The sequence below is a fragment of the Cedecea sp. Ae19-4 genome (genome assembly GCF_059801165.1).
Window position 1 is genome coordinate 1 of the sequence record NZ_JBCHWG010000002.1, and the last position, 56023, is coordinate 56023.

Consider the following 56023-nt stretch of genomic DNA (forward strand, 5'->3'; position numbering starts at 1 on the left):
CCCTACAAGGGAGAGGGAATAAACAATGTTCCCATCGGCCGTTTTCCCCCTCTCCCTCTGGGAGAGAGCCGGGGTGAGGGTTGAATTGTAACCCGGCGCTCATCGCCCGCGAAAACACTAAAACGGCAACCCTTTGGTTGCCGTTTGCTTTTATTTTGCGTCGGTGGCTGTGCCGTTGGCATGCCAGGTGAACACGCCGAACTCAAAGCCTTTCAGGTCGCCTTTCTCATCCCACGACAGCGGCCCCATCACGGTATCCACGGTCGCCCCTTTCAGGTATTTAGAGATAGCCGCCGGATCTGCGCTCTGGTTCAGGCCAGCAGCCAGCGACTGCAGGGCTGCGTAGGTGGTCCAGACGAATGCGCCGCTTGGATCCTGTTTCTTCGCTTTGATCGCGTCCACAATCGGTTTGTTGGCCGGAACCTGATCGTAGTTCTTCGGTTTAGTCACCAGCAGGCCTTCTGCTGAATCCCCGGCGATGTTAGACAGGGAAACGTTCGCTACGCCTTCAGGCCCCATGAACTGAGTTTTCAGACCAGCTGCGCGGGACTGGCGCAGGATCTGCCCCATTTCCGGGTGGTAGCCGCCGTAGTAAACAAAGTCGATGTTCTCTTTCTTCAGGCGAGCAACCAGCGTGGAGAAATCTTTCTCACCGGCGGTGATCCCGTCGAAGAACACCACATTAGCGCCGCCTTTTTTCAGGCCGTCCTGCACGGAACGCGCCAGACCTTCGCCGTACTGCTGCTTATCGTGGATAACAGCAATGCGCTTAGGCTTCACGTGTTCCAGAATGTATTTCGCCGCGGTTGGGCCCTGGTCGGAGTCGAGACCGGTAGTACGCAGAGTCAGCTTATAGCCGCGCGCGGTCAGCTCCGGTGCCGTAGCTGCCGGGGTGATCATCAGAATGCCTTCGTCTTCGTAAATGTCAGACGCTGGCTGAGTAGAAGAAGAGCACAGGTGACCGATCACGTACTTGATGCCGTCGTTCACCACTTTGTTCGCTACCGCGACCGCTTGTTTCGGGTCACAGGCATCGTCATATTTGGTGATAACCAGTTTGTCGCCTTTAATCCCACCCTTTGCGTTAATGTCAGCCACCGCCTGCTCGGCACCGGTAAACTCCTGATCGCCGTATTGCGCGACCGGCCCAGACATTGCCCCTACTACCGCGACCTTAATATCTTTTGCCATCGCCGCGTGGCTCATTGCCAGTGCAACGCATCCTGCCAGTAAGGCTTTACCCGTCATTTTCATCCTGAGAGTCCCCATTGTTATGGTTATTGAATTTGTTGTGTTGTTGTTTGTTAGCGCATTATTCTGTTTGTAGGTATAAGAAAAGCATATGATAGCTAACTTAAGGGCAGCAGCCGGCGCTACGGCAGCATACTATGCTAAACATAGCGCCATTTGCGATAATTTGGAAAGACATATTTGAAGGTTAGATAACGGGAATGTGACAAAAAAAAACCGCGCCGGAAAGCCTCCGGGCGCGGGGGAGCAGGCCTCGGAATCACCAACCTGCCGGCAAATATCCCAGAGCGGAAGCAACCGCATAAACGGCACTGCAGAGGTAAAGCAACACGATGAAAATCTGGATCAGCGGGTGGGTCATAAATGCCGGGCAGGTCCAGCCGGGCGTGACATCGCCGCTGCGGCGGGCGCCTTTAATCATCAGGATCGGCATAATCGACAAAATCACGCCGCTGAACACGCCCGCAAAATAGAGCGCATTCACGAACGACACCAGCCCGCTGTAGGCCAGCACAAACGGCGGGATCGCGACCACCAGCAGTACCAGAAAACGCTTCAGAGAAGGCTCATCGCTGCCCAGGCGGAAGCGGTCAAAGATATTGGTCAGGAAACTCCCGCCCAGCCCCCAGTACGACGTCAGCATGGCGCACAGTGCAAACAGGTTCGCCGAGAAGAATGCCCACTCTCCCAGCGCTTTCCCCCAGGATATCGTCGCCACCTCAGAGATATCGTCCAGCCCGTTAATCATGATGACCGACATCGGCACCAGGGCCAGCAGCGCGAAGGTCACCACCATGCCAACGAGGATGGCTTTCGGTAGCTTTTCGGGCTTGTCGGCAAAACCACGCGCCATCTCCGGCACGATGTACTGCGCCGAGAAGCAGAACACCACCACGTTGAACACCGGCACCATATAAAGCCAGTTGCCTTCCAGCAGGTAGCCGACGCTGGTCGTCTCTTTCAGCAAAGTCGCAATCACCAGTACCGCGATCATCACCACCATGCCGACGCTAATAAACTTTTCCCCACGCCCGATGGCTTTCAGGCCCATGTAGAGCACGCCCGCCGCCGGGATGAAAAACAGCACGCTGCCCAGGGCCGGGGAGATACCAAACAAAGAGTGCAACAGTTTGCCGCTGCCAGTCATATAGGCGGTCAACGCCCCGACGCTGTTTACGCAGACGGAAAGGAACATCATCAGCGCGCCAAAGCGCCCGACGTAGCGCAGCGACAGCCCGCTGAGCTGTAAATGCTGACGGGTACGCAAAGTGGATTCAGCGACGTAAAGCATCGTCACGGTGGTCAGGCTGCCCACCAGCACCAGCCAGAATAGCAGCGGCCAGAATCCTGCTTTACTCGAGGCATAGGCGATAGAAAGCACGCCCGCACCAATGTTAGTGCCGACAATCATCGACACGCCTTCAACGAAACTCAGGGATTTACCGGGGAGAGCAGTCCGCTCCCCGCGCGCAACGGCGGGAGAGAAGGTGGAGTTTTCAGACATAATATTTTCCGTATTACTCCGGCGGTAACGTCCGCCGGAAAACAGGGGATATCAGGGTGATAAACCACTTCACGCTGGGGAAAAATGCTGCGGCCGCCTTGTGCATGGCGGGCTTCCCTGCCGCCGCAAACTACGGGGATTAGCCCTTAAGCACTCTGGATAGAATGGCCAGCGCTTTGGTGAACTGAGCATCAGGAATGGTCAGCGGATAAAGGAAGCGGATAACGTTGCCGTAGACGCCGCAGCTCAGCAGCAGCAGCCCTTGTGCCTGAGCTTTCAGCTGAACTTCGCGGGTAAATTCCGGCGAAGGTTTCCCGGTCTGCGGATCGTTAAACTCCACTGCAACCATCGAGCCTTGCCCACGCACGTCGACAATTGCCGGGCAGCTTTGGCGCGCCTGATTCAGCACTTCTTTCAGGTGTTCACCAAGCTGGGTGGCACGTTTGCATAGCTGTTCTTCGTTGATTACATCCAGCACCGCGTGAGCCGCCGCAACCGCCAACGGGTTGCCCGCATAAGTTCCGCCCAGGCCGCCAGGCGCAGGGGCATCCATCACTTCGGCACGGCCCACAACGCCGGACAGCGGGAAGCCACCGGCCAGGCTTTTCGCCATCGTCATCAGGTCGGCTTTGACGTCGTAATAGTCCATCGCAAACAGCTTGCCGGTACGCGCGAAGCCGGTCTGCACTTCATCGGCAATCAACAGAATACCGTGGGTGTCGCACAGCTGGCGCAGCGCCTGCATAAATTCAGGGGGCGCCACGTTGAAGCCGCCTTCTCCCTGAACCGGCTCCAGTATGATGGCCGCCACCTGATCCGCGGCGATATCGGCTTTAAAGATACGGTCCAGGCTTTTGAGCGCATCGTCAGTCGTCACGCCGTGAGCGGCATTCGGGTAAACCGCGTGGTAGACGGAGCCAGGGAACGGGCCAAAACCGATTTTGTACGGTGCCACTTTGCCGGTCAGCGCCATGGTCATAAAAGTACGACCATGGAAGCCGCCGCCGAAGGTGATCAGGCCGGGACGTTTGGTATAAGCGCGGGCGATTTTCACCGCATTCTCAACCGCTTCCGCACCGGTCGTGAAGAACGCGGTTTTCGCCGGGCCGTCAATCGGCGCCAGTTCGTTAATACGCTCGGCCAGTGAAACGTAGCTTTCATAAGGGACAATCTGGTAAGCCGTGTGGGTAAAGGCCTGCAATTGTTTTTCTACAGCGGCAATCACTTTCGGGTGACGATGGCCGGTGTTCAGCACGGCGATCCCGGCGGCAAAATCGATAACCTCGTTGCCTTCCACATCCCACAGAGTGGCGTTCTCTGCCTTCTCTGCAAAGTAGCTACATATCACGCCCACACCGCGCGGCGTGGCCTGTAAACGACGCTGATTCAGCTCTGCACTTTTCACCTTGGTCTCTCCTGTTAAGTCAGTCACTTTATCGCAACAAATCAGAAACAATGTCGTTTATTTACACAGGTATTGGCCCTATAATCGAGTGCCAATTCAGTTTATCTGAGGGATCCAATTGCGAGACTTAGTGGGTGATTTGATTCTTGTCAGGCTGCAGGCAGAGACCGATATCCTGCTGCATAAACGTCTTTATAACGCGCTGCGCCGTTCCATTCTGGATGGCTCATTGCCGCCCCACAGCCGCCTGCCCGCCTCCCGCGACTTAGCCAGCGAACTCAGCATTTCCCGTAACACTGTGTTAACAGTTTATGAGCAGCTTATGACCGAGGGGTACGTTTCATCCCGCCAGGGCAGCGGCACTTTTGTTGAAAAAACGCTGCCGGATCGCTTCACCTCCACGGGAAGCCCTGCCGAAGGTGGCACGGCCCCGGCTCCTGAGGTATCTATTTCCCGCCGCGGGCAGCATCTTCTTTCTCAGGTGAGCGCCAGCCCGCGCCAGTGGGGAGCTTTTATTCCCGGTGTACCAGACGTCAACGCCTTCCCTCATCCGCTATTCAGCAAGATCCAGGCGCGCATCAGTCGCCGTCCTAAACCGGAGCGCCTGAGCTATAGCTGCAACGGCGGCACATCTGAACTGCAGCATGCGCTGGTCGATTACCTGCGTGTTTCCCGAGGAGTAAACTGCCAGGTCGACCAAATCCTGATCACCGAAGGGATCCACCAGGCTATCGATCTGGTCACCCGGATGCTGTGCGACAGAGACGACCTGGCGTGGATCGAAGAACCTTCTTACTGGGGCATCCGCCACGTACTGACGATGAATGATGTGCGGGTCACGCCGCTCACCGTCGATGAGAACGGCCTTTGCCCGCCGGAGAAAGTGAGCGAAGCGCCGCGCTTAATCTTCGTCACGCCGTCTCATCAGTACCCGCTGGGGGCGGTGATGAGCCTGGAGCGCCGCCAGCGCCTGTTGGCACTCGCCCGCCAGCACGGCAGTTGGATTATTGAAGATGACTACGACAGCGAATTTCGCTTTTCTGGCCAGCCTATTCCGGCGCTGCAGGGGCTGGTCACCGACGCGCCGGTGGTTTACATCGGCACCTTCAGTAAAACGCTTTATCCGGGTTTAAGGCTCGGCTACGTCGTGCTGCCTCGCCCGCTGGTCAATGACCTGAAAACCGCCCATGCGGAACTGTATCGCGGCGGGCATTCGCTTATTCAGCAGGCGCTGGCAGAGTTTATTACCGCCGGGCATTATTCGGCCCATATTCGCCGGATGCGCCTGCTCTACGGCCGCCGTCGCGCCTTCCTGACCGACCTGATCTTCCGCCACTGCGGGCCACAGGCGCTGTCAGATTTTAGCGATAACGCCGGGCTGCATTTGATTTTGAATCTGCCTGATGAGGCCGATGATGTGGCGATTGCTGAGCGCGCGAACGCCCGCAATATTCTGGTGCGGCCCTTGTCGCGTTACTATCTGACCGAACGGCGCAAGAAGGGATTATTGATGGGGTTCGCCAGCCTGCCGGAGCGCGAAATGGAAGCGGCGTTTACCGTGCTGCTGGCATGTATGCCGGAGCATAAAAAGCAAAACGCCCCAACATAAAGTGGGGCGCTCTTAGTGCGACGTGTGTATCGGCGTTAAGCTTCGATAGCGGCGCGCAATTTTTTCATCGCGTTCTTTTCAAGCTGACGAACGCGCTCGGCGGAAACGCCATAGCGGTCTGCAAGTTCCTGCAGCGTGCTTTTGTTGTCTTCATCTAACCAGCGCGCGCGAATGATCTGCTGACTGCGTTCATCCAGGCCCTGCATCGCATCGCTCAGTTTGTCTGCGGCGTGAGATTCCCAGTTGTCGTCTTCAATGCCGTCGGCAAAGTTGGAAGACTTATCTTGCAGGAAGAGCACCGGCGCCATCGGCTGACCGTCAGCGTCGTCGTCATTCGACATGTCGAAAGTCATATCCTGCGCCGCCATGCGTGACTCCATCTCAAGCACGTCTTTGCTGGACACGCCAAGCTCGTTGGCCACCATTTCGACTTCGTCCTGATTAAACCAGCCCAAGCGCTGCTTGGTTTTACGCAGGTTAAAGAACAGCTTACGCTGTGCTTTGGTGGTCGCGACTTTCACAATACGCCAGTTACGCAGCACGTATTCATGAATTTCAGCCTTGATCCAGTGCACCGCAAAGGAGACCAGGCGAACACCCACTTCTGGGTTAAAACGGCGTACTGCTTTCATCAGGCCGATGTTGCCTTCCTGGATAAGGTCTGCCTGCGGCAGGCCGTAGCCGGAATAGTTACGCGCAACATGAACAACAAAGCGCAGGTGAGACAGGATCAGCTTTTTCGCTGCTTCCAGATCGCCCTGGTAATGCAGCTTTTCAGCCAGCTCCTTCTCTTCCTCAGCCGTTAACATCGGCCAGGCGTTTGCAGCCCGGATATACGACTCCAGGTTACCAACAGGGGCTAAAGCTAAATTTTGCATTTCTTTGGTCATTCAAACCCTCTCTTAGAGACTAAGTACGGCTTGCCATTCAAGTGGCTGAGGCGCACCGACGACACGTCAGGCCCAGACCGTACCCTTCACTGTACTCTCAGACAGTGATGTTATCCACAAGTTCAATGTAAAGCTGTGAATAGATTACACACAAAGTGTGACGGTTATTGCAGCATCGCAGGGGTCACTACGGTGTAAAACGCACTCCCTGCGGACGACGTTATCGTAGCAGGGAATGAGTATATCAAAAACTTTTTACTCCGGCGTAAAACGGCGTAAATGTTGAACAGTGGCAAGCCAGGCTGCCAGCCAGCCGATCATCGACGAGACCAGCAACAGCAGCAGGCATTCGTCAAAGCCCAACCCGCTGATATCGAACTTAGTCCCGAACACCTGCGCCACTTCCGTCACCGCCGAAGAGAGGCGCATCACCAGAATCTCAGACAGGATCAGCGACAGAAACGCACCGCTAAAGCCCAGCAGCGCACCGCCATACAGGAACGGACGCAAAATAAAGCCGTCGGTTGCCCCGATAAGCTTCTGCACGTTGATGGTATCGCGGCGGGCAAAGATGCTCAAACGCACGGAGTTACCGATGACGAGGAACACCGCTGCAACCATCAGGATGCCGATCATCGCCGCCACTCGCCCGACCAGCCCGGTCAGCGCCGCCAGACGGGCAAACCAGCTGTCATCCATGCGCACTTCATCAACGCCATGAATCTTCGCCACGCGATCACGCAGCGTATTCAGGTGATCCGTGCTCTGGAAATCCAGTTTAGGGTTCACCACGGCCACGGCGGGCAGCGGGTTCTCTTCCAGCATATCCAGCGCGCCGCCAAAGCCCGACCAGTTACGGAACTCGCCCAGCGCTTCTTCGCGGGAGAGGTAGTTAACTTTATCCACGCCCTCCTCCGCCTGAATCGCGCCCACCACCTGCTGCGCGGCGTTATCGTCCAGCGCCTTATCGAGGTAAACGGTAATTTGCGGGGACGGATAATATTGGGTCGCCGCCTGGTTTACGTTCTTGTAAACCATATAGCAAACGCTCGGCAGCGTCAGGGAGATGGCAATCACCATGACCGTCAGGAAGGTCGCCAGCGGCTTGCTCTTCAGATCCTGAAGCGCCCCTTCCCAGGCGTAGCGGAACTGCTCATTCACGCCGCCTTTCAGGGATTTACTTTTAGACTGCGGCCCTTTGCCACGTTTTTTCACCGAACGGCCAAGATCGCCTAACTTATTCAGTTGGTTGATTTTATCCAGCTTGTTGCTGAAGCGCTTGATATGGTTGAGCGCACTGTGTTTATTCACCTGCCAGGCCTCCATGCAAATGGCCGTCGCTGAGGGTCAACATACGGTAATTGCGACGTGAGATAAGCCCTATATCGTGAGTGGCCATCAGCACCGTTACGCCCACGCGGTTAAACTCTTCGAACAGGCGCAGAATACCTTCCGACAGCGCATCATCAAGGTTCCCGGTCGGTTCATCCGCCAGCAGCACAGCCGGCTTGTTTACCACGGCGCGAGCGATGCCCACGCGCTGCTGTTCACCGCCGGAAAGCTGGATAGGAAAGTTCTTCGCTTTGTCCAGCAGGCCGACCTTATCTAATGCCGCAGACACGCGGCGGCGAATATCTTCGCCGCTGGCGCCCGCGATGATCAGCGGGATGGCCACGTTGTCGTACACGGTTCTGTCCATCAGCAGGTGGTGATCCTGGAAGATCATCCCAATCTGACGACGCAGGAACGGCACTTCACGGCTCTTCAGGCGGCTAATATCATGGCCGCTGAAAAAAATCTTCCCATCGCTGGGCCGTTCGATACCGCAGATAAGCTTGAGCAGAGTACTCTTCCCTGCGCCAGAATGGCCGGTCAGAAAGGCCATCTCGCCCGGTTGCATATGGAAGGTCACTCCCTGCAACGCTTGTCTCCCACCGAGATAGGCTTTACTGACGTGTTCAAAGCGAATCATTGTTAATCCTCTCGGGCAAAAAGTGCCTCTATAAAGTCGCCCGCATTAAACGGTCGTAAATCAGAAATTTGTTCGCCGACGCCAATGTAGCGAATCGGAATGCCGAACTGGTCTGCCACAGAGAAGATTACGCCACCCTTGGCGGTACCATCCAGTTTGGTCAGGGTGATGCCCGTCAGCCCCACCGCTTCGTGGAACAGTTTAGCCTGGCTTATGGCATTCTGACCGGTGCTGGCGTCGAGGGTGAGCATAACCTCATGCGGGGCATCTTCGTCCAGCTTTTTCATAACCCTGACAATTTTCTTCAATTCTTCCATCAGGTGCGATTTATTCTGCAAACGCCCTGCGGTATCGGCAATCAACACATCAATGTTACGTGCCTTCGCCGCCTGAATAGCATCGAAGATAACTGAAGCGGAGTCCGCGCCGGTATGCTGGGCGACAACAGGAATATTGTTGCGCTGGCCCCAAACCTGAAGCTGCTCAACCGCTGCCGCACGGAAAGTATCACCTGCCGCCAGCATCACGGATTTACCCTGCTGCTCGAACTGACGTGCCAGCTTACCGATGGTGGTGGTTTTACCCACGCCGTTAACGCCAACCATCAGGATAACAAACGGCGTTTTGCCTTCCACGCTAAGCGGCTCGTCCACTTTGGCGAGGATGTCGCTCATCTCTTCTTTCAGCAGACCGTACAGCGCTTCCGCATCACGAAGCTGCTTACGGCTTGCACCTTCGGTCAGGTTGGTGATGATTTTCCGGGTTGTCTCAACCCCAACGTCGGCAATGAGTAGCTGCTCTTCCAGCTCTTCAAACAGATCATCATCGATTTTCTTGCCGCGGAACAGACTGATAAATCCGGAACCGAGGTTTTGTTTAGTTTTGACCAGGCTACGCTTCAGGCGGGCGAAGAAGCCCTCTTTGGTCGGCTTTTCCTGCTCTTGCTGCACGGCAACCGGAACAGCCTCTTCGACAGCCTCTTCTTCCGGCTCTTCATCAACCGCTTCTTCAGCCACGGCTTCATCTTCAACGGCAGCTTCGTGCGCGAACAGCGCCTCGGCTTCAGCCACTTCTTCGTTGACGATTTCGTCCTGCTCGGCCTGCCACTCGTCAGGCTGATCTACATTTTCGGCAATCTCTTCCGGCAACGGCAGCGTTTCGTGCTCCACGGCCACAACAGGCTGCTCAATGACTTCCGGCTCTGCAACAACAGCCGCAGGTTCAATCACCTCAGGCTCGACAACGGCCTCAGGTTCGACAACGGGTTCTGGCTCGATAACCGCCACAGGCTCTGGTTCAGCCACGATCTCGGGCTCAACGGTCACTTCCGGCTCAGGAATCATTTCCGGCTCGGCCGCCAGCGCTTTTTCTTCCGCTTCTTCTGCAAGCTGGGCGTTAACCTCCACGACCTGCTCAGCAAACTTTTCGGACTCCTCCAGTGAGTGCTCACTAACTAAGTCCTGCTGTTCCTGCTCGACAGCCTGAGGCTGTTGAGGTTCATCCTGCGCGGGAGCCTGCTCAGTAACCGGTTGTTCTTCTATTACTTTTTGTTCTGCTTCGACATCCGGCTGCTGCTCTTTCTGGCCAAATCCCAGCCAGGAAAAAAAGCCACGTTTTTTCTCTTTCGCCATTTGCGACTACACTCCTCGCTGTTAATTCATGGCACAGACCCGATTCTGCTTGCCACGGGCATAAAAAATAGTGCGTTAGTCTATCACTTTCCCGGCGCGGCATCACGCCAGTGGATTAAGGTTTCCTGGCCGGGCGTGCGCCGCTAGAATAACCGCAAAATTTAGCATCGCAGTGAGAGCAATGAAGAAACCCCAATCCTCTGGTTCCGGCCAGATTCGCATCATCGGCGGCCAATGGCGCGGCCGAAAACTCCCGGTTCCGGACAGCCCCGGCCTGCGCCCGACGACAGACCGCGTGCGCGAAACGCTTTTCAACTGGCTGGCCCCGTCAATGGTAGATGCCCATTGCCTCGACTGTTTTGCCGGCAGCGGCGCGCTCGGACTGGAGGCGCTCTCCCGCTATGCCGCCAGCGCGACGCTGATTGAAATGGATCGCGCAGTCTCCCAGCAGTTGCAAAAGAACCTCGCAACCTTAAAAGCCAGCAATGGCAAAGTGCTCAACGCCAATACGCTGAATGTGCTCGCGCAGCCCGGCACGCAGCACAACGTCGTCTTTGTCGACCCGCCGTTCCGTAAGGGATTGCTGGATGAAACGCTCAGCCTGCTCGAGAAAAACGGCTGGCTGGCGAATGACGCGCTAATCTATGTAGAAAGTGAAGTGGAAAATGGTCTGCCAGCGGTGCCTGCCAGTTGGGCGCTGCACCGTGAAAAAGTCGCCGGTCAGGTGGCTTATCGCCTGTTTATTCGTGAAGCTCAAGGAACCGCATAATGCCGATTCTGATTAACTTTGGCCGCCTGCTGATGCTTTGCGTCTGGGGCTTTCTGATCTTTAACCTGGTTCACCCTTATCCGCGCCCGCTGAACATTTTCGTTAACGTCGCGCTGATCTTCATGGTGATTATGCACGGCCTGCAGCTGAGCCTGCTGAAAGCCACACAGCCGAAAGATGGGCCGGCGCTTGCCCGCGGTGAACAGATTAATATTTTCGTTTTTGGCGTGTTTGAGCTGCTGGTCTGGCAGAAAAAGCTGCGTCAGGGCAAGTGAGTCTCTTCGGGGACGAAGCTGACAAAGCGCGTCCCCTTGTAACTCAGCGTACCTTTATCTCCCACCGATACCGCATGGTATTCCGCCGCTTCAACGCGCATTTTCATTTCCATCCCGCCGCTCTGTGGCGCAAACCAAACCTCATAGCGAATCGAGTCTTCCGGCGGAGTGACTTCACGCTGGCGCGAACGTCGGTCGTTGGACGGTTTTTCACGCTTGGTCGCCACCACCACTTTTTTTACGCTCAGCGGCGCCGCGTCGTTTTCGATATTCTGGCGGCGCTGCTGAAAATAGCGAAAGGAGGCGGCTACGACGATGACCACAACGATGGCGATAATGAAAGTTGGGGGCTTGCTCATGGCTTTTTCTCTAATTGTCAGACACTTTTCAGCATAACCCTGGCGCCGCGGCGTTGTCATCTGCGCCGCTTAGCCACTAGACTGAACGGTGTTACGCCAACAATTAAAATAAGGATATGCCATGCTTTGGTCATTTATTGCTGTTGCGTTATCGGCCTGGATTTACATTGATGCTTCCTGGCGCGGCGCCACCTGGCAGCGCTGGCTCTTCAAGCCGCTGACCCTGCTGCTCCTGCTGCTGCTGGCCTGGCAGGCACCGATGTTTGAAGCGGCCGGCTACCTGATTGTGGCGGGTCTTCTGGCAACGCTGGTCGGCGATGCGCTCACGCTACTGCCCACTCAACGTCTGCTTTACGCCGTGGGGGCATTCTTCCTTTCGCATCTGCTGTACACCATCTATTTTGCCAGCCAGATGAGCTTGGCCATTTTCTGGCCGCTACCGCTGGCTCTGCTGATTATTGGCGCACTGCTGGTCGCGACTATCTGGACGCGGCTGGAAGCGCTGCGCGTGCCTATTCTGACGTTTATCGGTATGACGCTGGTGATGGTTTGGCTTGCCGCCGAGCTTTATTTCTTCCGCCCGACGGCCCCGAACTTCTCCGGGTTTGTGGGGGCTAGCCTGCTGCTGCTGGGCAACATTGTCTGGCTGGTCAGCCACTATCGTCACCGCTTCAGAGGCGACAGCGCCATTGCCGCCGCCTGCTACTTTGCCGGGCACTTTATGATTGTTCGCGCCCTGTATATCTGAGGTTAACGCCTGTCTTCCGCCAGGGAGGCAGGTTCCAGCCTGCGGGTTTTGCCGTAGATAATGGTCAACACCGCAGGCACCGTAAACGCCACCGCGATAGCAATCACCTCGTAAATCATCTTCGATTCCGGCCCGCTAAACAGCCCCAGCTCGAACACGTTCAGTACCGGCAGGAAGCTGTAGGTTTTCACGCCCAGGAGGCCGGTAATCCCGCCGCCCAGCGCTGCGCCAATGCAGCCGAAAACAAATAACATGCGGTATTTCAGGTTCACGCCGTACAGCGCCGGTTCGGTAATGCCGAAGAAGGCGGAGAGCGAAGCGGAAATCGCAATCTGCTTATCTTTCAGGTTACGGGCAATAAAGATGGCACCAAATACCGCCCCAAACTGCCCCATTACCGCCGACATAAACATCGCCATAATGGTGTCATAGCCGTTGACCTGAATGTTAATTAACGCCAGCGGGATAATGCCCCAGTGCACGCCAAACACCACGAACAGCTGCCCAATCCCCGCTAACAGCGCACCGGAAATCACCGGGCTGAGGTTGTACAGCCACGCATAGCCGTTGGCGATGCCGACGCCAACATAGTCAGCCACCGGGCCAATCACGGTGAACACCACAAAGCCGCTGACGATCAGCGACAAACAAGGCACGAATACCAGCGCGGCGATCTCCGGGATCACCTTTTTCAGCCAGCGTTCGACGTGGCTCAGGAAGAGCACGGCAAAGACCGCCGGGATCACCGCCCCGCCGTAGATTTTCACGTTCAGCGCCAGGCCCATAACGTGGAAGGCCCCGGGCACGCTGGCATCCGTCAGCGGGAAAATCATCGCCGCCGTCAGCGCCAGGGCGCTAAATTTATTGGCCTTAAAGCGCTCCGCAGCCGTTACCGCGATAAACAGCGGCAGCATGACGAAAACGCCGCTGGAAAGCGCATTGAACACGGTGAACACGTACGAATGGGTATCCACCAGATTCATTGTTTGCAGCAACACCACAATCCCTTTCACCACCCCCACGCCCGCCAGCACGCCGATGTAAGGCGTGAAAATAGCGGAAAGTGTGGCCAGCAGGCGATTAATCATCGAGCCCTGCGGCGCAGAGGCTTCTTCTGAGGACGGCTCCCCCATCTGCGCCGTGATAGCCAGAAAGACTTTTTCAACTTTCGGCCCAATAACAATCTGGAATTGCCCTGGGTTTTCAACCAGTTTGACTACCTCTGGCAACTTATAAAGCTCATCTTTATTAATCTTACTTTTATCTTTGATAGTAAAACGCAAACGGGTTGCGCAGTGGGTAAGATGCTCTATATTTTCTGCCTCGCCGACATGCTGAATTATCTGTCGGGCAAGTTGACTGAAGGTAGCCATAATCATTCCTCAGTAGCAAGGTAGGGACGTTATTATTGTGTAGGGAATACTGTGCCTCAGGCGTAATCGCCTGGCTTCGTTTTACTTTTTACGGACACGCCAAAATCGGTAAAGATCCGCTGCGGCAGATTATTGCCCTTTGCCTCTGCAATATGGTGAGCCAATATCTGGAAAGGGATAACCATGATCAGCGGGGCAATAAACTCATCAATATTGGCTTTCACCGCCAGCGTGCGCGGATCGTTGTCCTCACCTAATTTGATGGTGTACACGTAATCGGTATATTTTTGCTCATAGGCTTTCAGCAGTAATAAACGCTCGCGAGCCACGCCCGGCGTATCAATAAAGAACATCCGGTGGCTGCCATTCACTTCGAAATAAGGCCCGTGCATAAACGCTTCGAGCTCAACGCCCTGGGATGGCACGCGAATCGTCTCGGCAAACTTGGTTTCCATCTCTTTGATCACGCCGACGCTCGGCCCGTAGCCAATTGAGGTGAAGCGCGGGGAAGCGGCCAGTTCGGCCTGCCATTGGGTGAAAAAAGCTTCGGTGTCGGCAATCACGCCCGGAATCGATTTCACCGCAACGTCCAGCTTATGCAGCTCAGCCGCTTCCTGTTCAGCGTCGATCTTCCCACTGCGGCGAGCAACAAACACGCCCAGCAGCATAAATTTCAGGATCGTAGCAACGTACCCTTTGGTGACGTAGCCCACGCGTTCCTCGCCGATCTCGATATCAATCACGTGGTCCACGGCGCGGGCAAGCTCGCTCCCGGCTTTGCTGGTGATGCCCACCGTTTTGACCGGGTGAGTCTGGCGAATATGCTGAATTGCGTTGAGGGTCGAGGTGCTTTCCCCGCTCTGGGAAACGCCTATCACCAAATCCGTGGTGTCACTGAATTTTTCGTAATGCTGAAAGTGGAACGGCTCTTCGACGGTGACACGAACGTCCGCCAGTTTTTCCACGTAGTACTTCGCGCTTTTGATCGCGTTAATGCTGGAGCCCGTGGCCAGCACCAGCCACTCTTTTTGCCCACCGAGCACCGGAAGATCGGACGGATAGCGAGACAGCATGGCGCTTAATGTCGCCTGCTCTTCATGGATATAGGTCATCATTGTCGGTTTCATCGGCTCTCCTGTAATCAAAACCTGAAAACGTTTTCAGGTTTTAGGCTAGAGGAGTCTGACGAGGCTTGTCAACGCCAGATCGCGCAACTGTTAGCGAGATCAAAAAATAACGTGAAGGGGAGAAACGGGCGGATGCCTGAAAAAGAGATCCGCCGCTGAAAACTAACAGGATTCGCCGTTCAATAGCGTAAGAGGTATTTTTTCGACTGCGATACCGGCAGCATTTTCATTCAAAATAGCCATTAACTTTGTCATTACCGCTTTGCCAATCAAAGCATTCTGGTGGTCAACGGTGGCAATGCGGGGAATAAAATACTCGCTGCCAGGGAAATATTCACAGCTCACTATGGCGATATTATCTGGCACAGACAGATTGTGATCCTTTAGCGCACGGATCGCGCCTTTGGCAACATGATCGTTAATTGCCACAATGGCATCCGGCAAGCTTGTATTCGTTGAAATCAGCGTTTCAATTGCCTCATAGCCATGCTGTAAATAAAAGTTATTCAGCACAATAAAACTATTTTCTACCGGCAATTTCGCAGCTTCCAGCTCGGCCCGAAATACCGCCTCGCGCTCGCGAGTAATATATACATTCTTTGACCCGCCGATAAAACCAATGCGCCGGTAACCTTTCTCAATCAGGTGACGAGTGGCTAAGCGCACACATCCCGCCTGATCGCGTTCAACGCAGGCATATTCCACGCCCGGCAGGTTACGCCCCACGACCACGACCGGCACGGTGGCGATCAGCTTTTTCAGTTCCTGCAGATAAGTCGCGGCAATGTCGTTGTAGTCGATATTACCGCCGAGAATGATCACGCCGTCTATCTGGCTGTCGGTAATGGAATTAAAAATATGCTCTTCGGGCACCACCGGTGCTTCGCGGGAGGTTCTGTTTGCCGATTGCGTGTCGTACAGCGTGACCTTGTAGCCCAGCCGCAGACTTTCGTGCTCAATCTGCGCCACCAGCATCACAAAGTAGGGGTTACTGATATCGGAAACGACAATCGCCAGCGTCTGGGTTTTCTTGGAAATCATCCCCCGCGCCAGCAGATTCGGGCTGAAGTTATGCTCCTGAATCACTTTTTCAACCCGGCTACGCGTTTTGTCCGCCACCCAGCTGTTATTGTTCAGCACCCGGGAGACCGTGGCGATAGACACCTGCGCCAGCTCCGCAATATCCTTGATTGTCAGTGGTTTTTTCATCGATTCATTCTCATCCCGACCTGCGGATAATACTAGGGGAAGCGCCGTGGGGAAGCAAAGGCCAATCCTGAAAACTGCCGCCGGCCAGCCAGAAATATCCGGCGGTAAAAAAGACGCTTGACTCTGGAGTCAACTCCAGAGAGTAACATCGGTAATGAGAAAATTATCATTACCGGAGGGCGCCATGCTCAACACACCTCAAGACGGCAAAAAGCCACCGCAGTTTGCGTTTGCCAAACTAAGCCCGCTGCAGGCGGAAGGCCCCTCCTGCTGCGCCGATGACGCCTGCTCTGCACAAAAACCAGAGCCAGAAATTGCCGACAACGGCAGCCGCTACAGCTGGCACGTCGCGGGAATGGACTGCGCGGCCTGCGCACGCAAAGTGGAAAATGCGGTGAAACAGGTGAGCGATGTGCAGCAAGTTCAGGTGGTGTTTTCTACCGAAAAACTGCTGGTCAGCGCCTCAAGAGACATTCGCGACGACGTAGAAAAAGCGGTCAAGGCCGCAGGCTACACGCTGAACGACGCCAGCGCCCCGAAGCAGGAAAAAAGCAGCAGCCTGCAAGAGAACCTGCCGCTGATCCTGCTCATCGTCCTGATGGTGATCAGCTGGGGGCTCGAGCAATTCAACCATCCGCTCGGCAACCTGGCGTTTATCGCCACCACGCTGGTTGGCCTGTGGCCGATCGCGCGCCAGGCCGTGCGTCTGATTCGCAGCGGCAATTGGTTCGCCATTGAAACGCTGATGAGCGTCGCCGCAATCGGCGCGCTGTTTATCGGCGCCACCGCCGAGGCGGCGATGGTTCTGCTGCTGTTCCTCATCGGCGAACGCCTCGAATCCTATGCCGCCAGCCGAGCACGCCGCGGGGTAAGCGCCTTGATGGCGCTAAAGCCGGACGTCGCTATTCGCCTCCGGGACGGCGAGCGCGAAACCGTCGCGCAGGCCGATCTTCGCCCAGGCGACGTGATTGAAGTTGCCGCCGGAGGCAGACTGCCCGCCGACGGCCGCCTGCTCAGCGGTTTTGCCAGCTTTGACGAAAGTGCCCTAACCGGGGAATCCGTGCCGGTAGAGCGCCAGCAGGGCGAAAAAGTCGCCGCAGGCAGCACCAGCGTAGATCGCCTTGTTCAGCTGGAGGTCATTTCCGAGCCCGGCGACAGCGCCATCGACCGCATTTTGCGGCTGATTGAAGAAGCCGAGGAGCGCCGCGCGCCTATCGAACGCTTTATCGATCGTTTTAGTCGGATTTACACGCCGATCATCATGCTGCTCGCGCTGCTGACCGCCGTCATCCCGCCACTGTTCTTCGGCCAGGGCTGGGAACCGTGGATCTATAAAGGCCTGACGCTGCTGCTGATCGGCTGCCCATGCGCGCTGGTTATCTCCACGCCTGCGGCCATTACTTCAGGTCTTGCCGCGGCGGCTCGTCGAGGCGCGTTGATTAAAGGCGGGGCCGCGCTGGAACGTCTCGGTCAAATCCAGCAGGTCGCGTTCGACAAAACCGGCACCCTGACGGCAGGTAAACCTCAGGTTACTGCCATAGCGGTGGAAGAAGGAACAGAAGAAGACCAGCTTCTGGCGCTCGCCGCAGCGGTAGAACAAGGCTCCACCCACCCACTGGCGCAGGCCATTGTCAACGCGGCGCAACAGCGCAACTTGCCTCCTGTCGCCGCAGAAAATCACCGCGCTCTCGCCGGGGTTGGCGTAGAAGCCAGCATTCAGGGCGAAACGCTGCTGCTCAGTTCACCGTCCAAACTTGACGGCCAGACACTCAGCGAAACCTGGCAAAGACGGATCGCGAAGCAGGAAGAAGAGGGCCAGACGGTGATCGTGGTGCTGCGTGCGGGGCAACTGCTGGGTACCATCGCCATGCGCGATACGCTGCGCAGCGATGCCCGCGAAGCGGTTACGGCACTCCACCAGCTCGGGATTCATGGCGTAATGCTGACCGGGGATAACCCACGCGCGGCGGCGGCAATCGCCCGCGAGCTTGGCATTGATTACCGCGCCAGCCTGCTGCCGGCAGACAAAGTGGCAGCGGTGAATAAACTCAATGCCACCGCGCCGCTGGCAATGGTCGGCGACGGCATTAACGATGCCCCGGCGATGAAAGCGGCGACCATCGGCATCGCGATGGGCAGCGGCACCGACGTCGCGCTGGAAACGGCAGATGCCGCGCTAACCCACAACCGTCTGATCGAACTGGCAGGTATGGTACGGCTCGCCAGAGCCACCCATAACAACATTCGCCAGAACGTGACGATTGCGCTGGGGCTGAAGGGGATTTTCCTGGTCACCACCCTGCTCGGCCTGACCGGCCTGTGGCTGGCGGTGCTGGCAGACTCAGGCGCTACCGCGCTGGTCACGGCGAACGCCATTCGCCTGCTGCGGAAGAAATAGTTTTCGAGGCAGCTTCCGGTTTTTTACTCCGCAAGCAGGGGCAAGGATGCCCCTGTGTAAAAATGAATCCCCGCCCATAAGTTGACTGATTGGCAACTTATGGGCATATTAATTGCCAATCAGTCAACTTCAGGATGAAGTGATGCACCTGATTACGCTTAAGGCGCTTGTGGAAACCGGTCAAAAATTTCCCAGACATAAGCAGGAACTGCAAATCCTTGGCAAAGTGCTGGAAAAAGGCTTCTTCCCAACACCAGACTCACTTAAGCGGATTTATCCCACGCTGGATAACTTTAAATATCTCGATAAACATTACGTCATCAACATAGCCGGAAATGAACTCAGGCTGATTGCACTTATCTTTTTTACCAGCCAGAAGTTCTACATCCGCCACGTCATGACGCACAGCGAATACATGCGATTTACTGAAAAACACCGGGGAAAGAAGCGATGATTGCGGATGCACTGAAGGCCGCCGAAGCTTTAAAAACAGCGGTTCCGCTACTGGCAGGCAGCACCTGCGAAAAAGATTATCTGGCTGCGCTGGAGCTGGTCGAATATCTGCTCATCAATGATCCAGAAAGTCCGCTGGTTGAGATTCTCAGTAGTAAGATCCAGGCCTGGGAAAACGCGCAGCCTGACGTGCAGGCGTTCCGCGAGGAAATGCAGGCCATACCTGCCGGGATAGCCATACTGAAAACCCTGATGGAGCATCACCATCTAAAACAGAGCGATTTTCAACAAGAGATTGGCAGCAAGTCGATGGTCTCCCGCATTCTCAGCGGTGAACGCCAGCTAACCACCGATCACATCCGCAAACTGTCACGGCGATTTGGCATATCACCCGCCCTCTTTTTCTGAGCAGCGGATTAGCCTGGTGAGGGGATTAATGACTCTTACGCAGCAAATAGCGGTAAGGTAGCGCGTCGGTTTCGCTGGCGACCAGCTCGTGCTCCATAAAGCGGCAAAAACCGGGGATATCGCGCGTTGTGGCCGGATCATCGGCTATCACCAGCAGCGTTTCGCCGACGGGCATATTGCGCACGGTTTTGCGCACCATCATCACCGGCTCCGGGCAGCGCAGGCCAAGAGCATCCAGCGTGTGGTCAGGGGTTGCGAACAAATCGGTCATAGCACTCTCAGGTCGTCAAAAACCGCGCTAGTTTACGCCGGGTAAAATCTGGCGCAAGCCGCGTGAACGATTGCGTTAAAATTAACCATTGCATTGAGAAACTAAAGCAGTATCATCCCCGCGCTTTACATTTTTGACTGGGTTCCCTCACCCCACTACTAAAAAGGCTACAACATGATGCAGTTCAGCACTCGCCAGCGCACTAATGCGCTGTTTTGGCTATCGCTTTTTCATTTGCTGGTGATCACCTCCAGCAACTATCTGGTTCAGCTTCCGGTCTCCGTCTTTGGGTTTCATACCACCTGGGGCGCCTTCAGCTTCCCGTTTATCTTCCTCGCGACCGACCTCACGGTGCGTATTTTCGGCGCTCCGCTGGCGCGGCGGATTATTTTCGCGGTGATGATCCCGGCACTGGTGATTTCCTACGGCATCTCCTCGCTGTTTTACATGGGAAGCTGGCAGGGCTTTGAAGCGCTAACCCACTTCAACCTGTTTGTTGCCCGTATCGCGGTTGCCAGCTTCATGGCTTACGCGCTCGGCCAGATTCTGGACGTGCACGTCTTTAACCGCCTGCGCCAGAATCACTGCTGGTGGCTGGCCCCAACGGTGTCCACGCTGTTCGGTAACGTGAGCGATACGCTGTCGTTCTTCTTTATCGCCTTCTGGCGCAGCCCGGACGCCTTTATGGCCCAGCACTGGGTAGAAATCGCCGTGGTCGATTACTGCTTCAAAGTGCTTATTAGCCTGGTATTCTTCCTGCCGATGTACGGCGTCCTGCTGAATATGCTGTTGAAACGCCTCGCAGATAAATCTGAAATCTCCGCGCTGCAGCCTGGTTAAACGCGGGCTGAATATCTTGTGTTAAGATGCAGAGATTGGCCTTTTGGCTTGCTAACGGAAAGGAAGAACGCGATGCGCAAACTGGTAAAATATGTCGGTATTGGCCTGCTGGTAGTGGGTCTTGCCGCCTGTGATAATAACGACAGCAAAACCGCCACCACCGGCGCGCCGGAAGCCAGCAGCGCCAGCGGTCAGCCAGTTGAACTGCTGGACGGCAAGCTGAGCTTTGCCCTGCCAGCGGACATGAGCGATCAGAGCGGCAAGGTGGGCACTCAGTCCAACAACATGCACGTTTATTCTGACGCAACCGGCCAGAAAGCGGTGATCGTGATTGTCAGCGACAACCCGACGAGCGACCTTGCCACGCTGGCAAAAGGCCTGGAAGAGCAGCAGCGCGCACGCGACCCGCAGCTTCAGGTGGTGACCAACAAATCCATCGAGATTAAAGGCCACACCCTGCAGCAGCTGGACAGCGTGATCTCCGCCAAAGGACAGACCGCGTACTCTTCCATCATCATTGGCAAAGTGGACGATAAACTGCTGACCATGCAAATCACGCTGCCTGCGGATAACCAGCAGCTGGCGCAGACCAACGCGGAAAACATCATCAACACCATCGTCATCAAGTAATCGCCGCGCGATACATCAATGGCTCCGCCTCCGCGGGGCCATTTTTTTCCTTCATTTTCAGACAGACTGCCGCCGTCGCCCTGCCAGGAAGTACTACACTAAAAGCACCTTTTCCCGATCGGACGTCTGCATGACAGCCCCACAACCTGATAAGACCGGCCTGCATATATTGCTCAAACTCGCGGCCCTGGTGATTATTCTCGCCGGTATTCACGCCGCAGCCGACATCATCGTTCAGCTATTGCTGGCGGTATTTTTCGCCATTGTTCTCAACCCGCTGGTGACCTGGTTTATGCGCCGCGGTCTTAGCCGCCCGCTCGCGATTGCCATCGTGGTGCTGGTCATGCTGGTGATGCTCACTTTGCTGGTTGGCGTGCTGGCAACGTCGATGAATGACTTCATGGAACAAATGCCGCAGTTCAACAAACTGCTGACGCAGAAAGTGCGTGAAATCGAGCACGCGATGCCGTTTTTGCACCTGCCGCTGTCGCCGGAACGCCTGCTGCAAAAGCTGGACTCCGACAAGCTGATGACCTTTGCCACAACGCTGATGACCGGGCTTTCCGGGGCGATGGCCAGCGTGCTTCTACTGGCGATGACGGTGATTTTTATGCTGTTTGAGGTGCGCCATGTACCTTATAAACTCCGTTTTGCGCTGGCAAACCCTAAGCTGCATATCGCCGGTATGCACCGAGCGCTGAAAGGCGTCACCCACTATCTGGCGCTGAAAACCTTTATCAGTTTACTGACCGGCATCGTTATCTGGCTGGGGCTAAAGCTGCTGGGCGTGCAGTTTGCGCTGATGTGGGGCGTGCTGGGCTTCTTGCTCAACTATATTCCCAATATTGGGTCGGTGATCTCCGCAGTGCCGCCGATGATTCAGGCTCTGCTGCTCAACGGCACCTATGAGATGCTGATGGTCGGGGCGCTGTTCCTGGTGGTGCACATGGTACTGGGGAATATTCTGGAGCCCCGCATGATGGGGCGTGGGCTAGGGATGTCGACTTTCGTCGTATTTCTCTCCCTGCTCTTCTGGGGCTGGCTGCTCGGCCCGGTGGGCATGTTGCTCTCGGTGCCGCTCACCAGCGTTTGTAAAATTCTCATGGAATCTACCCAGGGCGGGGCGAAACTGGCGATTCTGCTGGGCCCTGGCAGGCCGAAAAAACGCCTGCCGGGCTAACGCTTATTTCAGGTTTTCTGGAAAGTCCGCCGGCAGCTCGCTGGCGGCACAGGCAATCACCGCTTCGTTATTCTCGCCGCAGTCGCGAACAAACGTGATGGTGGCAAATTCATCAATAACTTCCGTTGGATAAGCCGGGCCAGCCTCGCGGAACGCTTCCATTTTCGCAATATGCTCGTTCTGGAAACACACCGTTTTCTCCGGGTTATTAATCACCCAGCGCGGGAAGAAAATCGTCCCGTGGAACAGCTTATCGCCGAGATTCACAATCAGGCTGACGTCCGTACCCGTAGGTTCAGTCCAGGAAATTTTGTACACGCTGTTTGCCACACGCACAATGTGCGCATCCTGATTTTTCACCCAGCGATTGGCCACAATGCCGCTATGGATCCGGTAATCCAGGGTAGTTGCATTTTTTACATAAATTTCGTAGTTCCAACCATTATCGTAGGTATAAACCAGATGTTTGCCGACGAACTCGCTTAAATCGTGTTTATCAAAGTGACTCATGATGGCGCTCCTCTGTGGGGTTAAGCGCATCTTAGACCTTCACATTTTCGATGAATAACGCTACTTTTGTATCAAATTCATCCATTTTTTAGATGATATGCATAAAACAACCCTTGAGCAGTGGGCACTTCTGGAGTTGGTCATTGAGCTGGGCAGCTTCGCCAAAGCGGCAGAAGCCACTTTCCGCAGCCAGTCCTCCGTCAGCTATAACCTTGCATTACTTCAGGAGCGGCTTGGCGTTAGCTTGCTGAAGCCAGAAGGGCGTAAGGCGGTACTGACGCCTGAAGGGGAACTTTTGCTGGCGCAGGTTCGCCCGCTGCTGAAAAGCTTTCACTACGTTGAAAGCCGCGCTGCTACGTTAAAAAACGGCATCCGCACCCGCATAGACTTAGTGGTGGACTGCATATTCCCGCGCGCCCGCCTGTTCGCCATCCTCCATCAGTTTCAGCGATTACATGCCAGCACGCAGGTTCATCTGACGGAGATTCTGGAAACCGACACAGCCGATCTGGCAGAAGCGGATGTCATGGTGCTAACCCGCCGTCAGGATCTTACGGGCCGCGGGCAGTGGCTCAGAAACGTTGATTTTGTGGCCGTGGCGCACCGCGATCACCCCCTGCATCAGCTTCCCGCCCCCTTAGAAGAGGCGGACCTGGCGAACTATCCGCTGATCCGCCTTGCCGGGCAAAACAGCAGCGAATCCTCGCCCACGGCAGACTGGACGTTTTCCACGCTTGATGCCGCGTGCGAAGCCGTGACCTGGCAGGTTGGCTACGGCTGGCTGCCTGAAGAACGGATTGCTCCGCAGATTGAAAACGGCACGCTTAAACCGCTCCCGCTCAGTCACGGGGCAAGGCGTGCCACGCCCCTGCATTTGATCGTGAAAAAGGATTTAGCCCCACTGGACGAGCCAATCACCACGCTGCTCACCCTCTTTCAACAGCCCGAATGTTAAGTCTGACGACGCTTTGCGAGGCTGCTTAACATCGCCTCGCCGATGGCCACTTCACCCTTTGCCATTAGTCCCTGCGCGGCCCCGGCCTGATCCTCAGACTTCTTGTTCTGGCCGAGCTTGGTCTTGCCGACCAGCGAAGCCAGAGGGATTTCAATCCCGACAATCGCTTTAAGCATTGAGCCGATAAACTCAGGAGGCGCATCGCTTACCTGCCACGGGAGGTTCATCTGCGCTTCCTGCTGCCGGGTCAGGCTGGTTATCTGCCGCAGGACAAAATCCGCATCGTCCCGCACCGCAATCCTCCCCCGCGCCTGCACGGTCTGGTAGTTCCAGGTCGGCACCTCTTTGTGATGCTCCTGCTTGCCCGGATACCAGCTCGGGGAGATATAACCTTGTGCACCACGGAACACCACCAGCACATCCTGCTCGGGCTGAAGGCCGCGCCACAACGGGTTCGCACGGGCAATGTGCGCGCGGAGCGCGCCGAACTCCCCCTCATCAGGGCAAAGCTCAAAGGGAATATCAAACGCTTCCAGCACACCTTCGATTTGTACAACCAGCAGGCCCAGGGGATTGGCCTGAATCAGCCGCTGCAGCACAGCGATATCGGGCTCCTGAAAAGGGCGAGGAATATACATGGGCAGACCTTCATTTGCGGTAATTTTGCCCAGCTTATGTTCGAAGTGGTTTATGATAAAGAACCAGATTACAGCTATATGACCGAGCCACAACTCATGTCACGTAAAGCCCGAGCCGTAGATATCCCCGCCATTGGCGAGCTTGACCGCCGCAGCGGGCAGCTTAGTTTGCAGCTAGCCAAAGCGCTGAAAAACGCCATTCACAAAGGCGAACTGAAGAGCGGCGACCTGCTGCCCTCCACCCGCGTCTTGTCGGGCGCCCTTAACGTGGCGCGCGGCACCGTGCTGGAGGCGTTCGAGCAGCTGGTTGCGGAAGGGTTTCTGGAGTCGAAACACGGCTCCGGCACCCGCGTGGCCTACGCCCCGGAAAGCCCGCAGCCCGAACCGGCGGCTCGTACAGCAGCAGCCATCCCGCTGTCTGCCCAGGCTCAGGCTTTTGCCAGAGTAGGCGAGCAGCTTAAAACGCTGGCGCCGAAGCCGTTTGCCGTTTCCGTTCCGGTTGGCGACACGGCCCCGGACGACGTGTGGCGCAGGCTAGGCAATCGCATTCGGGCGCGGGGTGCCGGTGCCCCGTCGGGCTATGCCGATCCGCAAGGCGTTCTGGTTCTGCGCGAGGCTATCTGTGAATACGTCAGAAAGTCGCGCTCGGTGCGCTGCACCCCGGAGCAGGTCATCATCACCTCCGGCAACCAGCACGGCCTGTACCTGACCCTGCAAATCCTGCTGGAGGCAGGTGATGCCGTCTGGATGGAAGAGCCGGGCTACCCAGGTGCGACCTCTCTGTTTGAGACGATGTTCCGCGACCGCAGCATGGTCAGAGTCGCCGTGGACGACGAAGGGCTGGACGTTGAGCTGGGGAAAAAGCTGGCCCCCAACGCCCGCGCTGCGTTTGTCACGCCCTCACACCAGTACCCGCTGGGCATGCCGCTCAGCATGTCGCGCCGCGCCGCATTGCTGGAATGGGCGCAGGCCAACCAGGCCTGGATCATTGAAGACGACTACGACAGCGAGATGCGCTACGCGGGCCACCCTTTCCCGGCGCTGCAGGGCCTGGGACCGGAGAACGTTATCTACCTCGGCACCTTCAGCAAAATCCTCTTCCCGTCGCTGCGTCTCGGCTACGCCGTAGTGCCCAAGCAGCTGGTTTCCGCCTTCTGCGGGGCACGCATTCTGATGGACAGGCAGCCGCCAGGGGCAGACCAGCATGTGCTGGCGAGCTTTATTTCAGAGGGGCACCTCGACCGCCACCTGCGCAAAATGCGCGGTGTTTATGCCGAAAAACGCCGCGTGTTAATGGCGGCGGTAGAACAATACATTTCCCCGGACGTGGCCTGGCTTCAGCCCTGCGACCAGGGCATGCACATGGTGCTTTGGCTGCGCCAGGGCCTGGGCGACCATCAGGTTGTGGAGCGGGCAATGCAGGCCGGAATCGCCGTTCGTGCGGTGTCGCACATGTTTACCCCAGAAAAACAGAAGTCCGGCATTCTGCTGGGCCTCGGTGGTTACAGCGACGAAGAGATCGTTCGCGCCGTGCAGCGTCTGGATGAAGTGCTATGCTCAAGTGCATCCCTGATTACGCCATAAACCTGGCAGGAGCCTGATTATGCTGACCTATTTAGAAAAAGATGAACCTGAAGAAAGCGCCACCCCCGCCAATGCCTCAGGACTGATGCAGCAAAAAATGCTGGATTCCCGCTCGATTATTATCTCCGGCGAAATCACTCAGGCGATCACCAAAGAGGTGGTTGCCCAGCTTTTGCTGCTGCAAAGCATCAACGACAAACCCATCAAGCTGTACCTCAACAGCCAGGGCGGCCACGTTGAGGCGGCGGACACCATTCATGACGTGATCAAATTCATCAAGCCGGAAGTCCATATCATCGGCACCGGCTGGGTTGCCAGCGCCGGGATCACCATCTTCCTCGCGGCGGACAAAAAGCACCGCTATTCGCTGCCAAACACGCGCTTTATGATCCACCAGCCGCTGGGCGGCGTGCGCGGCCAGGCCACGGACATTGAGATCGAAGCCAGAGAGATCATCCGCATGCACGATCGCGTGAACAAGATGATCTCAGAAGCCACCGGTCAGCCGCTGGAGAAGGTGAAGCAGGACACCGACCGTAACTACTGGATGTCGCCGAAAGAAGCTATCGACTACGGGATTGTCGGCAAAGTCATTACCAGCTTCTCCGAGCTGAATATCGACTAACCTCTGAGAAACCGCCTTCCCCGGCGGTTTTTCTTTTTAGCGGGTTTTGATTTTGGGTCCATGTAACATTTACCCGTCAGTTGGTCTTATCGTCATTCTCTTCACATAACGTAATTTTCAGAAAAGCGCTTTTTGGTATAGTTAGAGCATGACACTTATATAATACATCAATAAACTGACAATCCTAAGGTGTATTTTATGCATTTAAACGATATAATAAAAAGTCCTTTATCTTATTCATCACAACCAACAATTAATTCATCCACAAACCTTAAAAACAGTCACCTTAATCTCACTAAGAATATTATTTCCGTAGGTTCACCACCACTTCCCTCATTGCAAAGAAAAATTCACAAAAATAAATCCATAACCGCTAGACACACCGATAAAAAAAAGAAGTGAGACTTAACAATTACATAAAAGATGCCCCAAATAACCCTATGGTTGTGTCTAAACGTGAAGAAGATGACTTATATCGCTATGCAACGTTGTGTAATGAAATTTTTTTCAACGATGAAAAGATAGCTGGCGCTAACACTAACAAAGAAAACCTGGAAGAGCTATTCGAATTAGAATACACAACTGTTCCATTGATTTTTAATGCTAATAACATCGACAACAAAAATGCCATCTGTTACTTCAAAAAAGCAGACGACTTGGTGGAAAATATCTTTAACGGCCCTACCGGGCGAAGACAATTTGTCTATTCTGATGGCGTGCATTCTGTTTGCGTTGACGCATTTAAAGATCAAGATAATCGTATTTCGATAATTACCATTGACCCCGCGAAAATTGTTAGCAGAAATGTTCCTCAGTTTTCTATAGGCAACGCTCTTCAAGAAAATGACAAGATCGAGAATGACCATATATTCATGCTTGACCTGCAAACCGAGATTCAAAAAAGTGGTATGGGGTGTAAATTTTTCAGCATGGCATTAGCAAAACAAGCAGCCAAAGACCCTCACTTAATCGAGCTACACAAATCTAATATTGCGAAAAAAAAATCAAATAAAGAACATAGATGGGAACGACTAGGAACAAAGGAAAGTGAAAAACATTTAAATGGAAACTATTATAAGCATAGCCATTCATTAAAAAGAATTAATGATCTTGAACCTGAAAAAAGAGAAGAGATCATTGGCTCAAAAGATTCTCTTTTGAACAGACACCTAAAGTTTAGAGTTAGTAAAAAAACCGATAATGGAAAAATAGAATTTAGTAATTCTATTGATATTTTCCGCAGTAAACAAATTAAAAAAATGTTGAACCGCTTGAATTCTGTTTAAATTTAAAACTACTGCATGGGAGCACCACCCTATAAGTGAGTAGTAGAACCAGACACTATTTTTCTGTACAACAGGAATAAACCGCCTTCCCCGGCGGTTTTTCTTTTTAGCGGGAAAAGCGCTTAGCGCCGAACACGCAAACCAGCACGCCAAGCATCACGGCGATCATCGATGTATGTACCTCTTCATGAAGCAGCAATCCGGCAAGTAACAGACCAAAAAAGGGCTGTAACAATTGCAGTTGCCCGACGGCGGCAATCCCGCCCAATGCAAGGCCGCGATACCAGAAAATAAACCCTATCCACATGCTGAACAGCGACACGTAGCCCAGCGCGAGCCATGCCTGAGCGCTGATAGCGTCTCCCGCCGACGGAACGGTAAAAGCAGTAGCCGCGGCACTAAGCGGCAGAGAAATTACCAATGCCCACGAAATCACCTGCCAGTCGCCCAACCGCCGGGTCAGCACCGCACCTTCAGCATAACCCAGCCCACACAGCGCAATGGCGCCCAGCATTAGCGCATCGCCCTGCCAGCTGCTTGCTGTCCCGTGGCTCAAAGCAAAACCTGCCACCAGCGCAGCACCCGCCAGAGAAAACAGCCAGAAAGCCGCTTGTGGTCTTTCTCCTCCACGCAACACGCCAAAACAGGCGGTCGCCAGCGGCAGCAGGCCGATGTAGACCAGCGAGTGTGCCGAGGTTGTGTGCTGCAGTGCTAAAGCCGTCAGCAGCGGGAAACCCAGCACCACGCCGACGGCCACCAGGCAAAGCGGCAGCCAGTCTCCCCGCTGCGGCCGCGGCTGCCGCAAAATCAGCAGCGTGCCGGCCGCCAGCAGCGCCGCAAGAGTGGCTCGTATCGCCGTCAGAAAAAGAGGATCAAGCTCCAGCACCGCAACGCGCGTGGCCGGCAGCGAGCCGCTAAAAATAAGCATCCCCAAAAAGCCGCTGATCCAGCCTCGGGTTTGCGGGTGAGCAGTCGGCTGACTGAGCGGCAACGCGCTTCTATTTTGCATGGTGGCTCCAGATACTCAGATTGGCTTCCTATTCTGCGCAAAGCCGCCACGACAGACAGATCCACAATGAACAAGAATCACCAGGCCAGCAAAAAAACCACCCACCAAAGAAGAAAATCTATCTTGCCAGTCAAGATTAAGTCATTTGTTAACCCTCACGCTGATTCACATAATGCGCCAACACGGAGAGGCAAGCGGCAGCCTTTTTCTTCTTCGCTCTGCCGCTTTTTTCTCCCTCATCTCCGCTCGTGCAACGGCATGAGCCACACAACAAGAGGCAGTGAACCATGGCTTATTTGCAAATCACCCTTGATATCAGCGCGCAGAATCGCGCCGCAGCCGCGGGCGTTTACCAGCAGTACAAAACGGCCTTCCTGACCACCATCGACGGTGCAGTCTCCAAGGAACTGCTGATCCGCGAGCAGGACGTCCAGGTACTGCACGGCTTTTACACCGCCGCCCAGGCCGAAGCCTATCTGGGTTCTGACCTGTTCACCCGCGACGTAGTTGAAGCCCTGAAACCGTTCCTGAACGCCGCCCCGGAAGTCCGCATTTATAGCGTCACCTGAAATTAACTGAAGAGGTTTGTATGTTGCTGAACTGGAATGAACATCGCGAAGAATTACTGGGTGTGGTGGGCGATTACGCGAAGCTGCAGCCGGAGTTTATGAAAGGGCTGATGAAGATGGACGCGGGTGCTTCCGCCATGGGCCACCTGGATGCCAAAACCCACGAGCTGATTGCGCTGGCGGTGGCGATCACCACCCGCTGCGACGGCTGCCTGTCGGTACACGTTAAAGCCGCCGCAAAACACGGCGCAACCCGGGAAGAGATTGCCGAAGCGCTGGCGGTCGCCATTTCGCTGAACACCGGGGCGGCGCTGACCTACACCGCTCACGCCCTGGACGCGTTCGACGCGTTGCCAAAAGCCTGAGCCTAAGCGGCATCCTTCCTGAGGGTGCCGTTTTTTTCACCGGAGAATGCAAATGACCTACAAAGCGATGCAGGCCAGCGGCAACGGTAGCCTGGAACTTGTCGAGCGCCTCGTACCAGAACCTGGCGCAGGCGAAGTGCTGATAAAAATAGAAGCCTGCGGCATCTGTGGCGCTGACGGCGGCGTTATCGACGGCACGGAAAAGAACGTGGCTTACCCGCGCGTGCCGGGGCATGAAGTTGTCGGCACGCTGCTGAAACTTGGCAGTGGCGTACCTTCTGGCCTGCATGTTGGGCAGCGGGTTGGCGTGGGCAGGCTTGGCGGGCACTGCAATGAATGCGATGCCTGCCGCCGCGGCGAGTTCACGCTTTGCAGCCACCAGCCGGTCGTCGGCAGCTCGCAGGACGGCGGCTATGCCGAAATGATGCTGGCGAAGGCGACCGGCCTTGTAGCAATCCCGGATGCGCTAAGCGCAGTCGACGCCGCGCCGCTGCTTTGCGCCGGAATAGCCACCTTTAACGCGGTGCGTAAATCAGGTGCTCAGCCGGGAGACAGCATCGTAGTCCTCGGTATTGGCGGCCTGGGCCACCTTGCCGTGCAGTATGCCGCTAAAATGGGGTTCCGGGTTATCGCCATCGGGCGTGGAAGCGATAAAGCACCAGCTGCGCTGGCGCTGGGTGCCCGCGATTATCTCGACAGCAGCCTGGATAATCCTGCCGAAGCGCTGAGAAAACTCGGCGGTGTAAAGGCGATCGTCACCACGGTCACGGACAACGCTATAGCGTCCTCTCTGCTGCCAGCCCTGCAGCCCAAAGGCAAGCTAATGGTGCTCGGGGTCGGCCAGCAGCCGCTCGCGCTTTCTCCGGGTATGCTGGTTGGCCGGGAGCTGTCAATCGAAGGCTCGCTGACCGGCACCCCGAATGAAACCGAAAGCGCTCTGCGTTTTAGCCTGCTGAACAACGTGCAGCCGATGACGGAAATATTCCCGCTGGCACAGGCCAACGAAGCGTGGCAAAAAATGAAGTCCGGCAAGGCACGATTCCGCATAGTGCTGACGATGTAGAGCCCGGCGGCCGTTTTTAATTTAAAAATTTTCTGCCTGATTTTCAGTCTCGCGTGACCTCTCTGAAGCAGTACTTCTTGTGACTCACCTTCAGGGATACATCATGACGATAAAAAATAACGGAAAGGCTACGGCCATTTCCGACGCGAGCCAACCTGCACAGCTCCCTCGCGCCCCGCTTGCGTCCGGCATCGCCTTATCCGGCCTGCTGGCGCTGGCAACTGGTTTACCGACATTATCCTGGGCGGCAGAAGCCTCCTCAGCCGCCAGCCAGGCATTTTCCGTGCCTGCCGGGCCTTTGAGCGGCGCCCTGCAAACGCTGGCGAATGACGCCAACGTGCTGCTGGTCTTCACCCCGGATCAGACGTCAAACAAAACGACTTCAGGCCTCAAAGGGACTTATTCCGTACAAAGCGCGTTTGATCATCTGCTGACGGGCAGCGGCCTGAAAGCCGTGCGCGACGGCAATAGCTATCGGCTTGTTTCTCTTCCGGCAGCCTCTGGCGAGAACGCGCCGATTATCGTGCCAGAGCTTTCCGTGCTCAGCGGCCTGGATGACAGCGTCGTGGCCGGGCGCTCAACGCTGAAAAAAGAGAATATCGAGCGCATTCAGGCTGATAACGTCGCCGCCCTGCTGGATAAGCTGCCGGGTGTCTCTTCCGCAGGTTCACCGCGCCCGGGCGGGCAAAGCCTGAATATCTGGGGCATGGGCGGCATGGAGGACATCAAAGTGACGCTGGACGGCGCGCCCAAAGGGTTTGAGAAGTACCGCCAGGGGTCGGTGTTTATCGAACCAGAGCTAATCAAACAAATCGACGTCGATAAGGGTCCGTTTAACCTCGCCAATGGCAACGGCGGCTTTGGCGGCAGCATCAAAATCGTCACCAAAGACGCGGCCGACCTCTTACAGCCCGGCGAAAACTTTGGCGGCATGCTGAAGTACGGTTTCCACACTAACGACAACCAGAATATCTACAGCGGCGCACTGTATGGCAGAACGTCAGAAGGCTTTGCCGACGGGATGCTCTACGCCAGCAAACGCGATGGCGGCAATATTACCCGCCCGGACGGCACGCATTTCGACTATTCCGCTAACCGCCAGGGGACCTGGCTTGCCAAAACCAATCTCTACCTGACCGACGCGCAGACGCTGACGCTTTCAGCCATGCATTCCGAATCCACCGGCTGGCAGCCCTTCGCCGCCAAGCGGGACGAAATTGCCGCCCCGAGTCAGGCGGATGTCGACAAATACGGGTTAGACGAGGCCTGGCGCAGGAAGCTGGTGTACCGCAACCAGACCGACGAAAACTACTCCGTGAAGTGGAACCTGGCCCCGGTGGACAAGCCCTGGCTGGATCTGACGCTGAACTACGCTTACTCCAAAACCAAACAGCATGATACCCGCCCCGACTCCGCCGGAGCGTCCAGCTTCCTGGGCTCGCTCGGCAATGAGAGCTGGGTGGATTACAAAGACAACCTGGTGGAGATCAGCAACAAGAGCCGCTTCAGCACCGGGCCGGTGGATCACCTGCTGGAAATCGGCGCAAGCTGGCATAAAAACCAACGCGATGCGCTGATGTACTACCCAGGCTACAAGAAAAATGCCGCCTACAACTACGGCTACTTCCAGCCGTACTACATGCCCGCCGGGGAACAGCAAACGCGCGGCCTGTATCTGCAGGACAGCATGACGCTCGGCAGCGTCACCGTAACGCCGGGCGTGCGCTACGACAGCGTCACCAATACCGGTGAGCCAAACATCGCCTCAATGTACAACAGCAGTAATCCTAAAGTCGGCCACGACTACAGCAGCAAAAGTTATCACGGCTTTACGCCTGCACTTGGGCTGGTCTGGAAAGCCACGCCGAATGTGTCGCTGTTTGCCGATGTGACCCGCACCTGGCGAGCGCCGACCATTGATGAGCAGTACACCGTGCAGTACGCGCTGTCTAACGTGTCCGGCACCAGCCGCGACCTGAAAGTGGAAACCATTAACAGCGTTCGCGGCGGGATGATCCTGAACTTCAATAATTTGCTGGCGGACGACGACAGCGTACAGATTCGTACCACGCTATTCCGCAACCGCGGCAAAGATGAAATCTTCTACCGTCGCGGCGTGCTGTGCGAGGCGCAGTCGGTGAAAAGTGGCGCTAACTGCGGTTCTCCACTGTCGAACTATCGTAACCTGCCGGGCTACACCATCCAGGGTCTGGAGATTGAATCGTTTTACGACAGCCGCCGCATCTTTGGCAGCTTCTCCTTCTCGACCATTCGTGGGCAGCGTGACGCTTCTCCGCGCGACCCGTGGGGCAACCAAACCTGGATCGCAGAAATTCCGCCTGTCACCGCCCACACCACGCTGGGCGTAAAAGCCCCGGAGTGGAACATGACCTTCGGCTGGACCATGGACATGGTGCGTAAACAGGATCGCTCCCCGCAGGATGGCGACCCGTTAGCGGGCATCTGGGCGCTGCCAAAAACCAGCGGCTACGCGCTGCAGGGCCTGTTTGCGTCCTGGCAGCCGGAGCAGGTGAAAGGCATGGAAGCCCGCATTGCCGTCGACAACCTGTTTAACACCGACTACTACCCGTACTTGGGTGAATCCGTGTCCGGTATCGGTCGCAACGTTAAGCTGACCATTTCGCAGAAATTCTAGTGTGTTACCCGCAGCGCCAGTGCTGGCGCTGCGTTCTCGTCGCCCGCAAAAATACATTAATACTTCGCAATCTCTTGACATAAAAATAGAGAAATTAAAATAATAATGATTATCATTTAAATATTTATCACGCCCTGATACCGATCAATGGTGAGTCACATCATGTCCCGTTCCCAACAGGTTGCGCAGCAGCTTTACTGCGATCATCAGCGCTGGCTTTACCACTGGCTTCGCAACAAAGTCGGCTGCCCGGAACAGGCGCAGGATCTGACTCAGGACACCTTTATTAATATTCTGGTCAGCCCCGATCTGGCCTCCATTCGCCAGCCACGTCCTTTTCTTGCCACGGTCGCCAGACGGCTGATTGCCAACCATTATCGCCGCAAGAAAATCGAAGAGGCCTGGCTGGAGGCGCTGGCGACTCAGCCGGAAATGGAACACCCTTCCCCTGAAACACGACTGCTGATTCTGGAAGTGCTGGAACAGATTGATGCGGCGCTGGACGGCCTGCCGCCGCAGGTGCGGGAAGCCTTTTTGCTGGCCCACCTGCAGGGGATGCGCTATTGCGATATCGCCGAGCGCCTGCGCGTTTCCAGCAGCTCCGTGAAGCAGTATCTCCAGCGCGCCAACCTGCACTGTTTCTTCGCGCTCAGCTCATGACCTCCCATCCTTTTATTGACCAAAACGGGCAAGCCATCGACCGGGACAGCGCCTGGGCCGCCGCCTCATGGCTGACGCTGATGATGTCGGACGACGTTAGCGAGCAGGATAAAGCCGACTGGCAAAAATGGCTGGCGTCCAGCGCCGAGAATCAGCGAGCCTGGCGGCACGTCGAGGCGGTTTGCGCCAGCTTCCGGCAAGTTGACGGCAAACTGGCGCGGCAGAGCCTCTCTTCGTTAAAAAACAGCGGCAGGCGTCGGGCGCTAAAAGGATTAGGCGCTCTGCTGCTACTCGGTGGTTCGCTGGAATGGGGGCGACAGCAGCACGGCTGGGAAGCGTTCATTGCCGATTATCGCACCGGGACGGGGGAGCAGCGGCAGGTTGAACTCAGCGAAGGCAGCCGCCTATTACTGGACACCCAAACCGCGCTAAACGTGGATTTTACCGGGCAACAGCGCCAGATTGAGCTGCTCGGCGGCGACCTGCTGATTACGACCGGGCAGAAGGAAAAGCGGGCGGCATGGCCCCGGCCCTTTAGCGTGACGACGCCACAGGGCAAAGTGCTCGCGCTGGGCACCCAATTCCGGGTAAAGCTGGAACCGGGGCTTACCCGCGTGGCGGTTTACCACGGCGCAGTCCGGCTTTATCCGCGCAGCTCTGGCCTCGCCGGGCTACAGCTCGCGGCAGGCCAGGGCGCATGGCTCAGCGGGGCTGAATCCGGGGGCCTGCACGGCGGTGAAAAAGAGCCTGGCTGGGTGCACGGCAAACTGCTGGCCGACAATATGCCGCTGAGCGATTTCCTGCGGGAAGTTAACCGCTACCGCCCCGGCGTCCTGCGCTGCGACGAGGATATTGCGGCCCTGCGGCTGTCCGGCGTTTTCCCGCTGGCGGATACCGATCGGATTCTGGCTGCATTACCCCGCGTCCTGCCCGTCAGGATAAACACGCTATCTCGTTACTGGGTCAGCCTTTCTCGCAGTGAATAATGCTTCGTGACTGAGTAATCCATGTTAATTGTCTCGTTATTCATGACAGGCTGCCCGTTTGGGCGTTTCGCGTGTCCTCTCTCTTATCCCCACTGAAACAACAGCCTTTAGCCTGGCTGCGGAGTATTTTGTCATGCCTTCTACCCTGCCGATAAGACAGCCCTTTCCTGCCTGGTCCGACGGCCTGCCTCCCACACGCCGCAGCATCGGGCTGGTGCTGGCGCTCTTGCTGCACGCGGGCGTTTTTCTCTGGCTAACCAACCGGCCCACTCAGGAACAACCGGCCACCGCGCCACCGCCTATTGCGCTGATGATCCTCCCGACAGACGATCCGGCCTCTGTCGCCACGCCAGCCAGGCAGCCCGATAAGATCAAACAGATCCAGTCGGCCGCACCTCAGGAAAAGGCCGAGTCAAAAGAAACGGTGAAGAGCGTGGAGGCCCCGAACCCGGAGCTCGTTGTGGCTAAAAAAATGCACCATAAAGTCATCGCCAAACCTCAGCCGGTTAAGCCGCACGATGCGGAAGTGCCGCCGGCCCCTACACCTCCTGCACCTGAAACGCATGCACCCGCCAGCCACCCGCAGCAAAGCGCCGGCAGGGCAGGAAGCAGCGCAGTGAGCGCCCCCAGCCCAGGCGAAGTGAACTGGGTCGGGCTACTGCGCCAGCGGCTCGACCGCTTCAAACGTTACCCGGCTCAGGCTTTACGTCAGCAGGCCCAGGGCGTGGTTTATCTGAGCCTGACGCTGAACCGGGAGGGCCAGGTCCTTAGCGTGGCGCTGGCAAAAAGCAGCGGTACGCCAACGCTGGATCGCGAAGCCCTTGCCCTGCCGACTCGTGCGGTTCCGCTGCCCGCCCCCACGGATGATATCGCGCCAGGCCAGCCGCAAATAACCCTCACGCTGCCAATCCGTTTCGATCTCCGCCAGTAGATCCCTTTGCTCAATGCTCGGTAATGCAGCATTGAGCACACCCTGCCTGCACGATCGTTTTAGATCACAAAAAATACGCTGTCATCACGCTAATATTGCACAATCGAGCATTAGATCTTATTTTAATCGAGCAACAACGAGCAATGACACTTTAGCGAGGATGCAGCAGTGAGAAACAATCATGTAGGACAGATCGTGATGAATGAGTCGACGATTGCCGAAGGCGTCACCAAAGTCGCCCGGCTGCTGAACAGTCGCTATCACGAAGCGGTAGTGATCACGGTCGTGCCCGGTGGGATTCTGTTTACCGCCGATCTGGTCAGGCAGCTCACCTTCGATATTTCAATGGACTATATTTCCTGCCCGCACACGCCTGGCGACAGAAACAACAGCTCTACCATCGTTTACCACGACAATATTGGCATCAGGGGGAAGGACGTTATCCTGGTGGATGACGCCATTGAGTCCGGTGGGACCATGAAGCGTCTGGTCGAGCATTTAATCGAACATTACGCTCCGAAATCGCTCTCCATCGCCACCTTATTTGTGAAGCCTGGCCGCGTAGAGATCCCCGCCGAGCAATGTTATGCCTGGATCATGGACAATGACGATTTGCTCATTGGCTACGGCATGCCGTGGCAAAACAAGTACCGCAACCTGCCCTTCGTTTCAAAACTAAAAATATAAACGCCTACAGAACACTTACCGATGGGATAACAACATGATAAAGCTAATTATTACCGACCTGGACGGCACTTTTCTCAATAGCCACGGCGACTATGACCGTAAATTATTTGCCCAGACCCACCGCTTAATGGCCGAGCAACGCGTCCATTTCGCCGCCTGTACCGGCAAGCAGTGCCAGCGGGTAGAAGAGCTGTTCGCCGATTACCGCGAGGATTTATGGATCATCGGCGACAGCGCCACGCGCATTAAAAGGAACGGCGAATATGTCTACGAATCGCTTATCAACAATGCGCTGGGATTACGCATTATCGACACGCTGGAAGCAGCCAGTGACAGCCACGTGATTGTTGCCTGCGGCAGCGAAAGCGCGTTTATTCGCAAAGACGTGCCGCAGCGGCTGCAGGACAAAATGCGCCAGTCCTACGCCAGCCTGGCGCTGGTGGACTCTTTTGCCGAACTCAATTGTGATTTCGTGAAGATAAGCGTCTATGACGAAGCCGGAAACTGCCCGCAGACTCGCCCGGTACTCAGGCCGTTTGAACAGGATGTCTACATCGTGGTGTCCGAAGCGGCGTGGATAGATATTGCGGATTATGGCGTCCATAAAGGGACAACGGTGCAAAGGCTCCAGCAGTTACTGAACGTCAGCCCGGCGGAGACTCTCGCCTTTGGCGACGGGTATAATGACCTGGAACTGCTGGCCCAGGCGGAATACAGCTTCGCGATGCGTAATGCGTTTGAAGAGACCAAGGCCGCAGCCCGGTTTATTACCGGCAGCAATGATGAAAGCGCGGTCCAGCACACGATAAAAAGCCTGCTGGCGTTGCAAAGCAAAGTCTGAAGAAGGGCGGGTTCTTAGCCGCCCGTTCCGCTAGCCCGCGATTTCAATCCGCAGGTTAACGCCGCCGAAATCGGCAATTTTGGTTTCGGCGCTCACCACCGCAATATCAATGTCTTCGCAGGGTGCCACTTTATAGCGAGCCACCTGGGACATCTTGTTGGCCGTTACGGCGGCGATCACCTCATTACTCTGGCTCAGCACTTCCCGCTTAAAACAGGCGTCTTCGTAATAAACCGCGCTCAGGCCAGCCTGCGGATCCAGCCCGCACACGCCGATAAAGGTCTGGTCGAAAACCATGCCGCGCAGCTGATTGACCGTGTCGGAACCCAGCGTGCTGCCGGTCAGCGGGTTAACTTTGCCGCCCAACAAAATCAGTTCGCCCCGCGTGCGCCCGCTCAGCGCCGCTGCAATCTGCGGGGAATTGGTGACAATGGTGAGATCCAGCTCTTCGGGGATAAACTCCACCATTGCCAGATAGGTTGAACCGGCGTCGAGAAACACGCAGGTGTTAGCTTGGATCATTCCGGCGCACTTCCGTGCCACTTGGGATTTCTCACCCACATCCTGGGACACGCGGGTTTCGAAGCTGGCAGACTGCTGGAACTGACTGATGGCCCCGCCATAAACCTTTTTGCACAGGCCGCGACGCGCCAGCTCCTGCAGATCCCGGCGGATGGTGTGCTCGGACACGCCCAGCTTCCGCGCCACATCAGCCCCGATCACCCTGCCCGTTTCGGTCAGGATCTGGTGGATCATCGCCTGGCGCTGTTCAGGCAATGCGTCATAATCTGTCACGTTTAGCCCTCAAATAGCTGCAATAGTGCATAACATATCACAATCTATCACGGCGCCTGTCGTTCACCGGCATACCGGGCTTCATTAATAAACCCTGCCGTTAAAATCGATTATCCCCTCAAGCGCTACCTTCGACGTAGCGCGAATCATGCCGCCGTTATAGACGTAGGTATTCCACCTGTTATCCACCACATCGAAGTAACGAATAGGCAGCGTTAGCTGCCGGTAACCTGAGGATTTATAGACGCCTTCCCGGTAGGCAAACAAAAAGGAATAATCGCTCTTTTTATCTTTCAAACACTGATGAAGTTCTTTCAGCATGCTTGCCGCTAATCCCTGCCGTTGAAACTCGGGGGCGACAGCCACATCGCCGATGATTCCAGCTAAAAAGCGCTGCTCCTGGCAGGACATTTCACGCATATAAAGCGCTGCATGGCCGATAATGACGTCTGAATGTTGAGGATGATGAATGACCAGGCGAAGCGCCAATTCCTGAGTAAGGGCCACCGCATGATCCTTCCCAAAAACGCTGGTTAAAAGGCGCTGTACGCCAGCAAAATCCGTTTCCTGATAGTTTTCTATCTTCATCATGGCTTCCTTTTCATGCTGGCAGGGGACAACAATGCTTAACCTGCATCAACCAGCGCCTGCGCGCACGCCCAGGCGGAGCTCCAGGCCCACTGGAAGTTATAGCCGCCCAGCCAGCCGCTGACGTCCATCACTTCGCCGATAAAATAGAGGCCCGGGGATTTTTTCGCTTCCATGGTGCGGGAGGAAAGTTCGTTGATATCCACGCCGCCGAGGGTCACTTCCGCCGTGCGATAGCCTTCGGTGCCGTTGGGCTGAACGCGCCAGGCTTGCAGGGTGTCAATCAGCTCGCTTTGCTGGCGGCTGTTGAGCTGCTTCAGCGTGACGTCCGGGATCTGCTGCAGCTGCTGCAGGCACTCAACCAGGCGTTTCGGCAGCACCATCGCCAGTGTGTTTTTCAGGCTCTGGTTTGGGTGCGCGTTGCGCTGCTCGTGAATAAAACCGTCCAGATCGGTGTCCGGCAGCAGATTCACGCTGACGAATTCGCCCGGCTGCCAGTAGCTGGAAAGCTGCAGAACAGCAGGGCCGGACAGGCCGCGATGGGTAAACAACAGGCTTTCACGGAAGCTGACGCCGTTTTCTGCGGTGATGACGGACGGCACCGAGACACCGGACAGCACCTGCAACTGTTCGAGCAAAGGTTTATGCAGCGTGAACGGCACCAGGCCCGCGCGGGTCGGCAGCACCTTCAGGCCAAACTGTTCGGCGACTTTATAGCCGAACGGCGTCGCCCCCAGCCCCGGCATCGACAGACCGCCGCTGGCGATAACCAGTTTCGCGCCCTGCACGCTGCCGCCGTTTAGCTGCAGGGTGTACCCCTGCTCGTCGCGTTCAATACTCAGCACTTCGCTGCGCAGGCGCATTGTTACTTTGCCTTTCTCGCATTCGGCCACCAGCATATCGACTACCTGCTGGGCAGAATCGTCGCAGAACAGCTGCCCGAGGGTTTTCTCGTGCCAGGCAATGCCGTGCTTGCCCACCATGTCGATAAAGTCCCATTGGGTGTAGCGGGCCAGCGCAGATTTGCAGAAATGCGGGTTTTGGCTCAGATACGCCGCAGGCTCGACATAAAGGTTGGTAAAGTTGCAGCGTCCGCCGCCGGACATCAGGATTTTACGGCCCGGTTTTTTCCCATTATCAATCAGCAATACGCGGCTGCCCGCCTGCCCGGCAACCGCCGCACAAAACATTCCAGCTGCACCCGCACCTATAATAATGGCATCAAACTTTTCCACGACCGACTCCCGACTATGCTTAAGGCAACGGATTGTAAAGACCTGAGGCTGGTCGCACCAGCTTTAAGGTGAATAACAAATGCAGGTGATTGATAAACAAAATGTAAATCATTCCACCTGTGCGCCAGATGGCGACTAAAATCAAAAAAAGTCCAGATTTCACTTTGCCGCGGTGGAGGTTGTCTTACATAATGCGCCGCGTTCATGTCCTCAAAATGGCGTAACGTCTATGCTACATTTGTTTGCCGGCCTGGATCTTCACACCGGGCTTTTACTTTTGCTTGCTCTGGCATTTGTGCTGTTCTACGAAGCCATTAATGGTTTCCACGATACGGCCAACGCAGTAGCAACGGTAATTTATACCCGCGCTATGCGATCGCAACTTGCGGTGGCAATGGCTGCGTTGTTTAACTTCTTCGGCGTTCTGCTCGGTGGGCTGAGCGTGGCCTATGCCATTGTGCATATGCTGCCTACAGATCTGCTGTTAAACGTAGGGTCTTCTCATGGTCTCGCCATGGTGTTCTCTATGTTACTGGCCGCTATTATCTGGAACCTCGGCACCTGGTATTTTGGTCTGCCGGCCTCCAGCTCCCATACGCTTATCGGTGCCATCATCGGTATCGGTTTGACCAACGCGCTGCTGACCGGCACCTCGGTTGTCGACGCGCTGAATATCCCGAAAGTCATTGGGATCTTCGCTTCCTTAATTCTGTCCCCGATTGTCGGGCTGGTGATTGCCGGTGGGTTGATTTTCCTGCTGCGCCGTTACTGGAGCAACACCAAGAAAAAGCAGCGTATTCACCTGACGCCTGCGGAACGTGAAAAGCAAGACGGCAAGAAAAAGCCGCCTTTCTGGACGCGTATCGCGCTGATCCTGTCCGCTATCGGCGTGAGTTTCTCTCACGGCGCTAACGACGGCCAGAAAGGCATCGGTCTGATTATGCTGGTACTGATTGGCGTCGCACCGGCGGGCTTCGTGGTTAACATGAATGCTTCCGGCTACGAAATCACCCGTACTCGCGATGCGGTGAACAACGTCGAAACTTTCTTCCAGCAACGCCCTGACCTGCTGAAGAAAGCCACCGGCTCGGAACAGCTGATCCCTTCTCCGGAAGCGGGCGCAACTGAACCGGCTCAGTTCCACTGCCACCCGGCCAACGCGATTAACGCGCTGGATCGCGCGAAGCTGATGCTGACGGATATCGAAAGCTACGACAAGCTCAGCATTGAGCAGCGTAGCCAGCTGCGTCGCATTATGCTGTGCATCTCCGACACCACCGATAAAGTGGCGAAGCTGCCAGAAGTGAGCGCCGACGACCAGCGCCTGCTGAAGAAACTGAAAGGCGACATGCTTAGCACCATCGAGTACGCGCCGGTCTGGATTATTCTGGCGGTGGCTCTGGCTCTTGGTCTGGGTACAATGATCGGCTGGCGTCGCGTGGCGACCACCATCGGCGAGAAGATCGGTAAGAAAGGCATGACCTATGCGCAAGGGATGTCCGCGCAGATGACGGCAGCCGTTTCTATCGGTCTGGCAAGCTACACCGGGATGCCGGTTTCCACTACCCACGTGCTCTCTTCCTCCGTGGCAGGGACCATGATCGTGGACGGCGGCGGCCTGCAGCGTAAGACGGTAACCAATATCCTGATGGCCTGGATATTCACCTTACCGGCTTCGATTCTGCTCTCCGGCGGGCTGTACTGGATTGCGCTGCGCTTCGTGTAAGCCGTAGCCAAAGAAAAAGCGGGTCAGGAAACTGGCCCGCTTTTTTTATGCTTGTCCATAACGCTGCCCTACAACTAGTGCCAGATAATTAATCCAATCAGGCTAATCACCACCAGACCACACAGCGAACTCGTCAGAATAAACTGGCGGCGCAGGCGCTCACAGCGGCGAATAAACTCTTCATCATGATGATCGACATAGCGCTGGCCGTAGATATAGCGCACCAGCCTGACCTGCTTGCTGGGTTGACCATGCGAGGTGAAAAAACCGCCGCCATCAACGTATTGATACAGCAGCGGATCGCACCCGCGCAGCACCACCAGTAACGCGCGCAGTGAAGAGTAATAGCGCGCCATATTCACCACACAAACTACACAAAGCGCCCAGAACAGCGCGACGGTGCTGATCATGTACCCCTCCCGGCGAAGCCCTCGAAGCCTTTGCTTCGGGACGACCGCTCTCCCCGAAAACCCTGTCAGACAATCCTGCAACGAATAACCGATACAGGTCACAGATCTCTTCCCGCCCGGCTCATTTAATAGTGTAGGAGATCCCTTAATTTTTTTACCACCGCGTTAATCTTTATCAAAGTGGCCGCATTCATTTTTCGCTTGAATGTGATTGAGGGATGGCGCATTGTCGGGCTGAAGAAGGTTCGATAAAAGCGAAATACCATCTACAATTGAAGTCTTTAGATCGGGTGACCGTAGCTCATGCCGCTACGGTTTAAAAGATGACGGCGAGAGTCATCGATAACTTATGGAAGGAGTAACATTATGGCTTACAAACACATTCTGATCGCGGTTGACCTCTCCCCTGAGAGTAAAGTCCTGGTAGAAAAAGCCGTCTCCATGGCTCGGCCTTACAACGCGAAAGTTTCCCTGATTCATGTCGATGTGAATTACTCCGATCTGTATACCGGGCTGATTGATGTCAATCTGGGCGATATGCAGAAACGCATTTCCGAAGAGACTCACCACGCGCTCACCGAGCTGTCTACCGGGGCAGGTTACCCGATTACCGAAACCCTGAGCGGCAGCGGCGATCTGGGCCAGGTGCTGGTCGATGCCATTAAAAAATACGATATGGATTTAGTGGTTTGTGGTCACCACCAGGATTTCTGGAGCAAGCTGATGTCCTCTGCACGCCAGCTGATCAATACCGTGCATGTGGATATGCTGATTGTTCCACTGCGTGATGAAGAAGACGAGTAACGGTATTGCCCCTCACCCTAACCCTCTCCCCAAAGGGGAGAGGGGATTGAATTGAGATAAGTATTGACCCTCACTCTGGGGCTTCCGCCAAAAGGGGACTGAACCGAGATTAAATCTTTGGTTTCCCCCCTCCCTTGCATCACGGCCTCTTAGTAATGCTTTATTTTCATAATCTTCCGGGAGCAAGAGTATTGCTGCAGGACTTGCAGCGACTTTGACGTTCTGCGTGACTGCGGGTTTAAAGCGAGGCACGGTTCCGGCTTAAATCGCCTCCGTTTTCTCTCCGACTGGCCAGGGGCCGGCCGTCGGGAACGGCCGGAGGCTGAGAGCGTCGGGAACGCATCTCAGGCGACCCAGGACTGGGAGATAAAACGGAGGTCTGCCGCTCACGCGGTCGATTTATTTGGCCGGGAGTCCGGGTTCTTAGGGGAGTGACGGTGACTCCCCTAAGACGTTCACCGGTGAAGGCGCTACAGATAAAACAGGGCTGGAAGTGAACGGAACGTTAGCCGATTCCTCATAGAGTATAGTTGTGACCAAAACCCACCGAGGAAGAGGGGCTGTCACAGCGTTTTAGTAATTACTCCGGCGTCCCGGCATAAATATCAAACCGGTGCCCTTTGGTCACCACAGCATTCTGCGTGGCGACGTCGGCCAGCGGCGGCGCGTAGTCCGGACGCTTCACAACGACCCTTTTCTTCGCGAGCGCTCTGGCTGGGGCAAGCAGCCCGTCTGCATCTTCATCCGGCCCCACCAAAGACTGGAAAACGCGCATCTCTTTCTTCACCAGCGCGCTTTTCTGCTTGTGGGGGAACATCGGATCGAGATACACCACATCCGGTCTCGGCGTGATATCGCTGAGCGCCGTCAGGCTTGAGGCATGAATCAGCTGCAATCGCTCCTGCAGCCAACCACCGATTTCAGGATCTTCGTAGCCACGGCGCAGGCCGTCATCCAGCAACGCGGCAACCACCGGATTGCGCTCCAGCATCCGCACGCGGCAACCGACGGACGCCAGCACAAAGGCATCTCGCCCTAACCCCGCCGTCGCGTCAACCACGTCCGGCAGATAGCTGCCCTTCACGCCCACGGCTTTTGCCACCGCTTCGCCACGCCCGCCGCCAAACTTACGGCGGTGCGCCATCGCGCCGGAGGCAAAATCAACAAAAATGCCGCCTAGCTTTGGCTCGTCGCGTTTGCGTAACTCCAGCCTTTCAGGCGTCAGCACCAGCGCCATCAGCGCCTCTTCATCATGCTCGAGCTGCCAGCGCTCGCTCAAAACAGATAAGGCGCCGGAGTCGGCGCCTGCTTCAGTCAGTAAACAGATTTTCACGTGGTGGCTTAACCCTGAATACCGTAGTGATCCAGCATCGCATCCAGCTGCGGCTCGCGCCCGCGGAAGCGTTTGAACAGCTCCATCGGCTCTTCCGAACCGCCACGGGTCAGGATGTTATCGAGGAACGACTGGCCGGTTTCGCGGTTGAAAATACCCTCTTCTTCAAAGCGAGAGAACGCGTCCGCCGCCAGCACGTCGGCCCACAGGTAGCTGTAGTAACCCGCCGCGTAACCACCGGCAAATATATGGCTGAAGGCGTGCGGGAAGCGGCCCCAGCTCGGCCCCGGCACCACGGCAACCTGTTTCTTAATTTCGGCCAGCGTCTGCAGCACTTTCGCCCCCTGCTCCGGGTTGAATTCCGCATGCAGGCGGAAGTCGAACAGGCCGAACTCCAGCTGACGCAGAATAAACAGCGCTGCCTGGTAGTTTTTCGCCGCCAGCATTTTTTCCAGCAGCTCAACAGGCAGAGATTCACCGGTTTCATAATGGCCGGAGATAAACGCCAGCGCTTCCGGCTCCCAGCACCAGTTTTCCATAAACTGGCTCGGCAGCTCGACCGCATCCCACGGCACGCCGTTGATACCGGACACGCCCGCGGTTTCGATTTTGGTCAGCATGTGGTGCAGGCCGTGACCAAACTCATGGAACAGGGTGATCACTTCATCGTGGGTAAACAGCGCAGATTTGCCGTTCACCGGGCGGTTGAAGTTACAGGTCAGATAGGCCACCGGTTTTTGCAGTGAGCCATCGGCGCGGCGCATTTTGCCCACGCAGTCATCCATCCACGCCCCGCCGCGTTTGTGCTCGCGAGCGTAGAGGTCGAGATAGAAGCTGCCGCGCAGCTCGCCCTGGTCGTCATACAGCTCGAAGAAGCGCACGTCCGGGTGCCAGACGTCGATATCTTTCCGCTCTTTGGCGGTGATGCCGTAGATGCGCTTCACGACTTCGAACAGGCCATTCACCGCACGCTCTTCCGGGAAGTACGGGCGCAGCTGTTCGTCGCTGATGCTGTAGAGATGCTGTTTCTGTTTTTCGCTGTACCAGGTGATGTCCCACGGCTCCAGCTCTTCCACGCCGTAATGCTCTTTCGCATAGGCGCGCAGCTGAGCCAGCTCGGCTTCACCCTGCGGACGGGCGCGTTTGGCCAGGTCTGACAGGAACTCCAGTACCTGCTGCGGGTTTTCCGCCATTTTGGTGGCCAGGGATTTTTCCGCGTAGTTGCCAAAGCCCAGCAGCTGAGCCAGCTCGTGGCGCAGCGCCAGAATCTCTTCCATCACCGGGGTGTTATCCCACTTCCCGGCATTCGGGCCCTGGTCAGAAGCGCGCGTGGAATAGGCGCGGTACATCTCTTCGCGCAGCGCACGGTTGTCGCAGTAGGTCAGCACCGGCAGGTAGCTTGGGATATCCAGGGTCAGCAGCCAGCCGTCTTGCTCTTTGGCTTCCGCCTGAGCGCGCGCTGCGGCCAGGGCGCTTTCCGGCATCCCGGTAAGCTCGGCTTCGTCGGTAATCAGTTTGCTCCAGCCCATAGTGGCATCAAGCACGTTGTTGCTGTAGGTAGATCCCAGCTCGGACAGGCGAGCGGAGATCTCCCCGTAGCGCTGCTGTTTGTCTTTTGGCAGACCAATCCCGGACAGCTCGAAGTCGCGCAGCGCGTTATCCACCGCTTTCTTCTCGGCGACGCTCAGGCTGGCGTAGTTCGCCCCGTCACGCAGGTCGCGGTAGGCATTATACAGGCCTTCGTGCTGGCCAACCCAGGTGCTGTATTCGGACAGCAGCGGCAGCGTCTGCTCATAGGCTTCGCGCAGCTCCGGGCTGTTCTGTACCGAGTTCAGATGGCTGACCGGGGAGAACAGGCGGCCCAGGCGATCGTCCACTTCTGCCAGCGGCTGAACCAGATTCTGCCAGCTATAAGGCGCGCCCTGCGCAACCACGCTTTCCACCGCCGCACGGCAGTCGTCCAGCGCTTTAGTCACGGCCGGAACAACATGCTCCGGTTTGATGGCGGAAAACGGCGGCAGCTCAAAAGAGGTCAGTAAAGGATTGGTCATAAGCGCGTTCCTGATTAAAAGGGAGAGAGAAGCGCTCAAGCGGCGCTTTGTGCATGGAGTCTAGCATGGGGTTAAGTGTAGCGAATTTCAATCCCGGGCGTTGCGCTGCGGTCGCCGGGAAATGGGGCAGCAGGCGCTGCCCCGGGGGATAAATCAGTGGGATTTCGTGGCCATGGCGTAGGCCGCAGGCAGGTTCAGGCGCTGCCAGAACTGCTGGTCTGCCGTCGTGCCGGACAGCGGGTAGCCCGCAGGCAGCGCAGTTTTCACCATCAGGTCGCGGCGCTGGGAGGCGGAAAGCTTAGGCAGCGCGGCTTCCAGCAAAACTTCCGCCCCTTGCGGTACTTTCAGGGCTTGCTTCTCACCCTTCTGCTGCGGCAGGTCGTAAGTCATGGTGAAGCGGTAAAGTTCTTTCATCGCCGGGGCGCGGTACGGATCGTCTTTTGCGGAAGATTTCGCACATTCAGCCAAAGTGGTGCCGCACTCTTTTTCCAGCGCGGTACGCAGCTGATCGCGAGCTTCGTTAAACAACGCGCGGTATTTCGGGTCGTTCAGGTAGTTGGCGACATTGCGCTGCGCCACCATGCGGGAGCCCATCACGTCCAGCGGGTAATGCACGCCCAGCACAATGCGCGAGTAACCGTAGCGCGCACCGCGCTCAACCAGGGCTTCAAAGCGCTCCGGCACCATTTCGGCCATCAGCAGCGCGTCGGTGTAGCCGGTGTTGGTGTGGCCGCTTGGGAAGGAGCCGCCGTCTGCGGTGTACGGTTTGTTGTCTTTAATCACCACATCGTCCGGCACGAGGTGAATGGTGTTGCCCTGGATCAGGAACGGACGCGGGTTATTGAAGTGCTTCTTCGCTGCGCTGGTGCTGACTTCGGAGGCTTTAATCAGCGCCGCGGCTTTGCTCAGCTCGCCTTTATCGTAGGCGGCCAGGAAGGCTTTCCCCAGGCGCGGCCCCATGGCATCGCTCAGGAAGTAAAGGTGGTTGATGCCCTCGGCATCCGCCAGCGCCTGATGGCGCGAAGTCTGCACGGCGTTCAGGTTGATGTTGGTGACGGTTTCAAGGTTTTGCTTAATCACCGAGTCCGGCAACTTGCTGAAGGCAGAAAGCAGCTCAATACCTGCCTTCTGGTTAGCTTTCGTCTGGAAGTCATAGCCGCTCGCCTTCAGCCAGGCGGTATCCGCCAGCTTTTTGCTTTGCTTCGCTTTATCCAGCTGGTCGCGGGTCAGTTTATCCGCATCGCCTTTCAGGGCAGCGCGCAACGCCGCCAGAGACTGCATTTCAATCTCATCAAACGCCTGGCTGCTGTTGGCCGGGGTCACACTATTGGCTATCGCCGCGGCCTGAGGAAGAGACACATCTTTCGCCAGCGCGGGCAGAGAGACGGCTAACGCGGCGGCCAGCACAGAAATACGAAGTTTCATTATTTTTCCTTTTATTCAAACGATTACCTTGCCTGGCAGCGACGCTATCCTGGTGATTTGACATTTTTATGACACCGTTATGTTTTGAAACGCTTTCTCCCCAACTGAAACAGCGCCGCGCCCGGGCGGTAATCCGCCGCAATCTGCGGTAAACTGTGGGAAATTTGTTTTCTTATTTGCGGAACACCATCCCTCATGCTCAGCTATCGCCACAGCTTTCACGCCGGTAACCATGCCGACGTACTAAAACACACCGTTCAAAGCCTGATTATTGAATCGCTTAAAGAGAAGGAGAAACCGTTTCTCTATCTCGACACTCACGCAGGCGCCGGGCGTTACCAGCTGAGCAGCGAACATGCGGAGCGCACCGGCGAGTATCTGGAAGGTATCTCCCGCATCTGGCAGCAGGACGATTTGCCTGCCGAACTGGAAGCCTATATTGGCGCGGTGAAGCATCTGAACCGCAGCGGCAACCTGCGTTATTACCCTGGCTCTCCGCTGATTGCCCGCCACCTGCTGCGCGAGCAGGACAGCCTGCAGCTGACCGAGCTACATCCGTCCGACTTCCCGCTGCTGCGCTCTGAGTTCCAGAAAGACGACCGGGCCCGCGTCGAGCGCGTCGACGGCTACCAGCAACTGAAAGCCAAGTTGCCGCCGGTTTCCCGTCGCGGTCTGATCCTCATCGACCCACCGTATGAGATCAAAACCGACTACCAGGACGTGGTGAAAGGGATTGCCGAAGGTTATAAGCGTTTTGCCACAGGCACCTACGCGCTGTGGTACCCGGTGGTGCTGCGTCAGCAAATCAAACGCATGATCCGCGACCTGGAAGAGACCGGCATCCGCCGCATCCTGCAGATCGAGCTGGCGGTTCGCCCGGACAGCGACCAGCGCGGCATGACGGCTTCCGGCATGATTGTGATTAACCCACCGTGGAAGCTGGAACAGCAAATGGCGAACGTGCTGCCGTGGCTTCACAAAAAGCTGGTGCCAACGGGGACCGGCTCCACCACGCTGAGCTGGATTGTGCCTGAATAAGAAAGCTAGCCAATGCCGCTGCAGCTTGAAGTATGACGTGGCTATCACAGTAATCGGTAGAACCTTTATCCCGGCGCGCTACAATCGCGCCTAATTTTCGACTCAAAAGGGAAACATCATGACCAAACATTATGACTACCTCGCCATTGGCGGCGGCAGCGGCGGTATCGCCTCGATTAACCGTGCGGCAATGTATGGGCAGAAATGCGCACTGATTGAGGCGAAGGATCTGGGTGGCACCTGTGTGAACGTCGGCTGCGTGCCTAAAAAAGTGATGTGGCATGCGGCGCAGATCGCCGAAGCGATCCACAACTACGGCCCGGACTACGGCTTTGACACCACGCTGAACCACTTCGACTGGGACAAGCTGATCGCCAGCCGCACCGCCTATATCGACCGTATTCATACCTCTTACGACAACGTACTGGGCAAGAATAAAGTGGACGTGATCCGCGGCTTTGCGAAGTTCGTTGATGCCCACACCGTGGAAGTTAACGGCGAAACCATCACCGCAGACCATATTCTGATCGCTACCGGCGGCCGCCCAAGCCACCCGAACATCCCTGGCGCTGAGTACGGCATCGACTCCGACGGCTTCTTCGAGCTGCCGGGCCTGCCAAAACGCGTGGCGGTTGTGGGTGCGGGCTACATCGCGGTGGAAATCGCGGGCGTGATTAACGCTCTGGGTTCTGAAACGCACCTGTTCGTGCGCAAACATGCGCCGCTGCGCACCTTCGACCCGCTGATCGTTGAAACGCTGCTGGAAGTCATCGAAGCAGAAGGCCCAACCCTGCACACCAACGCGATTCCGAAAGCGGTTGTGAAAAATGCAGACGGCAGCCTGACGCTTGAGCTGGAAGATGGCCGGTCGGAAACCGTCGACACCCTGATTTGGGCGATCGGCCGCGAACCGGCTAACGACAACTTCAACCTGCAGGTAACCGGCGTTGAGCTGGACGCCAAAGGCTACATCAAGGTAGATAAGTTCCAGAACACCAACGTGCCGGGGATTTATGCCGTGGGCGATAACACCGGTGCGGTTGAGCTGACCCCGGTGGCGGTTGCCGCCGGTCGTCGCCTGTCCGAGCGCCTGTTTAACAACAAGCCGGACGAGCATCTGGACTACAGCAACGTGCCGACCGTGGTGTTCAGCCACCCACCAATCGGCACCGTGGGCCTGACCGAACCGCAGGCGCGTGAGCAGTACGGCGACGATAACGTGAAGGTCTACAAATCCGCCTTCACCGCCATGTACACCGCCGTGACCTCTCACCGCCAGCCGTGCCGCATGAAGCTGGTCTGTGCTGGCCCGGACGAGAAAATCGTCGGGATCCACGGCATCGGCTTCGGCATGGATGAAATCCTGCAGGGCTTCGCCGTAGCGCTGAAAATGGGCGCAACCAAGAAAGACTTCGACAACACCGTGGCGATCCACCCGACCGCAGCGGAAGAGTTTGTCACCATGCGTTAATTCCCCCAGGGAAACGCCTAAAAGGTCAGAGATCGCTCTGGCCTTTTTTTATATCTGTGGAAAAACATCCAGCCATGATATTTATCTCTGCATAAACTGATATCAAAAATAATGTACAAAGCGGAGATATATTATGGGCTGGGAAATGCATATCACCAGGACGGAACATGCATGGGATGGGGAGAGCAATCCTATTCTTGCAGAAGAATGGATTCAGTATGTAAATAACGATCCTGAGCTCAGTTTCTCTCCCATAAATGGACCCTATCATGTCATCTGGCGAGGGGATGAAATTAACTGGCTGGACTGGCATGCAGGAAATATTTCTGCAAAATCGCCTGCTCAGACGTTGTATTGCAAAATGCTGGATATCGCCGCCGCGCTCAATGCAAAAGTCCTGGACGATGACGGCAACTTATACTTATCGCCCAATGATTTACTTAATCCATCGTGGGCAAAAAAAGAAATTTCACCTTCATTTCTACAAAAAATCATTACTTACTTCAGAAAATAAATAGCGCAGTCTTGCCTCTACGGATTACCAATAAAAAAGCCGCACCAGCGGCTTTTTACACGCGCTCATTATGGCTAAATCAGCGGCTTACGCAGCAGTCCTTCCAGCACCTTCAGCGGGGAATGCTGTGGATTTTGCATGGCGTCTACCGGCAGTAAAAACGTCTGCTCCAGCATAAACTGCCCCCCCATCGCGGCATGCGGCGTCTGGTCAGAGAAACAGATCCAGCTGCTGCCCGGTGGGAAATCAATGGCCACCTGCGGGCCCTGCTTCTGATAATCCGCATCGGCCTTCATCGCGTCGTGCATCTGCAGCATCAGGTGGTCGTAATGGCTGCGGCGGCTTTTGGTAATGCCGACGGCGTTCTGCAGCCAGCTGCTTACCGGGGAATAGCTTTTCAGGCGCGGCAGGAAGCGTTCGGCCAGCGTCGGGAAGGCTTCACCCACGCGCCAGCTGCGGCTTTCACCGGCCGGATTAATGTTGGTGAAAATACGCAAAATACGCTCGCCATAGTTGGGCCGGGACGGGAACGCGTCCACGTGCAGGCGGCTGTCGTCCTTACGCCAGGAAGTGTTCTGCGTCCACTGCTTAACGGGGTGCAGGCGCAGGCTGTTGGTCGGCGAATGTAGCACCTGCTGGTATTCCGGCAGAAGAGTGGCAATCAGCTGCAGGCAAGATTCGTAATGCCGTTTTAGCAGGGCGCGAACTTCTGGCTCCTGATCGGCTACAGCCACGCCGGTCAATTTATCCTTCAGGGGCTGATAGCTGATGTTTTTACGTTTCGGATCCACTACCGCGGGGTTAAGCAGCGCGGTTTCCTGTTCGGTCAGCGCAAACGCCAGCTGCGGCAGAAAAACAACTTTGCCCTGTTCCAGCTCGCTCACAGCCGATTCAGTCGCCGTATTACCCCATTGAGAAAGCGGATGCGTCAGGGCTGCGGTATCAAGAGTGATGTTTAAATCTGACATATTGATGTCCTTGCCACTGCTCCGGATAATGTCTTTAACAGATGAATTTCCGGAACATTTTATTTTTTGAAAGACGAATAGAAGCACGCCGCCGGAAGACAGCGAATGCATACCTGAAAGGGATTCGAACGAGTATAGTAAGAATGTAAATTAAAGGTTAAACAAAAGCTAAACATCGCCTTAGGCGCTAAATTAAAACGCACAAAATCATAAAATAACGCTAAGTGAATATTGCACTGTCCACTGATATTATTCGCTATTCGCCACGGCTAAATAAACAATGGCCCGCTAAGCAGGCCATTGTTTATTTCCACTCGCTGCGCAATAGCGCATAGGCATATTCATCCCCCCACTCACCTTTAAAGAAAATATTCTTGTGAAAGTGTGCTTCCCGACGAAAGCCCAGCTTTTCCAGCAGGCCAGCGGCGGCGTCATTCCTGGCATCAACCGTCGCCACCAGGCGATGCTTGTTGAAGGTGGTGAACAACAGATCAATCGCGCCGCGCAAAGCTTCAAAAGCAAAGCCCTGACGCTGATGCCTCTCATCAAAGGTCATGCCCAACTCTGCCTGCTGGCCTTCATCGAAGAAGTGAACGGCAACGTCACCCAATAAACGCTGGTCTTCGCTGCGGACCACCGCAATCTGAAACCAGCTTTCATCGGTATTAAAGTCCAGCGACGCCTGCTGGGCATAAAACACCTCGGCATCGGCTTCGCTATAGCCATCCCAGCTCTGGTAGCGAGCAACTTCCGGCTGGTTACGATATTCAATAAAAACGGGCAAATCGGCACGAGTGAACTTGCGCAACGTCAGGCGCGGGGTGGTCAGTAACGGCTCCATAAGTCATTCCTGGTCAAAGTGTCTGGATGTAGTGTCGGCATGCAGGGTAGCAGCTTTACGTTTTTTCGATATTACGCCGAGTGCTCCGCGGCGCGGTGGCACGTATTATGTAAAAAAGAGAATGAAATGAATATGCTACGAGCAGCAAAACTTTCATCGCCAAATAATTATTAGTTCGCTTACATATTTAAATTCACTAAACGCGACTTAAGCTAAATTTTCTCAATAAATACATATGAATAGTTATGATATATCCTTGTAACAAAAAGCTACAATTTTAATTTTCTTTAAAATCAAACGATTCACCGCTCAAATATTCACCAGTAGAAAATAATCTTTCCCCTGTCAAGGAACGGTCCATAAAATAGCTCCCGTTTTGCCTGGCAAGACAAACTAATAATAATTTTCAACAACATAATTTATCGCGCAACAATAACCCTTTACGGCCCTCAACCTGTCCGTACAGGTTTATTTTTTGCAACACCAAACCAATGTTATAGAAAACAGAACGATACATCATGCACAAGCAAAAATACCTGCCTGTAGCCGCCGCATTGCTGTTTAGCCCGGCGCTACTAGCTTCAACCAGCTTTAATTTTTCACCCGATGCAGTTAGCACGAATATTTCCACCAGCGTTTTAAACGGAGAATCTAAAGAGCTCGTTTATAATCAAGGTGATGGCAGTAAATTAAGTGAACTGAAATGGAAAATCAAAAATACCCCTATTATTAAAGGCGGTATTAGCTGGGACGCACAGCGCTACATCACCCTCAATGCTAACGGCTGGACAACCTTCGCCTCTCGCGGCTCGCATATGTCCGACTATGACTGGCAAACGCCTGGCCAGAGCCACTGGAGCGACAAATCTACCCACCCGGATACCAGCCTGAATTATGCCAACCAGTTCGATTTCAATCTTACCGGCTGGCTGCTGAAGGAGCCGACATACAATCTCGGCGTGGTAACCGGCTACCAGGAAACTCGCTATAGCTGGACGGCGAGAGGCGGCTCATACAATTATTTCAACGGTGCACTTATCGGTGAATTCCCCGCCGGGAAACCGGGAATTGGGTATAGTCAGAAATTCAGCGTGCCGTATATTGGGCTGACCAGTAGCTACCGCTATCAGTACTTTGATATTGCAGGGCAATTTAAATTCAGCCCGCTGGTTAATGCTCAGGATAATGACGAGCACTATATGCGTCAGCTGAGCTTTAGCGAGAAAAGTAGTCATTCCAATTATTATGCTGCAACCGTCTCCGCCGGTTATTACGTCACGCCAAATACCCGGCTGTACACGGAATTAACGTGGACGCGTTTTTCCGAAGCAAAAGCATCAACAAAAACCCGTAATAATAATACCGGGGAAACCTGGTCTCAGGGCAGCGGTTCCGCGGGCCTGAGTAACGACAGCTACACCTATGGCGTCGGAATTCAGTATCGCTTCTAAAGGGTTTTGCAGATTAAGTTGAGGAAACTCAGCCCGGATTGTGTGATTTTCACCAGCCGGGCTGAGAGATGTTCTTATGCTTGAATAGGAGAGAAAGTGCTGTATTGTTAATGCCCCCACCACGGTAATCATCAATAAAAAACATACCCTCAATATATCTTTATAAGATTGCCATTTTCTTCCAGCCTGTAGACACTGCCATTAACAGTGAGCTCTAACCCCGTATTTTTACTGTAGTCAACAATGAAAACCACATCCTTATCAATGCAGTTAACTTTTGTTTTCATATCATCGAAACAGAGTCGGTCATACTTCCCCTCTTCTTTATAGCCCTCACCGAAAAGCCAAATCGTAATAGTGTGGCCACTGTAGGATTCAGGCCCTGGAATATCATACTTCGCTTTTAGCATCTCTTGATTTTGCAGCCACCAGTTTATTTTACCTCTACTCGTCAAAGGGAAATTTTTAACTAAAACATCGCTATAGGTATTTCTCTGATGCACGGCGACAATCTCCACCGGGCGAAGTGACTCCCATAGCAAGTAACCTGCTAACACACAGCTCGCAAAAACTAGCAAGGAAACTGCTTTCTTATTTTTGAATGTCATTGCGCCCCCCGGTAATTTCAATGGTAGCGATCACATTGAACATCAAAAAAACAAAACATCTCAATCTATCTTTTTAATACTTCCATTTCCTTCCAGCCTATAAATGCCATCATCAAACGTGAACGTAAGCCCTCTATTTTTACTGTTACTGATTCTAAAAACTGAATCTTTATCAATGCAGTTGATTTTTGTTTTCATATCATCGAAACAGAGTCGGTCATACTTCCCTTCTTCTTTATAGCCCTCACCGAAAAGCCAAAAAATAATCGTGTAGCCACCGTAAGATGCAGGCCTTGGAATATCATATCTGGCTTTCAGCATATCCTTGTTTTCCAGCCACCAGTTTATTTTTCCTTTTTTCGTAAAAGGGAAGTTTTTAACCAGAACACTGCTATAGGTATTTCTCTGATGAACAGCGACAATCTCCACCGGACGAAATGACTGCCATAGCAGGTAACCCGCCAACACACAGCTCACCCCAAGTAACATAAAACGTGCTTTCTTATTTTTGAATGTCATTGCGCCCCCCGGTAATTTCAATGGTAGCTTGCATATTGGTCATAAAGGGTTTAAAGGCAAACTCGCTGTAGCGCTGAAGGACAAACCAGATCCGGAAAAAACGGAACTGGTTAAATTTCACCTTTGAAATGTCCTCATCATCCAGCCCAAAGTGGTCCTGGACTTTATAATGCACAACGGCACGATAGCGCTCTTTACCAACTACCAGAGACTTAATCGTGATATGCGTTGCCCAGGTATCGTGCACGGTGATGCCCAGGCCGTTAAAGTTGTCCTGGAAGCGGTCAAATTTTGGTAGTCGTCCCAACATAATCGCGTCAGTTAGCTGCCCCAGCTTCTCTGCAGGATAACTGCCTCTATCCCAGTCAATATAGCTACTGAAAGCTTCTTGCAAACGAAGCCTTGTACTGTTTTCAGACGAACTATCACTTAAAATATGCGCCTCCAACGCGCTATCCAGCAATGGATGGCAGAACGATTTGTCGCTATTTTTCTGCATATGGGAAATCATCAGCTTAATCAGCACGTTGTAAGGGGGGTGGCACGCAAACGGACGGGATAGGTGCCGAAACTCATCAA

56 protein-coding genes (1 of these 56 cut by a window edge) are annotated in these 56023 nt (G+C 55.3%); 29 read left to right on the forward strand and 27 right to left on the reverse strand.

Features of this window, described 5'->3' with window-relative positions:
* Positions 1-150: 150 nt before the first annotated feature.
* The 3 genes from AAIE02_RS12845 to AAIE02_RS12855 all read right to left on the reverse strand — a co-directional run bounded on the left by AAIE02_RS12845 (position 151) and on the right by AAIE02_RS12855 (position 4160).
* Positions 151-1254 carry a branched-chain amino acid ABC transporter substrate-binding protein gene (locus tag AAIE02_RS12845; RefSeq protein ID WP_008458563.1) on the reverse strand — a complete coding sequence of 368 codons (1104 nt, stop codon included), beginning with the start codon at positions 1252-1254 and terminating at the stop codon, positions 151-153.
* A 256-nt stretch (positions 1255-1510) separates the two neighbouring features.
* Complete coding sequence (locus AAIE02_RS12850) at positions 1511-2755, reverse strand: aromatic amino acid transport family protein (RefSeq protein WP_498532697.1); 1245 nt, start codon at positions 2753-2755, stop codon at positions 1511-1513.
* A 139-nt stretch (positions 2756-2894) separates the two neighbouring features.
* A complete protein-coding gene (locus AAIE02_RS12855) occupies positions 2895-4160 on the reverse strand; it encodes a 4-aminobutyrate--2-oxoglutarate transaminase (RefSeq protein ID WP_498532698.1) in 1266 nt (421 codons plus the stop codon).
* A gap of 118 nt (positions 4161-4278) precedes the next feature.
* Between AAIE02_RS12855 and pdxR (AAIE02_RS12860) the strand changes: the two genes are divergently transcribed.
* The gene (gene pdxR, locus AAIE02_RS12860; RefSeq protein ID WP_498532699.1) at positions 4279-5769 is read left to right on the forward strand and encodes a MocR-like pyridoxine biosynthesis transcription factor PdxR; all 1491 of its coding nucleotides are present in this window, start codon (positions 4279-4281) and stop codon (positions 5767-5769) included.
* Positions 5770-5804: 35 nt separating this feature from the next.
* Here pdxR (AAIE02_RS12860) and rpoH read toward each other — a convergent pair whose 3' ends face one another.
* From rpoH to ftsY, 4 genes are all read right to left on the reverse strand, one after another.
* The gene (rpoH, locus tag AAIE02_RS12865; protein WP_008458573.1) at positions 5805-6659 is read right to left on the reverse strand and encodes an RNA polymerase sigma factor RpoH; all 855 of its coding nucleotides are present in this window, start codon (positions 6657-6659) and stop codon (positions 5805-5807) included.
* Positions 6660-6914: 255 nt separating this feature from the next.
* Positions 6915-7970: a permease-like cell division protein FtsX gene (gene ftsX / locus AAIE02_RS12870; protein WP_008458575.1), complete on the reverse strand. Its 1056-nt coding sequence runs from the start codon at positions 7968-7970 to the stop codon at positions 6915-6917.
* On the reverse strand, positions 7963-8631 hold the full coding sequence (ftsE, locus tag AAIE02_RS12875) for a cell division ATP-binding protein FtsE (RefSeq protein WP_008458576.1): 669 nt from the start codon (positions 8629-8631) through the stop codon (positions 7963-7965). The genes ftsX and ftsE overlap by 8 nt, the downstream gene beginning before the upstream one ends.
* 2 nt (positions 8632-8633) lie before the next feature.
* Positions 8634-10262: a signal recognition particle-docking protein FtsY gene (gene ftsY / locus AAIE02_RS12880; RefSeq protein ID WP_498532700.1), complete on the reverse strand. Its 1629-nt coding sequence runs from the start codon at positions 10260-10262 to the stop codon at positions 8634-8636.
* 181 nt (positions 10263-10443) lie between these two features.
* Here ftsY and rsmD point away from each other — a divergent pair, with 181 nt between their 5' ends.
* Positions 10444-11031 (forward strand): 16S rRNA (guanine(966)-N(2))-methyltransferase, encoded by a 588-nt coding sequence (gene rsmD, locus AAIE02_RS12885; RefSeq protein ID WP_498532701.1) that lies wholly within the window; start codon positions 10444-10446, stop codon positions 11029-11031.
* A 5-nt stretch (positions 11032-11036) separates the two neighbouring features.
* Complete coding sequence (locus AAIE02_RS12890) at positions 11037-11306, forward strand: DUF1145 family protein (RefSeq protein ID WP_498532981.1); 270 nt, start codon at positions 11037-11039, stop codon at positions 11304-11306.
* Here the strand turns inward: AAIE02_RS12890 and AAIE02_RS12895 are convergent.
* Entirely contained in the window at positions 11294-11665 is a 372-nt protein-coding gene (locus tag AAIE02_RS12895; RefSeq protein ID WP_166994700.1) for a DUF2500 family protein, read from the reverse strand. The genes AAIE02_RS12890 and AAIE02_RS12895 overlap by 13 nt on opposite strands.
* A gap of 121 nt (positions 11666-11786) precedes the next feature.
* Between AAIE02_RS12895 and AAIE02_RS12900 the strand changes: the two genes are divergently transcribed.
* Positions 11787-12413 carry a lysoplasmalogenase gene (locus tag AAIE02_RS12900; RefSeq protein WP_008458586.1) on the forward strand — a complete coding sequence of 209 codons (627 nt, stop codon included), beginning with the start codon at positions 11787-11789 and terminating at the stop codon, positions 12411-12413.
* Between the two features lie 2 nt (positions 12414-12415).
* Here AAIE02_RS12900 and AAIE02_RS12905 read toward each other — a convergent pair whose 3' ends face one another.
* The 3 genes from AAIE02_RS12905 to AAIE02_RS12915 form a co-directional block, all read right to left on the reverse strand.
* Positions 12416-13786: a PTS transporter subunit EIIC gene (locus tag AAIE02_RS12905; protein WP_286180307.1), complete on the reverse strand. Its 1371-nt coding sequence runs from the start codon at positions 13784-13786 to the stop codon at positions 12416-12418.
* Between the two features lie 56 nt (positions 13787-13842).
* Complete coding sequence (locus AAIE02_RS12910) at positions 13843-14913, reverse strand: SIS domain-containing protein (RefSeq protein WP_336983093.1); 1071 nt, start codon at positions 14911-14913, stop codon at positions 13843-13845.
* Positions 14914-15075: 162 nt separating this feature from the next.
* Complete coding sequence (locus AAIE02_RS12915; protein WP_336706523.1) at positions 15076-16122, reverse strand: LacI family DNA-binding transcriptional regulator; 1047 nt, start codon at positions 16120-16122, stop codon at positions 15076-15078.
* Positions 16123-16306: 184 nt separating this feature from the next.
* On the opposite strand from AAIE02_RS12915, the gene zntA reads away from it, so the two are divergent.
* The 3 genes from zntA to AAIE02_RS12930 all read left to right on the forward strand — a co-directional run bounded on the left by zntA (position 16307) and on the right by AAIE02_RS12930 (position 19381).
* The gene (gene zntA / locus AAIE02_RS12920) at positions 16307-18520 is read left to right on the forward strand and encodes a Zn(II)/Cd(II)/Pb(II) translocating P-type ATPase ZntA (RefSeq protein ID WP_498532702.1); all 2214 of its coding nucleotides are present in this window, start codon (positions 16307-16309) and stop codon (positions 18518-18520) included.
* 142 nt (positions 18521-18662) lie between these two features.
* On the forward strand, positions 18663-18974 hold the full coding sequence (locus tag AAIE02_RS12925; protein ID WP_498532703.1) for a type II toxin-antitoxin system HigB family toxin: 312 nt from the start codon (positions 18663-18665) through the stop codon (positions 18972-18974).
* Complete coding sequence (locus AAIE02_RS12930) at positions 18971-19381, forward strand: helix-turn-helix domain-containing protein (RefSeq protein WP_008458601.1); 411 nt, start codon at positions 18971-18973, stop codon at positions 19379-19381. Before AAIE02_RS12925 ends, AAIE02_RS12930 begins: the two co-directional genes overlap by 4 nt.
* Before the next feature lie 25 nt (positions 19382-19406).
* Here the strand turns inward: AAIE02_RS12930 and tusA are convergent, their stop codons facing one another.
* A complete protein-coding gene (tusA, locus tag AAIE02_RS12935) occupies positions 19407-19652 on the reverse strand; it encodes a sulfurtransferase TusA (RefSeq protein ID WP_008458604.1) in 246 nt (81 codons plus the stop codon).
* Between the two features lie 174 nt (positions 19653-19826).
* Between tusA and AAIE02_RS12940 the strand changes: the two genes are divergently transcribed.
* From AAIE02_RS12940 to AAIE02_RS12950, 3 genes are all read left to right on the forward strand, one after another.
* Positions 19827-20492, forward strand: a complete 666-nt coding sequence (locus AAIE02_RS12940; RefSeq protein ID WP_034809192.1) for a 7-cyano-7-deazaguanine/7-aminomethyl-7-deazaguanine transporter — start codon at positions 19827-19829, stop codon at positions 20490-20492.
* Between the two features lie 72 nt (positions 20493-20564).
* On the forward strand, positions 20565-21122 hold the full coding sequence (locus AAIE02_RS12945; RefSeq protein WP_008458608.1) for a DcrB family lipoprotein: 558 nt from the start codon (positions 20565-20567) through the stop codon (positions 21120-21122).
* A gap of 130 nt (positions 21123-21252) precedes the next feature.
* Positions 21253-22302 carry an AI-2E family transporter gene (locus tag AAIE02_RS12950; protein ID WP_008458610.1) on the forward strand — a complete coding sequence of 350 codons (1050 nt, stop codon included), beginning with the start codon at positions 21253-21255 and terminating at the stop codon, positions 22300-22302.
* 3 nt (positions 22303-22305) lie between these two features.
* On the opposite strand, the gene AAIE02_RS12955 is transcribed toward AAIE02_RS12950, so the two are convergent.
* Positions 22306-22812, reverse strand: a complete 507-nt coding sequence (locus AAIE02_RS12955; protein WP_498532704.1) for a phenolic acid decarboxylase — start codon at positions 22810-22812, stop codon at positions 22306-22308.
* Positions 22813-22909: 97 nt separating this feature from the next.
* Between AAIE02_RS12955 and AAIE02_RS12960 the strand changes: the two genes are divergently transcribed.
* A complete protein-coding gene (locus AAIE02_RS12960; RefSeq protein ID WP_336706531.1) occupies positions 22910-23767 on the forward strand; it encodes a LysR family transcriptional regulator in 858 nt (285 codons plus the stop codon).
* Here the strand turns inward: AAIE02_RS12960 and AAIE02_RS12965 are convergent.
* Positions 23764-24405: an FMN-binding negative transcriptional regulator gene (locus tag AAIE02_RS12965; RefSeq protein WP_336706533.1), complete on the reverse strand. Its 642-nt coding sequence runs from the start codon at positions 24403-24405 to the stop codon at positions 23764-23766. The two genes, AAIE02_RS12960 and AAIE02_RS12965, sit on opposite strands and share 4 nt — an antisense overlap.
* A 96-nt stretch (positions 24406-24501) precedes the next feature.
* Here AAIE02_RS12965 and pdxR (AAIE02_RS12970) point away from each other — a divergent pair, with 96 nt between their 5' ends.
* From pdxR (AAIE02_RS12970) to AAIE02_RS12980, 3 genes are all read left to right on the forward strand, one after another.
* Positions 24502-25989, forward strand: a complete 1488-nt coding sequence (gene pdxR / locus AAIE02_RS12970; protein WP_498532705.1) for a MocR-like pyridoxine biosynthesis transcription factor PdxR — start codon at positions 24502-24504, stop codon at positions 25987-25989.
* Positions 25990-26008: 19 nt separating this feature from the next.
* Positions 26009-26614, forward strand: coding sequence for an ATP-dependent Clp protease proteolytic subunit (locus AAIE02_RS12975; RefSeq protein WP_008458618.1), 606 nt, complete (start codon positions 26009-26011; stop codon positions 26612-26614).
* A gap of 446 nt (positions 26615-27060) precedes the next feature.
* Positions 27061-27900: a YopJ family acetyltransferase gene (locus AAIE02_RS12980; RefSeq protein WP_498532706.1), complete on the forward strand. Its 840-nt coding sequence runs from the start codon at positions 27061-27063 to the stop codon at positions 27898-27900.
* 106 nt (positions 27901-28006) lie between these two features.
* Here the strand turns inward: AAIE02_RS12980 and AAIE02_RS12985 are convergent, their stop codons facing one another.
* Positions 28007-28909: a DMT family transporter gene (locus tag AAIE02_RS12985; protein WP_008458619.1), complete on the reverse strand. Its 903-nt coding sequence runs from the start codon at positions 28907-28909 to the stop codon at positions 28007-28009.
* Between the two features lie 287 nt (positions 28910-29196).
* Here AAIE02_RS12985 and AAIE02_RS12990 point away from each other — a divergent pair, with 287 nt between their 5' ends.
* From AAIE02_RS12990 to AAIE02_RS13030, 9 genes are all read left to right on the forward strand, one after another.
* Positions 29197-29478, forward strand: coding sequence for a hypothetical protein (locus AAIE02_RS12990; RefSeq protein WP_498532707.1), 282 nt, complete (start codon positions 29197-29199; stop codon positions 29476-29478).
* A gap of 20 nt (positions 29479-29498) precedes the next feature.
* Entirely contained in the window at positions 29499-29843 is a 345-nt protein-coding gene (locus AAIE02_RS12995) for a carboxymuconolactone decarboxylase family protein (protein WP_008458624.1), read from the forward strand.
* A gap of 46 nt (positions 29844-29889) precedes the next feature.
* Entirely contained in the window at positions 29890-30906 is a 1017-nt protein-coding gene (locus AAIE02_RS13000) for an alcohol dehydrogenase (RefSeq protein ID WP_498532708.1), read from the forward strand.
* A 103-nt stretch (positions 30907-31009) separates the two neighbouring features.
* The gene (locus AAIE02_RS13005; RefSeq protein ID WP_498532709.1) at positions 31010-33562 is read left to right on the forward strand and encodes a TonB-dependent receptor; all 2553 of its coding nucleotides are present in this window, start codon (positions 31010-31012) and stop codon (positions 33560-33562) included.
* Between the two features lie 162 nt (positions 33563-33724).
* Entirely contained in the window at positions 33725-34222 is a 498-nt protein-coding gene (locus AAIE02_RS13010; RefSeq protein WP_166878574.1) for a sigma-70 family RNA polymerase sigma factor, read from the forward strand.
* Positions 34219-35208 (forward strand): FecR domain-containing protein, encoded by a 990-nt coding sequence (locus AAIE02_RS13015; protein WP_498532710.1) that lies wholly within the window; start codon positions 34219-34221, stop codon positions 35206-35208. The genes AAIE02_RS13010 and AAIE02_RS13015 overlap by 4 nt, the downstream gene beginning before the upstream one ends.
* A 133-nt stretch (positions 35209-35341) precedes the next feature.
* Positions 35342-36139 carry an energy transducer TonB gene (locus AAIE02_RS13020; RefSeq protein WP_498532711.1) on the forward strand — a complete coding sequence of 266 codons (798 nt, stop codon included), beginning with the start codon at positions 35342-35344 and terminating at the stop codon, positions 36137-36139.
* Positions 36140-36307: 168 nt separating this feature from the next.
* The gene (locus AAIE02_RS13025; RefSeq protein ID WP_336706547.1) at positions 36308-36826 is read left to right on the forward strand and encodes a phosphoribosyltransferase; all 519 of its coding nucleotides are present in this window, start codon (positions 36308-36310) and stop codon (positions 36824-36826) included.
* 34 nt (positions 36827-36860) lie between these two features.
* Positions 36861-37667, forward strand: coding sequence for an HAD-IIB family hydrolase (locus AAIE02_RS13030; protein ID WP_498532712.1), 807 nt, complete (start codon positions 36861-36863; stop codon positions 37665-37667).
* A gap of 30 nt (positions 37668-37697) precedes the next feature.
* Here AAIE02_RS13030 and AAIE02_RS13035 read toward each other — a convergent pair whose 3' ends face one another.
* The 3 genes from AAIE02_RS13035 to AAIE02_RS13045 form a co-directional block, all read right to left on the reverse strand.
* The gene (locus AAIE02_RS13035; protein ID WP_034809200.1) at positions 37698-38462 is read right to left on the reverse strand and encodes a DeoR/GlpR family DNA-binding transcription regulator; all 765 of its coding nucleotides are present in this window, start codon (positions 38460-38462) and stop codon (positions 37698-37700) included.
* A gap of 84 nt (positions 38463-38546) precedes the next feature.
* Positions 38547-39053 carry a GNAT family N-acetyltransferase gene (locus tag AAIE02_RS13040; protein WP_498532713.1) on the reverse strand — a complete coding sequence of 169 codons (507 nt, stop codon included), beginning with the start codon at positions 39051-39053 and terminating at the stop codon, positions 38547-38549.
* A gap of 35 nt (positions 39054-39088) precedes the next feature.
* Entirely contained in the window at positions 39089-40285 is a 1197-nt protein-coding gene (locus AAIE02_RS13045) for a BaiN/RdsA family NAD(P)/FAD-dependent oxidoreductase (protein WP_498532714.1), read from the reverse strand.
* Between the two features lie 229 nt (positions 40286-40514).
* Here AAIE02_RS13045 and pitA point away from each other — a divergent pair, with 229 nt between their 5' ends.
* Complete coding sequence (gene pitA / locus AAIE02_RS13050) at positions 40515-42011, forward strand: inorganic phosphate transporter PitA (protein ID WP_008458642.1); 1497 nt, start codon at positions 40515-40517, stop codon at positions 42009-42011.
* Positions 42012-42085: 74 nt separating this feature from the next.
* On the opposite strand, the gene uspB is transcribed toward pitA, so the two are convergent.
* Positions 42086-42421: a universal stress protein UspB gene (gene uspB, locus AAIE02_RS13055; protein ID WP_008458643.1), complete on the reverse strand. Its 336-nt coding sequence runs from the start codon at positions 42419-42421 to the stop codon at positions 42086-42088.
* Between the two features lie 366 nt (positions 42422-42787).
* Here uspB and uspA point away from each other — a divergent pair, with 366 nt between their 5' ends.
* Positions 42788-43225: a universal stress protein UspA gene (uspA, locus tag AAIE02_RS13060; RefSeq protein WP_008458645.1), complete on the forward strand. Its 438-nt coding sequence runs from the start codon at positions 42788-42790 to the stop codon at positions 43223-43225.
* Positions 43226-43805: 580 nt separating this feature from the next.
* Here uspA and rsmJ read toward each other — a convergent pair.
* From rsmJ to AAIE02_RS13075, 3 genes are all read right to left on the reverse strand, one after another.
* Positions 43806-44558, reverse strand: coding sequence for a 16S rRNA (guanine(1516)-N(2))-methyltransferase RsmJ (rsmJ, locus tag AAIE02_RS13065; protein WP_085540213.1), 753 nt, complete (start codon positions 44556-44558; stop codon positions 43806-43808).
* Positions 44559-44566: 8 nt separating this feature from the next.
* Complete coding sequence (prlC, locus tag AAIE02_RS13070) at positions 44567-46609, reverse strand: oligopeptidase A (RefSeq protein WP_498532715.1); 2043 nt, start codon at positions 46607-46609, stop codon at positions 44567-44569.
* A 153-nt stretch (positions 46610-46762) separates the two neighbouring features.
* Entirely contained in the window at positions 46763-48034 is a 1272-nt protein-coding gene (locus tag AAIE02_RS13075; protein WP_336706553.1) for an acid phosphatase, read from the reverse strand.
* Positions 48035-48229: 195 nt separating this feature from the next.
* Between AAIE02_RS13075 and AAIE02_RS13080 the strand changes: the two genes are divergently transcribed.
* The 3 genes from AAIE02_RS13080 (at position 48230) to AAIE02_RS13090 (ending at position 51057) form a co-directional block, all read left to right on the forward strand.
* Positions 48230-49072: a 23S rRNA (adenine(2030)-N(6))-methyltransferase RlmJ gene (locus tag AAIE02_RS13080; protein ID WP_498532716.1), complete on the forward strand. Its 843-nt coding sequence runs from the start codon at positions 48230-48232 to the stop codon at positions 49070-49072.
* Between the two features lie 118 nt (positions 49073-49190).
* Positions 49191-50543, forward strand: a complete 1353-nt coding sequence (gorA, locus tag AAIE02_RS13085; RefSeq protein ID WP_166994739.1) for a glutathione-disulfide reductase — start codon at positions 49191-49193, stop codon at positions 50541-50543.
* 133 nt (positions 50544-50676) lie between these two features.
* The gene (locus tag AAIE02_RS13090; protein ID WP_166994741.1) at positions 50677-51057 is read left to right on the forward strand and encodes a hypothetical protein; all 381 of its coding nucleotides are present in this window, start codon (positions 50677-50679) and stop codon (positions 51055-51057) included.
* A gap of 74 nt (positions 51058-51131) precedes the next feature.
* Here AAIE02_RS13090 and kdoO read toward each other — a convergent pair whose 3' ends face one another.
* Together kdoO and AAIE02_RS13100 are read right to left on the reverse strand one after the other, a co-directional pair.
* The gene (gene kdoO, locus AAIE02_RS13095) at positions 51132-52025 is read right to left on the reverse strand and encodes a Kdo hydroxylase KdoO (RefSeq protein ID WP_498532717.1); all 894 of its coding nucleotides are present in this window, start codon (positions 52023-52025) and stop codon (positions 51132-51134) included.
* A gap of 304 nt (positions 52026-52329) precedes the next feature.
* A complete protein-coding gene (locus AAIE02_RS13100; protein ID WP_498532718.1) occupies positions 52330-52866 on the reverse strand; it encodes a GNAT family N-acetyltransferase in 537 nt (178 codons plus the stop codon).
* A gap of 518 nt (positions 52867-53384) precedes the next feature.
* Between AAIE02_RS13100 and AAIE02_RS13105 the strand changes: the two genes are divergently transcribed.
* Positions 53385-54317, forward strand: a complete 933-nt coding sequence (locus tag AAIE02_RS13105) for an omptin family outer membrane protease (RefSeq protein WP_498532719.1) — start codon at positions 53385-53387, stop codon at positions 54315-54317.
* A gap of 149 nt (positions 54318-54466) precedes the next feature.
* On the opposite strand, the gene AAIE02_RS13110 is transcribed toward AAIE02_RS13105, so the two are convergent.
* The 3 genes in view from AAIE02_RS13110 to AAIE02_RS13120 are tightly spaced (at most 60 nt apart) and all read right to left on the reverse strand, a layout consistent with a single transcriptional unit that may run on beyond the window.
* Complete coding sequence (locus tag AAIE02_RS13110; protein ID WP_498532720.1) at positions 54467-54925, reverse strand: DUF943 family protein; 459 nt, start codon at positions 54923-54925, stop codon at positions 54467-54469.
* Positions 54926-54985: 60 nt separating this feature from the next.
* Positions 54986-55444: a DUF943 family protein gene (locus AAIE02_RS13115; protein WP_498532721.1), complete on the reverse strand. Its 459-nt coding sequence runs from the start codon at positions 55442-55444 to the stop codon at positions 54986-54988.
* Positions 55428-56023 carry the 3' portion of a YPO3983 family protein gene (locus tag AAIE02_RS13120; RefSeq protein WP_498532722.1) on the reverse strand. The gene runs 256 nt beyond the window's last position, so the window shows 596 of its 852 coding nt (coding positions 257-852); its start codon lies beyond the right edge, outside the window — the gene reads right to left on this strand; it ends in the stop codon at positions 55428-55430. Before AAIE02_RS13120 ends, AAIE02_RS13115 begins: the two co-directional genes overlap by 17 nt.

What these genes read in the sequence shown, in the direction of transcription:
- AAIE02_RS12845 (WP_008458563.1), bottom strand. Translation starts at nt 1,254, where the DNA reads ATGAAAATGACGGGTAAAGCCTTACTGGCAGGATGCGTTGCACTGGCA.
- AAIE02_RS12850 (WP_498532697.1), bottom strand. Translation starts at nt 2,755, where the DNA reads ATGTCTGAAAACTCCACCTTCTCTCCCGCCGTTGCGCGCGGGGAGCGG.
- rpoH (WP_008458573.1), bottom strand. Translation starts at nt 6,659, where the DNA reads ATGACCAAAGAAATGCAAAATTTAGCTTTAGCCCCTGTTGGTAACCTG.
- ftsE (WP_008458576.1), bottom strand. Translation starts at nt 8,631, where the DNA reads ATGATTCGCTTTGAACACGTCAGTAAAGCCTATCTCGGTGGGAGACAA.
- ftsY (WP_498532700.1), bottom strand. Translation starts at nt 10,262, where the DNA reads ATGGCGAAAGAGAAAAAACGTGGCTTTTTTTCCTGGCTGGGATTTGGC.
- rsmD (WP_498532701.1), top strand. Translation starts at nt 10,444, where the DNA reads ATGAAGAAACCCCAATCCTCTGGTTCCGGCCAGATTCGCATCATCGGC.
- AAIE02_RS12895 (WP_166994700.1), bottom strand. Translation starts at nt 11,665, where the DNA reads ATGAGCAAGCCCCCAACTTTCATTATCGCCATCGTTGTGGTCATCGTC.
- AAIE02_RS12900 (WP_008458586.1), top strand. Translation starts at nt 11,787, where the DNA reads ATGCTTTGGTCATTTATTGCTGTTGCGTTATCGGCCTGGATTTACATT.
- AAIE02_RS12905 (WP_286180307.1), bottom strand. Translation starts at nt 13,786, where the DNA reads ATGGCTACCTTCAGTCAACTTGCCCGACAGATAATTCAGCATGTCGGC.
- AAIE02_RS12910 (WP_336983093.1), bottom strand. Translation starts at nt 14,913, where the DNA reads ATGAAACCGACAATGATGACCTATATCCATGAAGAGCAGGCGACATTA.
- AAIE02_RS12915 (WP_336706523.1), bottom strand. Translation starts at nt 16,122, where the DNA reads ATGAAAAAACCACTGACAATCAAGGATATTGCGGAGCTGGCGCAGGTG.
- zntA (WP_498532702.1), top strand. Translation starts at nt 16,307, where the DNA reads ATGCTCAACACACCTCAAGACGGCAAAAAGCCACCGCAGTTTGCGTTT.
- AAIE02_RS12925 (WP_498532703.1), top strand. Translation starts at nt 18,663, where the DNA reads ATGCACCTGATTACGCTTAAGGCGCTTGTGGAAACCGGTCAAAAATTT.
- AAIE02_RS12930 (WP_008458601.1), top strand. Translation starts at nt 18,971, where the DNA reads ATGATTGCGGATGCACTGAAGGCCGCCGAAGCTTTAAAAACAGCGGTT.
- tusA (WP_008458604.1), bottom strand. Translation starts at nt 19,652, where the DNA reads ATGACCGATTTGTTCGCAACCCCTGACCACACGCTGGATGCTCTTGGC.
- AAIE02_RS12940 (WP_034809192.1), top strand. Translation starts at nt 19,827, where the DNA reads ATGATGCAGTTCAGCACTCGCCAGCGCACTAATGCGCTGTTTTGGCTA.
- AAIE02_RS12945 (WP_008458608.1), top strand. Translation starts at nt 20,565, where the DNA reads ATGCGCAAACTGGTAAAATATGTCGGTATTGGCCTGCTGGTAGTGGGT.
- AAIE02_RS12950 (WP_008458610.1), top strand. Translation starts at nt 21,253, where the DNA reads ATGACAGCCCCACAACCTGATAAGACCGGCCTGCATATATTGCTCAAA.
- AAIE02_RS12955 (WP_498532704.1), bottom strand. Translation starts at nt 22,812, where the DNA reads ATGAGTCACTTTGATAAACACGATTTAAGCGAGTTCGTCGGCAAACAT.
- AAIE02_RS12960 (WP_336706531.1), top strand. Translation starts at nt 22,910, where the DNA reads ATGCATAAAACAACCCTTGAGCAGTGGGCACTTCTGGAGTTGGTCATT.
- AAIE02_RS12965 (WP_336706533.1), bottom strand. Translation starts at nt 24,405, where the DNA reads ATGTATATTCCTCGCCCTTTTCAGGAGCCCGATATCGCTGTGCTGCAG.
- pdxR (WP_498532705.1), top strand. Translation starts at nt 24,502, where the DNA reads ATGTCACGTAAAGCCCGAGCCGTAGATATCCCCGCCATTGGCGAGCTT.
- AAIE02_RS12975 (WP_008458618.1), top strand. Translation starts at nt 26,009, where the DNA reads ATGCTGACCTATTTAGAAAAAGATGAACCTGAAGAAAGCGCCACCCCC.
- AAIE02_RS12985 (WP_008458619.1), bottom strand. Translation starts at nt 28,909, where the DNA reads ATGCAAAATAGAAGCGCGTTGCCGCTCAGTCAGCCGACTGCTCACCCG.
- AAIE02_RS12990 (WP_498532707.1), top strand. Translation starts at nt 29,197, where the DNA reads ATGGCTTATTTGCAAATCACCCTTGATATCAGCGCGCAGAATCGCGCC.
- AAIE02_RS12995 (WP_008458624.1), top strand. Translation starts at nt 29,499, where the DNA reads ATGTTGCTGAACTGGAATGAACATCGCGAAGAATTACTGGGTGTGGTG.
- AAIE02_RS13000 (WP_498532708.1), top strand. Translation starts at nt 29,890, where the DNA reads ATGCAAATGACCTACAAAGCGATGCAGGCCAGCGGCAACGGTAGCCTG.
- AAIE02_RS13005 (WP_498532709.1), top strand. Translation starts at nt 31,010, where the DNA reads ATGACGATAAAAAATAACGGAAAGGCTACGGCCATTTCCGACGCGAGC.
- AAIE02_RS13010 (WP_166878574.1), top strand. Translation starts at nt 33,725, where the DNA reads ATGTCCCGTTCCCAACAGGTTGCGCAGCAGCTTTACTGCGATCATCAG.
- AAIE02_RS13015 (WP_498532710.1), top strand. Translation starts at nt 34,219, where the DNA reads ATGACCTCCCATCCTTTTATTGACCAAAACGGGCAAGCCATCGACCGG.
- AAIE02_RS13020 (WP_498532711.1), top strand. Translation starts at nt 35,342, where the DNA reads ATGCCTTCTACCCTGCCGATAAGACAGCCCTTTCCTGCCTGGTCCGAC.
- AAIE02_RS13030 (WP_498532712.1), top strand. Translation starts at nt 36,861, where the DNA reads ATGATAAAGCTAATTATTACCGACCTGGACGGCACTTTTCTCAATAGC.
- AAIE02_RS13040 (WP_498532713.1), bottom strand. Translation starts at nt 39,053, where the DNA reads ATGATGAAGATAGAAAACTATCAGGAAACGGATTTTGCTGGCGTACAG.
- pitA (WP_008458642.1), top strand. Translation starts at nt 40,515, where the DNA reads ATGCTACATTTGTTTGCCGGCCTGGATCTTCACACCGGGCTTTTACTT.
- uspB (WP_008458643.1), bottom strand. Translation starts at nt 42,421, where the DNA reads ATGATCAGCACCGTCGCGCTGTTCTGGGCGCTTTGTGTAGTTTGTGTG.
- uspA (WP_008458645.1), top strand. Translation starts at nt 42,788, where the DNA reads ATGGCTTACAAACACATTCTGATCGCGGTTGACCTCTCCCCTGAGAGT.
- prlC (WP_498532715.1), bottom strand. Translation starts at nt 46,609, where the DNA reads ATGACCAATCCTTTACTGACCTCTTTTGAGCTGCCGCCGTTTTCCGCC.
- AAIE02_RS13075 (WP_336706553.1), bottom strand. Translation starts at nt 48,034, where the DNA reads ATGAAACTTCGTATTTCTGTGCTGGCCGCCGCGTTAGCCGTCTCTCTG.
- AAIE02_RS13080 (WP_498532716.1), top strand. Translation starts at nt 48,230, where the DNA reads ATGCTCAGCTATCGCCACAGCTTTCACGCCGGTAACCATGCCGACGTA.
- gorA (WP_166994739.1), top strand. Translation starts at nt 49,191, where the DNA reads ATGACCAAACATTATGACTACCTCGCCATTGGCGGCGGCAGCGGCGGT.
- AAIE02_RS13090 (WP_166994741.1), top strand. Translation starts at nt 50,677, where the DNA reads ATGGGCTGGGAAATGCATATCACCAGGACGGAACATGCATGGGATGGG.
- kdoO (WP_498532717.1), bottom strand. Translation starts at nt 52,025, where the DNA reads ATGTCAGATTTAAACATCACTCTTGATACCGCAGCCCTGACGCATCCG.
- AAIE02_RS13100 (WP_498532718.1), bottom strand. Translation starts at nt 52,866, where the DNA reads ATGGAGCCGTTACTGACCACCCCGCGCCTGACGTTGCGCAAGTTCACT.
- AAIE02_RS13105 (WP_498532719.1), top strand. Translation starts at nt 53,385, where the DNA reads ATGCACAAGCAAAAATACCTGCCTGTAGCCGCCGCATTGCTGTTTAGC.
- AAIE02_RS13110 (WP_498532720.1), bottom strand. Translation starts at nt 54,925, where the DNA reads ATGACATTCAAAAATAAGAAAGCAGTTTCCTTGCTAGTTTTTGCGAGC.
- AAIE02_RS13115 (WP_498532721.1), bottom strand. Translation starts at nt 55,444, where the DNA reads ATGACATTCAAAAATAAGAAAGCACGTTTTATGTTACTTGGGGTGAGC.